The 56,427-nt window shown below is 58.6% G+C and carries 56 protein-coding genes and 2 pseudogenes (1 of these 58 only partly in view); 28 read left to right on the forward strand and 30 right to left on the reverse strand.

The window, feature by feature from the left end:
* Positions 1-135: 135 nt before the first annotated feature.
* The 6 genes from istB to ASD52_RS39285 all read right to left on the reverse strand — a co-directional run bounded on the left by istB (position 136) and on the right by ASD52_RS39285 (position 4,737).
* A complete protein-coding gene (gene istB, locus ASD52_RS10580; protein ID WP_025428902.1) occupies positions 136-912 on the reverse strand; it encodes an IS21-like element ISRsp2 family helper ATPase IstB in 777 nt (258 codons plus the stop codon).
* Positions 913-923: 11 nt separating this feature from the next.
* Positions 924-2,474, reverse strand: coding sequence for an IS21 family transposase (istA, locus tag ASD52_RS10585; protein ID WP_025428901.1), 1,551 nt, complete (start codon positions 2,472-2,474; stop codon positions 924-926).
* Between the two features lie 677 nt (positions 2,475-3,151).
* Positions 3,152-3,895, reverse strand: coding sequence for an SOS response-associated peptidase (locus ASD52_RS10590; protein WP_057224324.1), 744 nt, complete (start codon positions 3,893-3,895; stop codon positions 3,152-3,154).
* 12 nt (positions 3,896-3,907) lie between these two features.
* Positions 3,908-4,231 carry a hypothetical protein gene (locus tag ASD52_RS10595; RefSeq protein WP_063963246.1) on the reverse strand — a complete coding sequence of 108 codons (324 nt, stop codon included), beginning with the start codon at positions 4,229-4,231 and terminating at the stop codon, positions 3,908-3,910.
* A gap of 5 nt (positions 4,232-4,236) precedes the next feature.
* Positions 4,237-4,485: a hypothetical protein gene (locus tag ASD52_RS10600; RefSeq protein ID WP_057206290.1), complete on the reverse strand. Its 249-nt coding sequence runs from the start codon at positions 4,483-4,485 to the stop codon at positions 4,237-4,239.
* Positions 4,486-4,584: 99 nt separating this feature from the next.
* Positions 4,585-4,737, reverse strand: coding sequence for a hypothetical protein (locus ASD52_RS39285; protein WP_164474987.1), 153 nt, complete (start codon positions 4,735-4,737; stop codon positions 4,585-4,587).
* A gap of 144 nt (positions 4,738-4,881) precedes the next feature.
* Between ASD52_RS39285 and ASD52_RS10605 the strand changes: the two genes are divergently transcribed.
* On the forward strand, positions 4,882-5,208 hold the full coding sequence (locus ASD52_RS10605; RefSeq protein WP_082571787.1) for a hypothetical protein: 327 nt from the start codon (positions 4,882-4,884) through the stop codon (positions 5,206-5,208).
* 107 nt (positions 5,209-5,315) lie between these two features.
* Here ASD52_RS10605 and ASD52_RS10610 read toward each other — a convergent pair whose 3' ends face one another.
* From ASD52_RS10610 to ASD52_RS10625, 4 genes are all read right to left on the reverse strand, one after another.
* Positions 5,316-6,380 (reverse strand): ABC transporter substrate-binding protein, encoded by a 1,065-nt coding sequence (locus ASD52_RS10610; RefSeq protein WP_057206292.1) that lies wholly within the window; start codon positions 6,378-6,380, stop codon positions 5,316-5,318.
* A 50-nt stretch (positions 6,381-6,430) separates the two neighbouring features.
* The gene (locus ASD52_RS10615) at positions 6,431-7,198 is read right to left on the reverse strand and encodes an ABC transporter permease (protein WP_057206433.1); all 768 of its coding nucleotides are present in this window, start codon (positions 7,196-7,198) and stop codon (positions 6,431-6,433) included.
* Between the two features lie 85 nt (positions 7,199-7,283).
* Positions 7,284-8,153 (reverse strand): ABC transporter permease, encoded by an 870-nt coding sequence (locus tag ASD52_RS10620; RefSeq protein ID WP_244497455.1) that lies wholly within the window; start codon positions 8,151-8,153, stop codon positions 7,284-7,286.
* A gap of 26 nt (positions 8,154-8,179) precedes the next feature.
* Entirely contained in the window at positions 8,180-9,295 is a 1,116-nt protein-coding gene (locus ASD52_RS10625) for an ABC transporter ATP-binding protein (RefSeq protein ID WP_057206296.1), read from the reverse strand.
* A 283-nt stretch (positions 9,296-9,578) separates the two neighbouring features.
* On the opposite strand from ASD52_RS10625, the gene ASD52_RS10630 reads away from it, so the two are divergent.
* The 5 genes from ASD52_RS10630 to ASD52_RS10650 all read left to right on the forward strand — a co-directional run bounded on the left by ASD52_RS10630 (position 9,579) and on the right by ASD52_RS10650 (position 14,948).
* A complete protein-coding gene (locus ASD52_RS10630; RefSeq protein ID WP_057206299.1) occupies positions 9,579-10,277 on the forward strand; it encodes a GntR family transcriptional regulator in 699 nt (232 codons plus the stop codon).
* A gap of 102 nt (positions 10,278-10,379) precedes the next feature.
* Positions 10,380-11,738: an aspartate aminotransferase family protein gene (locus ASD52_RS10635; RefSeq protein ID WP_057224225.1), complete on the forward strand. Its 1,359-nt coding sequence runs from the start codon at positions 10,380-10,382 to the stop codon at positions 11,736-11,738.
* Entirely contained in the window at positions 11,735-13,444 is a 1,710-nt protein-coding gene (locus tag ASD52_RS10640; RefSeq protein ID WP_057206303.1) for an acetolactate synthase catalytic subunit, read from the forward strand. The genes ASD52_RS10635 and ASD52_RS10640 overlap by 4 nt, the downstream gene beginning before the upstream one ends.
* Positions 13,441-14,217, forward strand: a complete 777-nt coding sequence (gene fabG / locus ASD52_RS10645; protein ID WP_057206305.1) for a 3-oxoacyl-ACP reductase FabG — start codon at positions 13,441-13,443, stop codon at positions 14,215-14,217. Before ASD52_RS10640 ends, fabG begins: the two co-directional genes overlap by 4 nt.
* Positions 14,218-14,354: 137 nt before the next feature.
* Positions 14,355-14,948, forward strand: coding sequence for a response regulator transcription factor (locus ASD52_RS10650; RefSeq protein WP_244497452.1), 594 nt, complete (start codon positions 14,355-14,357; stop codon positions 14,946-14,948).
* A gap of 33 nt (positions 14,949-14,981) precedes the next feature.
* Here the strand turns inward: ASD52_RS10650 and ASD52_RS10655 are convergent, their stop codons facing one another.
* Entirely contained in the window at positions 14,982-15,287 is a 306-nt protein-coding gene (locus tag ASD52_RS10655) for a helix-turn-helix transcriptional regulator (RefSeq protein WP_025428883.1), read from the reverse strand.
* 4 nt (positions 15,288-15,291) lie between these two features.
* Positions 15,292-16,272 (reverse strand): HipA domain-containing protein, encoded by a 981-nt coding sequence (locus tag ASD52_RS10660; protein WP_244497453.1) that lies wholly within the window; start codon positions 16,270-16,272, stop codon positions 15,292-15,294.
* An 821-nt stretch (positions 16,273-17,093) separates the two neighbouring features.
* Between ASD52_RS10660 and ASD52_RS39930 the strand changes: the two genes are divergently transcribed.
* Positions 17,094-17,408: a hypothetical protein gene (locus ASD52_RS39930; protein ID WP_082571788.1), complete on the forward strand. Its 315-nt coding sequence runs from the start codon at positions 17,094-17,096 to the stop codon at positions 17,406-17,408.
* 336 nt (positions 17,409-17,744) lie between these two features.
* Here ASD52_RS39930 and ASD52_RS10665 read toward each other — a convergent pair whose 3' ends face one another.
* From ASD52_RS10665 to ASD52_RS38330, 4 genes are all read right to left on the reverse strand, one after another.
* Complete coding sequence (locus ASD52_RS10665) at positions 17,745-17,933, reverse strand: hypothetical protein (protein ID WP_057206313.1); 189 nt, start codon at positions 17,931-17,933, stop codon at positions 17,745-17,747.
* Between the two features lie 112 nt (positions 17,934-18,045).
* Entirely contained in the window at positions 18,046-18,444 is a 399-nt protein-coding gene (locus ASD52_RS37150) for a hypothetical protein (protein WP_156612956.1), read from the reverse strand.
* Between the two features lie 137 nt (positions 18,445-18,581).
* The gene (locus ASD52_RS10670; protein ID WP_057206315.1) at positions 18,582-18,815 is read right to left on the reverse strand and encodes a hypothetical protein; all 234 of its coding nucleotides are present in this window, start codon (positions 18,813-18,815) and stop codon (positions 18,582-18,584) included.
* Positions 18,816-18,817: 2 nt separating this feature from the next.
* Complete coding sequence (locus ASD52_RS38330; protein ID WP_128090507.1) at positions 18,818-19,033, reverse strand: hypothetical protein; 216 nt, start codon at positions 19,031-19,033, stop codon at positions 18,818-18,820.
* Between the two features lie 149 nt (positions 19,034-19,182).
* Here ASD52_RS38330 and ASD52_RS10675 point away from each other — a divergent pair, with 149 nt between their 5' ends.
* The 3 genes from ASD52_RS10675 (at position 19,183) to ASD52_RS38335 (ending at position 21,730) form a co-directional block, all read left to right on the forward strand.
* Entirely contained in the window at positions 19,183-19,911 is a 729-nt protein-coding gene (locus tag ASD52_RS10675) for a response regulator transcription factor (RefSeq protein ID WP_057224230.1), read from the forward strand.
* Positions 19,912-20,088: 177 nt separating this feature from the next.
* Positions 20,089-21,372, forward strand: coding sequence for an aminotransferase class I/II-fold pyridoxal phosphate-dependent enzyme (locus tag ASD52_RS10680; RefSeq protein WP_057224232.1), 1,284 nt, complete (start codon positions 20,089-20,091; stop codon positions 21,370-21,372).
* The gene (locus ASD52_RS38335) at positions 21,353-21,730 is read left to right on the forward strand and encodes a hypothetical protein (RefSeq protein ID WP_128090506.1); all 378 of its coding nucleotides are present in this window, start codon (positions 21,353-21,355) and stop codon (positions 21,728-21,730) included. The genes ASD52_RS10680 and ASD52_RS38335 overlap by 20 nt, the downstream gene beginning before the upstream one ends.
* A gap of 102 nt (positions 21,731-21,832) precedes the next feature.
* Here ASD52_RS38335 and ASD52_RS10690 read toward each other — a convergent pair whose 3' ends face one another.
* The gene (locus tag ASD52_RS10690) at positions 21,833-22,186 is read right to left on the reverse strand and encodes a MarR family transcriptional regulator (RefSeq protein ID WP_057206320.1); all 354 of its coding nucleotides are present in this window, start codon (positions 22,184-22,186) and stop codon (positions 21,833-21,835) included.
* A gap of 573 nt (positions 22,187-22,759) precedes the next feature.
* On the opposite strand from ASD52_RS10690, the gene ASD52_RS10695 reads away from it, so the two are divergent.
* The 14 genes and pseudogenes from ASD52_RS10695 (at position 22,760) to ASD52_RS40730 (ending at position 33,423) form a co-directional block, all read left to right on the forward strand.
* A complete protein-coding gene (locus tag ASD52_RS10695; protein ID WP_156612957.1) occupies positions 22,760-23,488 on the forward strand; it encodes a transglycosylase SLT domain-containing protein in 729 nt (242 codons plus the stop codon).
* Positions 23,489-23,499: 11 nt separating this feature from the next.
* Entirely contained in the window at positions 23,500-23,796 is a 297-nt protein-coding gene (locus ASD52_RS10700; protein WP_057206323.1) for a TrbC/VirB2 family protein, read from the forward strand.
* Positions 23,797-23,801: 5 nt separating this feature from the next.
* A complete protein-coding gene (locus ASD52_RS10705) occupies positions 23,802-24,128 on the forward strand; it encodes a type IV secretion system protein VirB3 (protein WP_057224327.1) in 327 nt (108 codons plus the stop codon).
* Between the two features lie 3 nt (positions 24,129-24,131).
* A complete protein-coding gene (locus ASD52_RS10710) occupies positions 24,132-26,498 on the forward strand; it encodes a VirB4 family type IV secretion system protein (RefSeq protein ID WP_057224238.1) in 2,367 nt (788 codons plus the stop codon).
* A complete protein-coding gene (gene virB5, locus ASD52_RS10715; RefSeq protein WP_082523513.1) occupies positions 26,498-27,190 on the forward strand; it encodes a P-type DNA transfer protein VirB5 in 693 nt (230 codons plus the stop codon). Before ASD52_RS10710 ends, virB5 begins: the two co-directional genes overlap by 1 nt.
* Before the next feature lie 142 nt (positions 27,191-27,332).
* Entirely contained in the window at positions 27,333-28,265 is a 933-nt protein-coding gene (locus ASD52_RS10720; protein WP_057224241.1) for a type IV secretion system protein, read from the forward strand.
* A 135-nt stretch (positions 28,266-28,400) separates the two neighbouring features.
* Positions 28,401-28,598, forward strand: a complete 198-nt coding sequence (locus tag ASD52_RS37160) for a hypothetical protein (protein WP_347369219.1) — start codon at positions 28,401-28,403, stop codon at positions 28,596-28,598.
* A pseudogene (locus ASD52_RS10725) lies at positions 28,595-29,017 on the forward strand (VirB8/TrbF family protein); the annotation flags it as partial. The gene ASD52_RS37160 and the pseudogene ASD52_RS10725, both read left to right, overlap by 4 nt.
* Before the next feature lies 1 nt (position 29,018).
* Positions 29,019-30,080, forward strand: a pseudogene (gene virB10 / locus ASD52_RS10730) (type IV secretion system protein VirB10); the annotation flags it as partial.
* 10 nt (positions 30,081-30,090) lie between these two features.
* The gene (virB11, locus tag ASD52_RS10735) at positions 30,091-31,086 is read left to right on the forward strand and encodes a P-type DNA transfer ATPase VirB11 (protein WP_057224245.1); all 996 of its coding nucleotides are present in this window, start codon (positions 30,091-30,093) and stop codon (positions 31,084-31,086) included.
* A gap of 310 nt (positions 31,087-31,396) precedes the next feature.
* Positions 31,397-31,606, forward strand: coding sequence for a dodecin (locus ASD52_RS10740; protein WP_057206335.1), 210 nt, complete (start codon positions 31,397-31,399; stop codon positions 31,604-31,606).
* Positions 31,607-32,127: 521 nt separating this feature from the next.
* Positions 32,128-32,451, forward strand: a complete 324-nt coding sequence (locus ASD52_RS10745; protein ID WP_057215297.1) for a DUF736 family protein — start codon at positions 32,128-32,130, stop codon at positions 32,449-32,451.
* Positions 32,452-32,516: 65 nt separating this feature from the next.
* Positions 32,517-32,867: a DUF2958 domain-containing protein gene (locus tag ASD52_RS10750; RefSeq protein ID WP_156612959.1), complete on the forward strand. Its 351-nt coding sequence runs from the start codon at positions 32,517-32,519 to the stop codon at positions 32,865-32,867.
* 196 nt (positions 32,868-33,063) lie between these two features.
* Complete coding sequence (locus tag ASD52_RS40730; protein WP_057224249.1) at positions 33,064-33,423, forward strand: hypothetical protein; 360 nt, start codon at positions 33,064-33,066, stop codon at positions 33,421-33,423.
* A gap of 14 nt (positions 33,424-33,437) precedes the next feature.
* Here ASD52_RS40730 and traG read toward each other — a convergent pair whose 3' ends face one another.
* Genes traG through ASD52_RS10770 form a run of 3 tightly spaced genes read right to left on the reverse strand, consistent with a single transcriptional unit; the run spans position 33,438 to position 35,861 of the window.
* The gene (traG, locus tag ASD52_RS10760; RefSeq protein ID WP_057224251.1) at positions 33,438-35,360 is read right to left on the reverse strand and encodes a Ti-type conjugative transfer system protein TraG; all 1,923 of its coding nucleotides are present in this window, start codon (positions 35,358-35,360) and stop codon (positions 33,438-33,440) included.
* Between the two features lie 14 nt (positions 35,361-35,374).
* Entirely contained in the window at positions 35,375-35,587 is a 213-nt protein-coding gene (locus ASD52_RS10765; protein ID WP_057224253.1) for a conjugal transfer protein TraD, read from the reverse strand.
* A gap of 49 nt (positions 35,588-35,636) precedes the next feature.
* Positions 35,637-35,861 carry a TraC family protein gene (locus tag ASD52_RS10770; protein WP_057224255.1) on the reverse strand — a complete coding sequence of 75 codons (225 nt, stop codon included), beginning with the start codon at positions 35,859-35,861 and terminating at the stop codon, positions 35,637-35,639.
* Positions 35,862-36,051: 190 nt separating this feature from the next.
* On the opposite strand from ASD52_RS10770, the gene traA reads away from it, so the two are divergent.
* Complete coding sequence (gene traA / locus ASD52_RS10775; protein ID WP_057224256.1) at positions 36,052-40,662, forward strand: Ti-type conjugative transfer relaxase TraA; 4,611 nt, start codon at positions 36,052-36,054, stop codon at positions 40,660-40,662.
* Between the two features lie 363 nt (positions 40,663-41,025).
* On the opposite strand, the gene ASD52_RS10780 is transcribed toward traA, so the two are convergent.
* Positions 41,026-41,268: a hypothetical protein gene (locus tag ASD52_RS10780; RefSeq protein WP_057206350.1), complete on the reverse strand. Its 243-nt coding sequence runs from the start codon at positions 41,266-41,268 to the stop codon at positions 41,026-41,028.
* Between the two features lie 265 nt (positions 41,269-41,533).
* Here ASD52_RS10780 and ASD52_RS10785 point away from each other — a divergent pair, with 265 nt between their 5' ends.
* Positions 41,534-42,988, forward strand: coding sequence for a TrkH family potassium uptake protein (locus ASD52_RS10785; RefSeq protein ID WP_057224258.1), 1,455 nt, complete (start codon positions 41,534-41,536; stop codon positions 42,986-42,988).
* Between the two features lie 130 nt (positions 42,989-43,118).
* Here the strand turns inward: ASD52_RS10785 and ASD52_RS10790 are convergent, their stop codons facing one another.
* The 9 genes from ASD52_RS10790 to ASD52_RS10830 form a co-directional block, all read right to left on the reverse strand.
* Positions 43,119-45,476 (reverse strand): Wzz/FepE/Etk N-terminal domain-containing protein, encoded by a 2,358-nt coding sequence (locus ASD52_RS10790; RefSeq protein ID WP_057224260.1) that lies wholly within the window; start codon positions 45,474-45,476, stop codon positions 43,119-43,121.
* A gap of 71 nt (positions 45,477-45,547) precedes the next feature.
* Positions 45,548-46,453, reverse strand: coding sequence for a UTP--glucose-1-phosphate uridylyltransferase (locus tag ASD52_RS10795; RefSeq protein ID WP_057224262.1), 906 nt, complete (start codon positions 46,451-46,453; stop codon positions 45,548-45,550).
* Between the two features lie 4 nt (positions 46,454-46,457).
* Entirely contained in the window at positions 46,458-47,474 is a 1,017-nt protein-coding gene (locus tag ASD52_RS10800) for a glycosyltransferase family 2 protein (protein WP_057224264.1), read from the reverse strand.
* Positions 47,471-48,397 carry a glycosyltransferase family 2 protein gene (locus ASD52_RS10805; RefSeq protein ID WP_057224329.1) on the reverse strand — a complete coding sequence of 309 codons (927 nt, stop codon included), beginning with the start codon at positions 48,395-48,397 and terminating at the stop codon, positions 47,471-47,473. Before ASD52_RS10805 ends, ASD52_RS10800 begins: the two co-directional genes overlap by 4 nt.
* A gap of 17 nt (positions 48,398-48,414) precedes the next feature.
* Complete coding sequence (locus ASD52_RS10810; protein WP_057224267.1) at positions 48,415-49,413, reverse strand: glycosyltransferase family 2 protein; 999 nt, start codon at positions 49,411-49,413, stop codon at positions 48,415-48,417.
* Positions 49,410-50,612 carry a hypothetical protein gene (locus tag ASD52_RS10815; protein WP_057224331.1) on the reverse strand — a complete coding sequence of 401 codons (1,203 nt, stop codon included), beginning with the start codon at positions 50,610-50,612 and terminating at the stop codon, positions 49,410-49,412. The genes ASD52_RS10810 and ASD52_RS10815 overlap by 4 nt, the downstream gene beginning before the upstream one ends.
* Before the next feature lie 105 nt (positions 50,613-50,717).
* A complete protein-coding gene (locus ASD52_RS10820; RefSeq protein WP_082571792.1) occupies positions 50,718-51,500 on the reverse strand; it encodes a glycoside hydrolase family 16 protein in 783 nt (260 codons plus the stop codon).
* Positions 51,501-51,502: 2 nt separating this feature from the next.
* Positions 51,503-52,618, reverse strand: coding sequence for an acyltransferase (locus ASD52_RS10825; RefSeq protein WP_057224269.1), 1,116 nt, complete (start codon positions 52,616-52,618; stop codon positions 51,503-51,505).
* Positions 52,619-53,028: 410 nt separating this feature from the next.
* The gene (locus ASD52_RS10830; RefSeq protein ID WP_057224334.1) at positions 53,029-54,513 is read right to left on the reverse strand and encodes a lipopolysaccharide biosynthesis protein; all 1,485 of its coding nucleotides are present in this window, start codon (positions 54,511-54,513) and stop codon (positions 53,029-53,031) included.
* 124 nt (positions 54,514-54,637) lie between these two features.
* Between ASD52_RS10830 and ASD52_RS10835 the strand changes: the two genes are divergently transcribed.
* Positions 54,638-55,603 carry a glycosyltransferase family 2 protein gene (locus ASD52_RS10835; protein ID WP_057224271.1) on the forward strand — a complete coding sequence of 322 codons (966 nt, stop codon included), beginning with the start codon at positions 54,638-54,640 and terminating at the stop codon, positions 55,601-55,603.
* An 85-nt stretch (positions 55,604-55,688) separates the two neighbouring features.
* Positions 55,689-56,427, forward strand: the 5' portion of a protein-coding gene (locus tag ASD52_RS10840) for a polysaccharide pyruvyl transferase family protein (protein WP_057224272.1). It continues 212 nt past the right edge of the window; only the first 739 of its 951 coding nucleotides appear in the window; the start codon lies at positions 55,689-55,691; the stop codon falls past the right edge of the window.

Below are 56,427 nucleotides of genomic sequence, written 5' to 3' on the forward strand. Positions count from 1 at the left end.
TGCGCGCTTCGCAAAAGCTGGACATTGATTGCGCGCTTCGCAAAAGCTGGACATTGATTCCGCTAAATCCCGGACAGCGCTTTCACTAAAGTCCGGACAGTTTGACGAGGTTGGTCCTCGGCAGCCTGGTTACCATCAGGGTTGATTGATTTCGCCGTTTTCCACAGCCGTCAAGAGGGGAGCGCTTTTTTGCTTTCGCATGCTCTCGCCCCGGAGGGTGATGCGGTGAGCATTGTGTACGATGCGGTCGAGTATGGCGTCGGCGACGGTGCTGTCGGCAATAAGGTCGTGCCAGCTTGCCACGGGGACTTGGGCTGTGATCAGGGTGGATTTTCTCTGATAGCGCTCCTCGACGATTTCGAAGAGGTGGAAGCGCTGCTGATCGGAGAGCGCATGTGTTCCAAAGTCATCGAGGATGAGGAGCTGGACGCGGGTGAGCTTGTCGATGAGGCGAGGGAAAGAGCCATCGAGGCGGGCAAGCGCGAGATCCTCGAACATGCGCGGCACGCGCACATAGAGGACGGAGTGACCGAGCCTTGCCGCTTGCCTGCCGAAGGCGCAGGCCAACCATGACTTGCCGGTGCCGGTGTGGCCGGTGATGATCAGGCCCTCATGGGCGGTGAGCCATTGCCCCTGGGCCAGCGCCATGGTGTTGCGCCGGTCGAGACCGCGGGCAGCGGCGAAGTCGATATCTTCGATACAGGCCTGGGCAAAGCGTAGCTTGGCGGAGGCGAGCCGGTTACGGATGCGCTTGTCGGCGCGCAGGGCGACTTCGCGGTCGAGCATCAGGCCGAGCCACTCATCGCGGCTGAGCTCATTGGTGCCGGACTGCTCGGTCAATTCGCGCCAGGCGGCGGCCATGCCCGTCAGCCCGAGGGCCTGCATCTGGTCGAGGGTGGGGTTTGTCAGCATTCTTGCTTCCTTCACTGATAGTAGGATCGGCCACGGATATTGGTATGCGCAGGCGTGGGGGCCGCATGTTCAGCCTGCGGTCTTTCCCGGTCGAGGCCGGATTTGAGGATGGAGGCGACGGAGGAATAGGTGACGGCATTGATGGTGAGCGCCCGCTCACAGGCCGCATCGAGGCGCTGCGATCCATAGCGCGGGGCCAGCGACAGAATGCCCATGGCCGAGCGGTATCCCTGTTCCGGATGCGGCCTGTCGCGCATCATGCGTTCGACCAGGATGGCGGCATTGGGGCCGATCTGGGTCGCACGGCCGATCAGATTGGCCGGCGTGGTGTTGGCATAGCGCTGATGTGCCTTGGGCATATGGTCGTTGATGGTAACGTGGCCGGAACGCTGGGAGCGGCGGACATGGCTGGCGACACGCTGGTGATCGTGGAAGATCTCGACTACCCGGTGGGTGAGCCGCACCTGCAGGGTGCATCCGATCAGTCGATGCGGCACAGAGTAGAAGGTCTTGTCGACCTCGACATGATAGTCCGGGTGAACCTTCGCCGACTTCCATTCCGCATATTCGAACGGCATCACCGGCAAAGGCTTCAATGCTGCCCGCTCGATCTCCTCGAACAGTTCGCGGCGACTTTTGCCGACGTGGCGCATCGTCCGGTTGTTCAGCTCCTCGAGCAATTCGGCAATCGCCGTGTTGAGGGCGGCAAGCGAGAAGAAGGTGCGGTTCCTGAGCCGGGCCAGAATCCAGCGTTCCACGATCAGCACCGCGCCTTCGACCCGGCCTTTGTCGCGCGGTTTCCTGCTGCGTGTCGGCAGGATCGTGGTGTCGTAATGCTCCGCCATGGCGGCGAACGTCGCAGTCAACGTCGGCTCGAACCAAAGGGCCTTGGCCACCCCCGATTTGAGGTTGTCGCACACGATTGCCTTGGTGACCCCACCATAGAAGGTCAGAGCACGCACCTGGCCGTCGATCCAATCCGGCAACTGCTGGCTAAAGCTGGCATGGGCGAAGGTCAGGTTGGAGGCGCCCAGCACCGCGACAAAGATTTGGGCCGGATGGATGACACCGGTCGCCGGATCGATCACCGGCATCGTCGGCCCGGCATAGTCCGTCTGCATCACGGCGCCCGCCGCGTGCCGATTGCGGAACGCTACACTCGTGCGCTGCCTAAAGGCGGCAACCTGCTCGCAGAACCACGTGAAGCCGTAACCATCGGGATGGTTGGCACGGTATTCCTGCCATAGAAGCGTCAGCGTCACCCCTTTGCGCTTCAGCTCCCGAACCACCACCGCCCAGTCCGGCTCGCTGAGATCGCGCGGCGGTCGACCGGCTCGGCCGAACAGCCGCCGCTCCAGCTTTGCATCCTCGTCCGCGCCGACTGGCAACGGCCACGAAAGCCCGGCCTCCCGAGCTCGAAGCAAATAGGTCGATACCGAGCTCTTGCCGATCTTCAGCCGCTCGGCAATCTCGCGCACCGAAAGACCCTCTTCGTGGGTCAGGCGCAGAATCGTCCGGATATCCCTCACTGTCGTTCGTCTTGCTTGCTTCCGTCTCGCCATCGGCCCCTCTCAACGTTGTCGTGAGAGGCTTAACCAACAAGACGGCGCAGCCGCGAACCAACCGCCAAACCGCCGCCGGAAAACTGTCCGGGATTTAGCGGAATCACTGTCCGGGAATTACTGAAAACGGTGTCCGGAGATTACCGGAAACCCTGTCCGGACTTTGCCGAAACCCGCATAAAACTGTCCGGGATTTAGCGGAATCACTGTCCGGGAATTACTGAAAACGGTGTCCGGAGATTACCGGAAACCCTGTCCGGACTTTGCCGAAACCCGCAGTTGGCATTCATCGAGCGCGAAATGCACTTGCGGAGGGCGATCACGGTCTCACGGCGGATCTTCTGCGAGATTTCGGGGTAGGGTGCCCCGGGCGAGGTGATCCCAGAGCGCTGCGTTGCTTGGGGCTGGGGCGTCGCTCTGGGATCATTAGCGCCAATGGTGCGGTTGGCGCTCAACCAGCAATGGCAGGACCATTTAGATTCGGCAATGCAACTAGGACCTTTGTCCGGATGGATCAGACTTAAGTCCTAGGTTGTGCTGTCCGCCGCTGCATGCAGGATCCTACATCGCCCGATGCGAGTTGGCTGGTCGGGGCAGCTCCTTGTTGACCTCCGTCCCTCCTGTCGGCTGCGGTGGGTTTATGGTTTCCGGACCTTCATAGTGGACAAGGAAAGGTGTCAACCTGCATTGGCAAGCGCTTGCATGTCTGCCACCTGTACGATCTTCAGCTTGTCGTCGGGTAGGGCGCGCTGCAGTGCGCGCGCTTCTTCCCACGGAGCCGCAAGCCATGTCGCGACCTCGTTCTTCGTCGTCAGAAGCACCGGCATCGCCTTTTGATGGATTGGCGCAACGACACCATTCGGTTCCGTCGTCAGGAATGCGTACAGGTCCAGCGTGACGAGCCCTTCCTTGATCTTGCGAACGCTGGTCCAATCCTTCACCCAAATGCCGGCGAAGAACATCAATGGGTCGTCCGCAGTGCTTGCGAACCACGCGTTTGGTATGCGGCCGCCCTCGACCTTGCTTGCTGGATCCGGTTCGGCAAAGCGGGTTACGGGGACGACGCAGCGGTTTTCTACTCCCAGCCAACGCTTCCAGTGTTTACTGGATGTGTTGCGAACATTGGTGGTCCCGCCATCGGGCTCCATCTTCACCAGTTCCTCGAAGTCGACCTCTTTCCCTTTAGCGCGGAGCTTGTCGGCGCGCTTCTTCGCGCCCTCGAAAAGCGCCTGGCTTGAGGACGGCATACCCCAGCGCACCATCGCCAGTTCGCGGCGATCCTGGTTGTTGCGAATGATCGGCGCGAAGCGATCGGGGTAGATGTCAACGGACGGCTCGAGGTTGCCGACCAGGTCATGCGTGACCGATACGAAATCGCGGATCGCCTGCTGGTTCGTGGTCAAATTGTAGAGATTGCACATCGTCATTGCCCCTCAGAAAAAGTCGTCTTTCCATACTGGCTTGCGAACCGTCTTGATCCTGACCAGCTTCCGGATGCGGAGCTTCCCAGTGTCGGCTCCCCGTGGCAACTCGAAAACTGCCCGTAAATAATCCTTGTGATTGCATTTCTCGCAGCGAAAGTGCGGAGCGATCTCGTCAATCGGCACATCACCGCAAAGCTGCAGGAGATCGCGACAGCGGTAGCGATGCGTGATGCGGCAATACATGCAGTCGATCCTGACGATCTGGCCGGTCTCCTCGGCCTTTGTCAGGGTATGCATGCGCTGCCGACGGGTTAAGCCATTCTGTTCCGGCATGGTCGTCAGCCTGAAGCGCTTGCGCTTTCTATAACTGCGGCGGCCGGATCGCGGCTCGGGCGCCACCCGCGCGTAAAGCCCAAGCTCATCGAAATTTCGGCCAGTGCGAGCTGTTCGCGCAAATGCCTGCAGTCGGCCAATAGGGTCCGGATGGTGGCCTCGGCATCGCCATTGTGCCATGCGAGGGCCGCGGCGAGTTCGTCAGGCGTCTGATCGACATCGTCGGTCTGGGTGGTTTGCTGAGCGGCGGACATGGTTTCTCCTTGTCCGGGGGGCCTTCCCGGAGCGTTCGTCTTGTAGGTTTTAGGTTGGCGGCCGCATCGCCGGTGAAATTAGAACTTCTTGGCCGGTGGCTATTCAATCCGGTGTTCGAAGTAATACCGATTGGGCGCTACACTGCCGTGGACATAGCCGAATGCGCGCCACTTCGTGCAGCCGGAATGCTCGCAAAGGTGCTCGACCAGGCCGCTTTCTACTCTCTTTGTGGCGCCGATTTCGTCACTCATGCTGCCTGCTTTCCCGCTGTGATGTTCCTAATATGTTCTCGCGATCGCAAGAGTCAATGTCCCTACTTGGGGCGGTTGCTTTTTGATCGATCGCTAATATATTGTACAACTCTAACTTTAGGAATTTGATGGCACGGGGGAGACATGCGCCATCAGCATGGCAGAGTTCCACAGCGACGGAGATCACTGCTACGAGATGCGCCGGCCCTGCTTGTCCTTGTAGGCGCCGCAGGCATCGCAGGCGTGACGTCGATCGAGGAGTGGATTTCAGACCCCTCGAAGCTGCTTTCGATGGTCGATCCCGGTTGCACTATCAAAGGCAATGTCAGCATCAATACCGGCGAGCGGATCTACCACGTGCCAGGTCAGGCGCTTTATTCAGAGACCGTGATCAATTCGCATTACGGAGAACGGTGGTTCTGCAGTGAGGCCGAAGCGCGGGCCGCTGGATGGCGAAAAGCACGGCCTTAGCCCTGAGGTGTCACCAAGCGTTGAGAGATCAACGACACGCCGAACGGACGGCTCAGATCTGCTTGAGAGACCCGAGCTGTCTGTTTCATGTCTGCGGCTTTGCGCTGCTAGCGAAGCCACTCGTTCCAGCGTTGCAGCAGTTGCGCCGCATTGGCGTTGATCCACTCTGAATCGGGGACAACCATATAATCCCGGACCTCGTCTGCATGCGGCATCGTCTTGCGCACGTCTTCCGACATCAAGGCGATCGCCTCGGTGCTTGGCGGCGTACACGACAGCAATTGGCACGCCTTTGCCTGCGCCTCCGGCGAATTCAGCCAAAAAGCCATCAGCTTCAGCGCGTTCTCACGGTTGCCAGCACCCCTGACAAGCGCAATTCGGTCTCCAACCAAAAACGATGCCTTGTAGGACCAGGCGATCGGCAACCCTTCGTTCTGCATCGCCTTTGCGCGCGTCAGCCATATCTGTCCAACTGAATAGTCGCCATTGCGAAACCCTTGCACACTCTGGTCGCCGGTCTTCCACCACACCGAAACTGCGGGCCGGATCTCGTCGAGTTTTCTTAACGCGCGCTCGACGTCAAGCGGAAACAGCTCCTCACGGCTGACACCATCGGCAAGCAATGCCGCTGCCATCACACGCCATGGATCATCGAAGTTCGGAAAAGCACGCTCACCCGGAAACGTCTTGCTGTCCCACATATCGGCCCAGGTCTGCGGCGTCGGATTTCCTTCGCCAGTTCGATAGGCGAGCAATGTGGCTGTCGATTGCAAAAGCGCACCGCCGGCTGCACAGGCGTTGGCACCGAGATCCCTCCGTCCGGCGAACTGTTTGCAGAAATCCGTCAGGTCTTCGGTGACCGCCTTGTGTGCCTTGGATGCCGCCTGGATTTCACCATCGAGATAGAGATCCCAGGTGACATTTCCAGTTTTCACCATTGCCGCGACCTTGGCGCGCATTTCCGCGTTTGTCGCAACGACAGTTACGACCCTTATCCCGGTCGACTTCGTGAAGGGATCGAACCAGGCCTCCTTCAGCGCGCGGTCGTAGGCACCGCCCGTCGAAGCGATGACCACCTGCTCTGCTGCAAGCGATACGGAGGACCAGGTTAGCAGAGGCAAGACGCAGGCAATCCGGTGTATTCTAGTCCAACGCAGCGGAATCGAAATCATGGCTGTTTTCCTTTGTAGGATTAGCAGGGAAATGGAAAGCGTCGCTGTGATCAGTTTCGCTTTTGGGCATTGGCCAAATGAATGGCGCCCATCAACATGAGGGAAATGGCCACCAGCACTGTCGAGACCGCGGCGATGACCGGCGTGAGGTTGAAGTCGATATCTTCGAACATCTTTCGTCCGATCGACTTGCCGCCAATATCCGAGATGAAGAACGCGACCGTCGCTTCATCGAACGAAGCCAGAAAAGCGAACACAGCCCCTGCCGCCACACCCGGTGCAATATTGGGCAAGACCACAAGGACGAAGGCCTGAAGCCTGTTGGCCCCGCAGTTCAATGCTGCCAGTTCCAGCGCGGGGTCGAAACGTTGCAGCGCCGCCGTCACCGTGATCATCACGTAAGGTGTGGCAAGCACGGTATGGGCGATGAGAAAGCCGAAGAAGTTGCCCGTAAGCTGCAGCGGCGAGAACACCAGATATAGTGCGACCCCAAGGACAATGTGCGGCACGATCATCGGCCCAAGCGCAAGAGCCTGAAGCGCCGATCTGAAGGGGAGGCGCCCTCTCACGATCGCCAGCGCGGCCATCGTGCCAGTAATCGTGGCCGTCGCAGTCGTAGCAAGCGCGATCTTGAGGCTGAACCAGGTTGCCGCCATCCAGTCCGGGTCACTGAAATAGGCACGGTACCATTTGAGGCTCAACCCGCTCGGAGGAAACTCAATATAGTCCTTTTCGCTGAGTGACATGGGGATGACGATGAGCGTTGGCAGCAGCAAGAAGAAAAGGACGCAACCGATCACGACAGCCAGAGTGATCATGCCGACGGTCTTGGCAAAGACGTGGAAGGCTGACGCGGCGTAATGGTCGCGAACCAGGGACAGACGATTTGGCGAACGTGCGAGATCAATGGACACTGTGCAATCCCTTGCTGAGCGAGAGCGTCTTTCGAAACAGGAAGACGAAGATGAGCGTCACGGTTAAAAGCACCGACGAAAGCGCTGCGGCGAACGGCCAGTCGAGCAGAACAGTCGTCTGCTGTCCGATCAACGTTGCCATCAGCATAGATCCCGGGCCGCCGACCAACGCCGGCGTGATGTAAAAGCCCAGGGCAAGGACAAAGCACAGGACGCTGCCCGCAAAGACACCCGGCAGGCTAAGCGGCAAGGTGACACTGATGAATGCGCGAAACGCTCCAGCACCAAGATTGCGCGCTGCCCTGACATAGTCGGGCGGCAAGGTCCGCAATGTCGAATAGATTGGCAGGATCATGAACGGCATCAACACATGCGTCATTGCCACAATGACCGCGCCCTGCGTGTAGATCAGCTTCAGCGGTCCGTCGGTGATACCGACATCCGCCAAAAGTGTATTCACGATGCCATTGCGCTGGAGAAGAACCACCCACGCGTAGGACCTGACCAGAACCGATGTCCACAGGGGTATGAAGACGCAGGCCGCAACCACCATGGCAACGCCATGTCGCAACCGCGCCATCAGATAGGCGACGGGAAAGCCGAGAAGCAGGCTTGCAATCGTCACAACGAATGCAACCTTCACCGTGCTCGCCAACACGCCGAGATAGAGCGGCTCGGCAGCAAGCCGCCGATAGTGATCAAGGCTTCCGCCCTCAAAACTCAGCGCAACCAGCCGGGTGACGGGATAGACGAACCCGAGGACCAGTGCGGCGACAAGTGGCGTCACCAAGCAGACCGAAACGCTACGCGAATAAAACCGTGCGGATGCCTCAGTCGATCGTGGCTGGCGTGCGGCCATGGCCTGCGAAACTTCGGAAAGGCCGCTCATGCCGCATGCCTTTCCGTTTCTGGAAACAAGTGAATGGCTCCATCATCGAGCAGAAGGTCAACCTGATCTCGCTCGTGAAATGGCAATCCTCCATCGGCCGGCAGCTGTATCTGCAACACAACGTCCGGGCGGCTTTCCAGCCGTACCATGACAATATGGACAGAGCCCACAAAGACACAGGTCTCCACGACAGCCGCAAGGCAGCCCGCACCACCTTCACCACACCTGGCAACCCGAACCCGCTCCGGGCGTATCGCAAGCTTTACTGTTTGCCCGGCCGATGGGCCGACATTTCGCGGACCTTGTGAACGAATGGAAAGAACAGTGTCGTCGGAAAGACGCACCACGGCCGTGCCACCTGCGTTCTCGAGGCAACTGCCTTCGATGAAGTTCATGCGACCGATAAAATCGGCAACAAATGCGGAATTCGGATGCCGATAGAGTTCTGTGGGAGGACCGAATTGCATCAACTCGCCGCCGGCCATAACCGCAACGCGGTCTGACATGGTCAGGGCCTCGTCCTGATCATGCGTCACATAGACAACCGTAGCGCCCAGCCGCTCTTGCAGGCGCTTGATTTCGAACTGCATCGCCTCTCGCAGCTTCTTGTCCAGCGCACCCAATGGTTCATCCATCAACAGAACAGGCGGCTCGAATGCCAGCGCTCGGGCTAATGCAACGCGCTGCTGTTGGCCGCCGGACAATTGTTGGGGGTAGCGCTCCCCATAACTTGAGAGCTGCACGAGTTCGAGCATCTCCTCGACCCGTGTGGCAATCCGCGTCTTGTTCGATCGGCCCCGCATCCGCAACGGAAATGCGATGTTTTGATGCACCGTCAGATGCGGAAAAAGAGCGTACTTTTGAAACACCATGCCGATGCCACGCCGGTTGGGAGCAACATGCGTTACATCTCGTCCTCCAATGACGATCTTGCCGGCGCTCGGTCCCTCAAATCCCGCGATCATGTTCAGCGCGGTTGTCTTGCCGGAACCGGAAGGACCGACAAGCGAAACAAACTCACCGGCACTGATTTCAAGCGACAGGCTCGTGACGGCCCTAACACTGCCAAAATGCTTTTCGAGCCCAACAAGCGATAAATATTGACCAATCAATTCTGACTTTCCTTTCAACTGTTCCGGTGACGCTCTGTGGCGTCTAACCTCTCAAGGGCCCGTTTGACGGCCCCGTACCAACAATCCCATCGGGCGACCCGCAGGCGCAGCCAGGGCAAATCAACGGCGATGTAAAAATCCGCGCCAACCTGGCAGGCGGCACCCGTGACGATAATCAAGAAAGCTGCTAGGACTCGTTGATGCGACAAAAGCTTTGCAGAACTTTCATATTTCATTTTTGTTGCATCAAAAATTTGCATTGTCAACTGAGTGAGAGGTTTGAATGGCGGTCCCTGTGAGCGAGTTGGCCAATATTGATCGTGCGGCGGAGAACCTTGGCGATGCGGCGTATCGCCAGATGAAGGAGCGGATTATCCGTGGCGTCTACCGTCCGGGGCATAAGTTGACGGTGAGGGCGGTTGCCCAGGACTTGGATGTCAGTACTACTCCTGCGCGTGACGCCATCAATCGGCTCGCAAGCGAAGCGGCGCTCGTCTATGCCGGCCCAAAGACGGTCGTCGTGCCTGTCCTTGATGCAAAAGCCCTGCAGGAGATCACGCTTATTCGGTTGGCGCTCGAGGGGTTGGCTGCGCAGCAGGCCGCCGAACATGTTGTCCCGCAGGACGTGCAGGCCCTTAGGTCTCTGCAAAAACAAATTAATTCAGCACTTGACGCTGAGCGGTACGCAGATGCCCTGTGGCACAACAAGGAGTTCCATTTCGCGATCTTCCGGCTGGCAAAATTGCCGCACCTTGTTTCGATGATCGAAACCCTTTGGTTACGGATCGGCCCCTCCCTGCACGATCTCTACCCGGAATTTGCAAAGGAGCGGTTTGGTGTTCACAACCATGAGGTTGCGATGGAGGCGCTCGAGGAGCGCGATGGTGCAGCCGTCCGGGCTGCAATGGAGAATGATATTCGCGACGGCTATCGGCGTCTGAGGCGAGCCTGTCGCGAAAGGGCGATTGGCTCCGCGCAATAGAGAATTTGTTGCATGGACTTGACTGTTGGGTTTTTTGTTGCAACAAAAGTGTAAAGCTCGTACAAACGACGAGCCGAATTTGTTGCTCAGAAAGCCCAAGCCATGTCAGTTCAAGGAATTCATGCCGCGCAGGCCTCGCCTGCACGGACTAAATCGACACGTCTATTCCGTCGCGCAGTGCCGGTTTTCCCCGGTGGTGTGACCCGCGCCACGGTGGAGAAAGATCCTATCCCGTTTTACGTCGCGTACGGGGAGGGCGCCTATCTGGTTGACGTCGATGGCAATCGTCTCCTCGACCTCAACAATAACTTTACGACCCTTATTCATGGACACGGCTTCGAGCCGGTCCGTCAGGCTGCAAGCGATCTTATGCGGACGGGAACGTGCTTTGCCAACCCGACGCAACACGAGATCGGGCTTGCCGAGTTGCTTGTTGATCGTATCCCGGCCATCGAACAAGTGCGCTTCGTCAACAGCGGCACCGAAGCGGTGATGTTCGCAATCAAAGCCGCCCGCGCATTCACGGGCCGACCTGGAATTGTCAGGGTCGAAGGTGCCTATCACGGCGCTTATGATTGGGCCGAGGCCGGGCAGGCGGTGGCCTCAAACCCAGACGATCGGGCAGCAATCTCACGGGCAATACCTGCCTACCATGGCACTCCTGCAAGTGTCGCCGATGACGTCCATCTCATTCGCTTCAACGACGTGGACGGACTTGAGCAACGCCTACACGCCTTGCGTGACCGTGTCGCCTGCCTGTTGATCGATCCGATGCCCAGCCGCGCCGGTCTTCTTCATCCCAATGCCACCTTCATCGAGGCACTGAGTTCGGCTGCACGCAAGCATGGCATTCTCATCATCGCCGATGAGGTTCTCAATCTCAGGCAGGGCTACGCAGGAGCCTCGCCGCGCTACGGGCTCACCCCCGATCTCGTCACGGCCGGCAAAATCATCGGTGGTGGGTTCCCGATCGGCGCGATCGGTGGACGTGAAGAGATCATGCGGGTTTTCGGTACACAGGTGAACAAGCCTCTGCTGCTGCAGGGCGGCACATTTTCCGCCAATCCCGTCTCCATGGTCGCCGGTCGCGTCGCCATGGAAGCAATGACACATGATAGCTTCAATCACCTGGAGGCGCTTGGAGAACGGCTGCGTGACGGCCTTCGAAGCAGCATCAGCCGCGTTGACGCGCCATTCTCTGTCACCGGCGCAGCTTCGCTGTTTCGAATACACCCCAAAACCAATGCACCAACCGAGTTTCGAGAAGCTTTGCTGAGCGATGCGGAAGGCCTCGTGATGAGGGGACTTGCACGGCATTTCCTTCAACGCGGCATCCTCCTTCCCCATGGCGCCGCAGCCAGCCTTTCGACACCAATGACCAACAGCGACATCGACCTCATCCTCGCTGCCTTCGATGATTTCCTGAGTGTTCACGCCGCCAACGAGAGGGCGCAATCATGACCAATGCCGCAACTGAAACTGTCGCCGAGCGCATTGCCCACATCCTTTGCCGCCACCAGGTGGAAGTCATCTTCGCCCAGAGCCTTCCCTCGGCAGTTATTCTCGCAGCGGAGGCGGCTGGCATCAAACAGATCGCCTATAGGCAAGAAAACATGGGCGGGGCGATGGCCGACGGATATGCCCGCATATCAGGCAAAGTCGCTGTGGTTGCCGCCCAGAACGGTCCTGCCGCGACACTTCTTGTCCCGCCTCTTGCGGAAGCCTTAAAGGCGAGTGTTCCGATCGTTGCGCTCGTTCAGGATGTCGAACGCGACCAAACAGACAGAAACGCATTCCAGGATTTCGACCAGATCGCGCTCTTTCAATCCTGCGCCAAATGGGTCCGGCGCGTTCAAGTCCCAGACCGGATTGACGACTATATCGACGCCGCCTTTACCGCAGCTGCATCCGGCCGCCCGGGGCCAGCAGTCTTGCTCCTACCTGCCGATCTGTTGCGCGCGCCGGCTCAGCCGGCCACCCTTCCGAGATCAAAATGCCTCGGCCGATGGCCACTTGATCGCACGCGTCCCTCTGAAGAAGCCCTCGATGAGGTGGCACGGCGAATTGCATCGGCGAAGGCGCCTATCATCGTTGCAGGTGGCGGCGTGCATGGCTCAGGCGCCGCAGAAGAGCTGACAGCTTTGCAGCATGAAGCAAGCCTGCCGGTGATAACCACCAATATGGGCAAGGGGGTGGTCGATGAGTTTCATCCATTGTCTGCCGGTGTCCTTGGATCATTGACCGGCCCACGCTCGCTCGGACGTCACTCGCTGCCTTTGATTGAAGAAGCTGATCTTGTCCTTCTGGTCGGTACGCGAACCAATCAAAATGGAACGGACAACTGGCGCCAAATTCCAACCTCTGCGACAATCGTACATATCGATGTCGATCCGGCAGAGATCGGACGGAATTATGAGGCAATCCGCCTCGTTGGCGACGCCGCGGAAACACTTTCGGCCCTTCGGGAAGCACTTGGTCGCGTCGACCTTACGCGTCGCAATAATGATCGTGCGCGATTGGAGGAGCGCATCAAAGGCTTCTGGACCGCGTTCGAAAGTGATCGTTTAGACGTTGCAACCGCGACTTCCGGGCCCATCCGTCCGGAAAGAGTGATGGCCGAGCTTCAGTCCCTACTGACCGCTGACATGATGGTCGTCGCCGATGCCTCCTATTCCTCGATGTGGGTTGTCGGGCAGTTGCGTGCACCAGGCGTCATGCGGTTTATCACGCCTCGCGGTCTCGCAGGACTTGGTTGGGGTGTGCCGCTCGCGATCGGGGCTAAGGCTGCCCGTCCACAAAGCCCTGTCGTTGCTCTCGTTGGCGATGGCGGCTTCGCCCATAGTTGGGCGGAGCTCGAAACCATGGTGCGCATGCAACTTCCCGTTCTCATCATCGTTTTGAACAACGGCATCCTTGGTTTCCAAAGGGATGCGGAGACCGTGAAATTCGGCAGATACACGACGGCATGCCATTTCGCCGACGTCGACCATGTGCAGATCGCCAAGGCTTGCGGCTGCCCCGCGGTCCGCGTTGAAGATCCTTGTGATCTGGCCGATCTGCTCAAAAGCAGCATCAATGCTGAGGGACCAATGTTGATTGAGGTCATGACAGACCCGGAAGCACATCCTCCTCTTTCTCTCTTTGCCAATATGGATGCGGCAGCATGACAAATCGCCAAACGGAAAGGATCGCCGTGGTGACCGGCGGCACGACAGGTATTGGGCTGGCAACAGCCCAATACCTTCTCGCACGCGGCCACCGGGTTGCGATCTTCGGTCAAAACGAAGGGCATGTGCGAAACGCCAAGGACGATCTTACCCGTGAATTTGGTGCTGAGCGCCTGTTCGCGCGCACCGTTGATCTCGTGCAACCACCTCAGATCACCGCATTCTTTCGTGAGCTCGAGCAAAGCTGGGGAAGTGCTGGTGTTCTCGTTTGCAATGCCGGGGTCTCGCCGAAGGGTGTCGACGGTCCGTCCCCCTTCGATGAGGTCGACCTTAAAGAGTGGAACTCAGTTCTTTCGGTCAATCTAACCGGTGCAATGTTGTGCTGCCAGGCGGTGTTGCCAGGCATGGTCCGGCATGGATTCGGACGCATCGTGTTCGTTGGTTCGATCGCCGGGCGAACGCTTCCCCGCATCGCCGGTAGCGCTTACGTAACCTCTAAGGCAGCAATGGCTGGTCTCGCGCGTTCGCTTGTCTGGCCTTATGGCGCCCACGGCGTCACAGCCAACGTCGTTGCTCCGGGCAGAATTGCGACCGCCATGGCCGGTGCTATCAGCGCGCCAACCAATCAGGCGGCTATTGCGCGCATTCCCGCTGGCCGAATGGGCGTCCCGAACGAAGTTGCTGCTGCCATAGGCTTTCTCGCCGGCGATGAAGCCGCCTTCGTCAACGGGGCAATCTTGGATGTCAATGGCGGCGAGTACGCGCCAGCGTGAGGCTGAAGTTGAGCGTTTTCCGCAAAGGAGGATAGATGAACGGGCGAATAGTTATCCATACCGAAGACGCGGAGCTTTACCTGCTTCTTAAACACATCCTCACGCTTGAAGGTTTCTCGGCCGAAAACACCAACCGTTTGACCGAGCTGCTGAGCCGTGTTCATCTTGCCCCACCGCTAGCGGTCATTGTCGACTGCTCTGATCCCGACATGAATGCATCTGCCGTCTGCGCCCGCATCAGGGCCAACACAAAGCCTGAGGCAATGGTTGTGTCTCTCGTGAATACGGCGAACGGCGGCGACGGTCATCGCCTGGCCGCGTCAACCGTGGACTGCATCATACACCGTCCGTTCAATCCGGAGCGGTTGCTTGCATTTCTGCGCGGTTTGCGCGCCGATGTGGCGGCGCAATCCAGCACGCAAACACCAACGATATTGCGTTACGCCGACATCGAAATGAACCTCGGTCGGCTTCGCGTCGAGCGAGACGGCCACCCGGTCCTTCTGTCGGCACTCCAGTTTCGTCTGTTGCTGTGCCTGATGCGGGCTCCCGACGTTGTCCATACCCGCGATGACCTAATTGCCGCTGCTTGGCCACCCGATGCAGAGGTCGAACCGCGAACCGTTGATATTCACATTGGACATATAAGACGAGCAATGAAGCGGGCGGGGGCTGATGTCATTCGAACCGTTCGCTCTGTCGGGTACGCGCTTTACCTGCCATCGCATTGACTGAGCGGATTTAATGGCTTTGCAGAACTCTTCCTATTTGTGATCTTCGGCCGGCGAATCCAGGCGTGATTTCGGGACGAACCCCAACGTGAATCCAAAGAGCCGCCCGATCTTGGCAACCGTGTCGACAGTCGGATTTGCTTTCCCGGTTTCAATCTCAGCGACTTGTCTGCGCGTGATGCCAGTCAGTTCCGAAAATTGTTTTTGGTTCAAACCAAGTGCCCTTCGGATCTCAGAAACAGCCTGGGGAAGTCGCAGATCCCCAGCCGCCGCTCTTTCAGCCAGGCGCCGTCTCAATTCCCTCGTTTCTTCCTTGGTGGGTTTCTTCCATCGAGGCATATTCTCACACCCCCGGCGCTGAAGCGGCTGCGTCCAGCACCTTTCCAACAAGCTCGGCGCACCCTGACATTGCGAAATCCACGACTTCCGCGGGCACTCCCATTGCCAGCGATATTTTCGGTGCGTTGGCAAGTCGCTCTGCAAACGTCGCCATCTCCTCAAGAAGCGCGGCCGCTGCTCTCTCGTCCTCCATGAAAACTGCACGGCAGACCTGCCACCAATCAGGATCGCTGTCGCGGTGTGTGTCGCGCATCACTCCCCATCTCGTCGATCTGGCGATGCCTTCGATCGCAAGACGCATCGGCGCGAAATCGAACAGCGGCGCAAGAGTGATGCCTCCACCAGGGGTCTTGCGCAGAGCGGTGTTCCGTCCATGGTTGTCAGGATTGCCCATCGCTCTATTGGTGAGATCGCGTTTCGCGTATTCCACGATATCGATAAATGGTTGGTCCGAATGGCGCTTCAAGACATTCACATAGTCTTCGTGGTCGGCGTTGTGTCCGAACTGCGCGACGCCAATGCTAGAAACCATGCTTTCCCGGCCGAAGCGGCATAGCAGCCCTCCTTGGATCTCCCGATCAAAGCGCGGGATCATCAACACCCCTTGCTCATAGGCCGAGACTTCATGAACCCGCAGGCCGAGCTCTTTGGCAACGCGCGAATAGCCGGATTCCGCCTCCAGGATCAGCCGATCGCGTTCGTTGCTGCTCCTGAGTAGTTTTACGATTACGTGTCGGATGGCTTCGTCGTCCTTCACAAACGCGTCTGGATAATAGAGACCATCGACCGCTTGTGTTAGAGCGACCTTCGGCCATTCGCCTTGCAGGCCGCTCGATCCTGAGGCGATCATGCCGAACCGGTCGACGACTTCGATGAATTTTTCGCTGCGATTGAAGATGTCGTCTTCAGTGACCCCAGTGCGCGTCACGTTCTTAAGTCGTTCCCGTTCAGCCTCCGCTGCCTGCTTGATGCGGACGTTGCCCACCGGGCTGCCCGCTGCTCTCAGAAGGAGTGGGAGGTCGGATTCACGGTCATCCACACGCAGCCCAAGGTGCTCCGCGAGCTTACGTCGCGCGTGCCCCTGTGGCATGAGGTCTAGTAGGAAAGGAGGCCAAGTCGCCAGATATCGACTCTCAAGGTCTACAGGGAACCTGACAGACATGGCTCTGGCGTCGCCTACCTCACCGTTGGCACTATAATCTGCGGCGGCGAAATTGGCGAAATAGTCGATGTCATACTCAACGATCGACGGCCCCCGATAACCAAGCTGGGCGTCGAGGATCTCAATTGTGCCGCATTCGCGCCAGTCGCATTCTCCAGAATGCTTCGACAGTCAAACGCATTTAATAATCCCCTTTAAGGGATATATTAATAGAGCTTTCGGCTTTTTCCAACCCATCAAATGGGTCTGTTGTTTTGGTCGAGATTTTACTGCGGAGAAGGACTGAACACAGAATTCGACTCCGTCGAGCGTCCACGATGCGCACCTTGCGTGGCGTCCCAGTGCACACCTTGAGATGTCTCAGCGTTGAGAATACGCCAAACCAGAATTTGGAGTTATCGCCACGCACCTCAGTTCAGGCATCCAGGGCGCAATGAGCGGCGGTTGTCGCGGTCTGCGGCCATAGAGAACAACTGCGGCGGCGACATCCTCCTCTGGCGCCAAGTCCCTCGCTCCTTGCGGGCACAGGGCGATTTTGACGCCACAATTATGCAGCTTCTCCCCATTGATCGTAGCACGCGCAGCCGTTCATCGCGGTTCAGGCCAACTAGTTCAGTGTGATAGCCAGTTAGGAGGAGTTTGCGATGAAAAAGCTCTTATCCGCCCTCGCAGCGATTGGCTTAGCTGCGTCTTTCGCCTTACCGCTAAGCGCCGCTCCGATTTTCGTGCCAAAACCCGAACAAGTACAGACCAGCACTGTCGAACAGGTCAGCCAGTGGCGTCATCGTCAATGGCGCGCGGATCGTCGGTGGGATCGCCGCTGGGATAGACGGCACGCTTGGCGTTCCTGCGGTTACTACGGCAGGTGCTACCCGCGCCATTACGGGTACTACGACGGCTACCGCGACCATTATCGCTACCAGCGTCGATCGGGCGTCACAATCTACTTTAATTTCTAGCGGGCTAGCGCGCACAGTACTGCGGCACGTCAATGCACCGACCCCGCGCTCGTTGTGCGGCACACATATCGCTCGCCTTGCTCGAGAAAAAAGCCGACGAAGTGAGAATCCTAGAACCGGTCGACAGACGCCCGATCCTCTTCTCATCGTCACCGTCGAACCAACCCTTTAAGTCTGTTGCAATCGGCATAGATCCTCCTTGCAGGAGGATGCGCGATGTCAGAAGAATGGCCGATGTATGTTTTGCAGTGCGTTGTTGTGATCGGCCTCGTAGGAGCTCTGTTCATCAGGGCAGACTAAACCTCGATAAATACTGCTTCCTGCTTCGACATCTGCTCAGGTCCGCCATTTCGGCGTGCGCTTTGCGTTGTGTAGCAACTCGCGGGCAGTAGCAAAGTGACCGAATAAGTACCTAAGCCTCTTCTCCTCCTCGTAGCAGAGGCGGTGTTTTTTGCAGAAATCGGTCACTGACCAGACTTTCGTTGCTGCCTCAGCAGCAAGTTTCTCGGTTTCTATACGCTCCATGTCGACCTCCCGGCGATTTGCCTTCGGCCATCCTACTAAAGTCTAATGTAGCGGGAAATAAACTAAGACATAGCCACTTTGGGCTATCCCAGTTGTCGCGGCGCGCCTCCTCTCACAAAACGGTGATTGAGCGGCCGCTCTTCTGTTTACAGGATCGAGCGGCCGCCTTTGTTATTGCGCCGGTGTTGTCGTCGACGGTTGGGTGGTTGACGGTTGGGTAGTCGATGGCTCCGTCGACGGCGTCGTTGTCGATGGCTCGGTAGTGGACGGAGTTGTTGATGGTGCGGTCGTAGTCGGCTCCGTAGTGGATGGAGTCGTGGTGGACGGAGTAGTTGTAGACGGCGCTGTTGACGGTTCCGTAGTGGTTGCCGGCGGAGTTGCCGTTTCTGTCGCGGTGTCGTTCGTCCCTGGCATTAGGAACATCACCGCCAAGATGATGATCACAACAGCGACGACTAGGCCAATTACGGTATTCCGGTTCATGCAGACCCCTCCTAAGTGTGGCTTTCACTTAGGAACATGGAGCGCAGCTTGGGGTTTTCAATGTGGGAAGCCAATGCACGACAAGCTTGGGCGGCATTGGTCTAATAGCGGTGAAGGCAAAGGCTGTGCCTCCCTTCACCTTCCAGCAAACACTCTCCACTCACACTAAGTCGTCTTGCGATCTTTCAGCGTTGAAAATACTCCAAACCAGAATTTGTAGTCATCACTACGCGCCTCAGTCCAGGCGTCCAGAGCGCAATAAGCGGCGGCTGTCGCGGCCTGCGGCCCATAAAGATCGATTGCGGCGGTGACCGCCTCCTCGGCTCTGAAATTTTTCCAGATGCCGTCCTTACCGGCCGTATCGCTGATGCCGGACGATTTAACGAGAATTTTGGACAAGCTCAATCTCCCTGCTGTCCGGCAGGTGATGTTGATGTTGCCGGACGTTGGAACTCCGTATCCGTGAGCCACAGAAGCCGCTTGGCGGTTCTTATCGTGTCGTCCCTGGCAACATTATTCGACAACGAACGCTTGTCCTCGTCGGCTATCGATAGCCCTAAGATAGCGGCAAAGCTCGGGCTTTGGCAATCTTTTGTTGCATCAATGATTGCGAACATTATTGCAAAATCCAAACATATAGCGAAATACACAGTACAATTTGAGGGGTGCAGCGAGTTGGTGGATTCTGATAGTAAGTTAGTTTGTGACATCAAAAGCATGAGGCAACGATGAAACGCCAGCGAAGAACAGCCGCGGAGGCTGCGCAATGAAACCTCTGATCCTTATTTGCCCGCGCAACGTGGACATCTACCTCCTGCTCACGCACATCCTGAACGTCGATGGCTTCCGAACCGTGCTGGCCAGTGAAGAAGAGGTCGTCGAGAAAGCAGCGGCGATGAAGCCGGAGGTGATTATCCTGGATACAGGCACAGACGCGGCATCGACTTTAAGGACAGCCGCGGCGATCAGATCCAACGAGATCACTGCCGCAATCCCAACAATAGCCCTCGTTGCAGCCGGCGAGGAGCGGCATTATCTGGATCTCTTGAAGGCCGGCGTAGATGAAAACTTCGTTCGGCCCGTGTTGCCCATTAGGCTATTGAATTATCTTCATTCTCTTTCAAAACTCGCTGCACGGCCGGCGGCAACAGAACCGCCGTTGACGAACACGCTGGCGGATACATTGGCATTTGGAGGATTGAAAGTTCGGGTGGGGCGGCGGCTGGTGATATATGAAGGGCGCGAGCTGCAACTCGGACCAATCGAGTTCAAGTTGTTGAGCCGGCTTCTCGAGGCTCCCGGCAACGTCTTCTCCCGCCAACAATTGATCGAGGTCGCCTGGCCGCCAAACCTCTATGTTCAGTCGCGCACCGTCGATGTGCACATCGGCCACCTGCGTCGTTCGCTGCGACGCCTGACCGGCGGCAATCTCATCCGCACAGTCAGGGCGTCAGGCTACGTCGTGGAACTCAAGCCGTCTATGGGCGAAGGTTGATTTAGTAATACTGCCTGTCTTGAATTTAGTATCTTATAATTCAGTGAAATGTTAGTTATTATTTAATCTACTCTTTTTGTATTTTGCAGAAGATTCAAAAATATTTGCACAATGCTTCGTTGAATAGGATCGTTACAACAGCCAGTCTCCACTCAATTCATGTTCTGGAGGCACGAAATGTCGATAAACACCAAAACCGGTCCGAACGGCGCAAGTAGGAGCCTTCGCCGGAATACCGATAGTCTCATCCGCCATTCGCGAAGCCACTTCGATGCTGCGCATTTCCATGGACTCATGGCGCTCTATGCGCGCCCTTCAGTCGGTCGGGCTGTCGTTCTACCGCATGAAGGCGAGCGCCGTGTCGTTGATTTCGTGCGCTGCTCCTATCTGGGGCTCGATAATCATCCGAAGATTATCGATGGCGCAATCGAAGCCCTGATCAATTACGGCGCCTTGCATTGGTCTTGCGCGCGAACCCGCCTCAATTTCGCGATCATCGGCGAACTCGAGATGGCCCTGTCAGAGTTGTTCAATGCGCACGTGATTGCGTTCAGCACTGTGCTGGCCGCAAACATGAGTGCACTTCCGTTGATCGCTTCCGGTCACCTGACAGGTGGCGCCAAGCCCGTAATGGTTTTTGACCGCCTCGCCCATGCGACGCTTGCCTATCACAAGGGAACGCTCGCTGGTGAAACCAAGGTCGAAACGATTGAGCACAATGACATCGAGGCGCTCGAGGCACTTTGTAAAAAATATCCTGCAGTTGCCTACATTTGCGACGGCGTCTATTCCATGGGAGGTTGTGTCAAGCTCGAACAACTGCGCCAGTTGCAAGACCGTTACGGCTTGTTCCTCTATGTCGATGACGCCCACGGCATCTCCATCTTCGGAGGTAATGGCGAAGGCTATGCCCGGTCGCAGATTGACGGTTCGCTCGGTGACCGCACGATTATTGCAGCATCTCTGGGCAAGGGTTTTGGCGCCTCAGGCGGGTTGGTGATGCTCGGCAACGACCATCAGGAGCAGCTTTTTCGAAGGTTCGGGGTTGCTCATGCATTTTCTGCGTCTTTGAATGTAGCGGCGATCGGCGCCGCACTCGCATCCCAAGCCTTGCATCGCACGCCGGAACTCCAAAATCTCCAGCTTGAGCTTCAGTCACGCATTGCTCTTTTTGACTGCCTCGTTCCAACCCAGCAGCGCGGCTCCTCTCTGCCGATACGAACAGTCGAGATCGGTGACGAATTAAGAGCAATCGCGGCGGCGAGAACTTTGCTGAATAGAGGATTCTACACATCGGCAATTTTCTTTCCGACCGTTCAAAAAGGCCGCGCCGGATTGCGCATATGTCCGACAGCGGGACACAGCGAGGATGATATCAAGGCAATCGGCGAAGCGATCGTTGCCGTCCTCGAAGAGTTCGAGCAAGCGGGGGTGGGAGCAAATGCTGACTTCCAACGCTAAATTCGGCTTACCCACGACCGCCAGTGAGCTGTGCATTGAGGTTCCAGGCGCCGCATATGTCGTCAGACGCCTGGCAGAACGTCCGGCACTTGGCCAACTGCTCCAGACGGACGAAGGCGATCTCATTAAATTTGTCGCTGGTGGGAGGATCACAATGTGGGCGCGCGGCAAACGATTGTTTCTGTTTGTGGAGGCAAGTGACCTCCTCACGCGTATCGCGATCGAAGACGTTCTGGCCGTGGAGCTTAGTTCCATCCACCCGACGCTTCCGACCTTGCTGCTGTGGCATGCCGCCAAGTTCGATCGCCTGCAATTTCCGCACCATCGTGAACAAGGGCGACCTTCAATTCCAGTGTAGCGACATGCGCGAAACATGGGCTTTCTCACGCCAGTGAGGCCGCCGCTTCCGCCTCAACCCAATGGAGTGAACCGGCTATGATCACTAAAAGTCTATTGGCGCTCAGGGCGAGCTGGCCTGTTTCAGTCTTGCAAAGAGCGTATCCGATATCTCGAATTCGCGGGCCTTGCCCCGTCCGAGCGCGTTCTTCGCCCAGCCTTCCCTCAAAAGGCCGCGGGCAACCAGCTGGTCGATCGGTTCTGCCGCTCCGCCCCGCGTCAATCCTGTCTTTTCCGTGATGTTTGTCAGCGTCAGCGGGATGTTGGCCAGGTGCAAGGTATAAAGCAGGCTCAGCATTCCCAGCTGCTTGAGGCGAGCCTGCGGGGTCTCTCCCTCTACCGGATTGTCCATGATCTCGCTCATTGCGAGCGACGAAAACGTAATGCTCTGCCAGCGGGCGTCAAATGACGTTGGCATGGATTTAACTGTCATTTTTGTGACACGCAGGCGATCTGACAAATCGCTCCCCCAAGGTCTCACTAGTTTCTCCGCGAGGTTTTCGCATGGTTTTCAGCATCTCTAAGATCGTCCTATCCGGCTCTTTGTCGATTGCAATATATGCCGTGTACGAGACTAAATCCTATGCGGATAATTGGGCATGTGAAGTCCTTCTTTGCCTGTCGAACCCTGGCGGCCCAACCGAGTTTGCGGAATGCCGGCCGTCAATCCACAAGCTTTGGAAACATTTGGCGAAGGGGCGGTCCTTCCCCGTCTGTAGCGGTATCGGTTTTCGAGCGTCTCGTCCGGGGTATGAGCCCTATTACTGCGAAGCTGGGTATCGGCTGAGCCAGCGCAGCGGAGACCGCGGCCGCGAAGCGACATGCATTTCGTTGCGGCCGGTCCCAACAGGCAACGACAGTTGTACGAGGCGGTGGCTGGACGGGCGACAGGCGGGTCAATGGGAATGGGCACAAGGACGACGCGTCTGCGTAGCGTACCGGCTGAAACCGCCGCATGTGCGCCAACACCCCCGCTTCGTCGACCTAACGATTGATGGGGTGGCGCCCCAACGTGTGTGGTTTTGATCCGATGCCAGTCCTATTCGTCGAATTGGCTGAGACCTGCGCACCGACGATCTCAAGCGAGATTCTCGCGGCTGTCGTCAGCATTGAAAGCGGCATTGCGCCGTTGGCGATCCGTATCAACAGTGATCATCCGCTCGGCGCTCCGCCGCGCAATATCGTCGAAGCCGCCGATATTGCGACCAGGCTCATTGCCGAGGGCCATAGCGTGGATCTCGGGCTCGGGGGCATAAGCCCGTCTGACCTTGCGAGCATGGGAATGAGCATCGTCGATGGCTTTGACCCGTGCGAGAACCTCAAGGCCACGGCGCACCTTCTGACGCAATACCGGATCGCTGCGGACCGCGCGGGGTTCGAAGGCACAGAGCTCGAAGCCGTCACGCTGCGCGCCTACTTCGGTCGAGGCGATGCAAAGATCGGTGAGATCGTCGGATACGACCGCCGTGTCGAAAAAGAAAAGGAGCGGTTGAAGCCACGCCTGTCCGAGCTGGAACTGGAAGATGTCACGCGGCAGGCACGGTCGCCGCACCGAGCAATGGGTGGCGGCGACATTGACCCAATGCCGAATGAAGGCGTCCCGCCGGGCGGAGCCGTAAAGGCACAAGAGGTTCAGCCGTTGTCCCGCGGCGGTCAGGATGACTGGGATGTATTCGCTTCGAGAGCGGGCTCTTCGGTTGTCGTTTTTTCCAAACAATAAAGGAGTTTCGAATGGCCTTACGATCGCATCTAAAGCCTGTTGCTGCGTCGATATTGATCACTGCAGCGACGACCTTGGCGATGATGGAACCAGCCTTCGCCCAGGCCGCTGGCATTGAAAACGTGCTTCAGAACATCGTCGATATGCTGACCGGCAATATCGCGCGCCTGCTCGCGGTCATCGCCATCATAGTCATCTGCATCTCCTGGATGTTCGGTTACATGGATCTGCGCAAGGCAGGATTTTGGATCATCGGTATCGGCGGCATCTTCGGCGCCACCGAACTGGTCAACACGATCGTCGGATGATGCTCATGTCGCGCGCTGCTGCTGTTGAGGAAGACACGCTATTACTTGCTTGCACGCGTCCCATCATGGTTGCCGGGGTGACGATGGAGGCGATGGCGATCAACGTGATGCTGACGACGATCCTGTTCATCGTCGCCGGCTCGATTGTCTATGCCCTGGTTGGCGTGGTTCTCCATCTCGCTTTCAAAGCACTCGTCAAGCACGACCATAATATGTTTCGCGTCCTCGTTGCCTGCATTGAAACGCGAGGCAGGGCGCGCAACACGATTCTGTGGGGAGGCTCGACTGTCACTCCCTTGCGCCTTGATCATGTTTTGGCCGGGAGGATCTAGACCTTGACTAGTCTTGCTAAGTTCAAAGCCCGCGAACTGGAACCGGAAACCTTTATTCCCTACGTCCGTCATATCGATGAGACCGTCATTGGCCTCGACTCTCGCGCTTTGATGTCGGTCATCGCCCTTGAAGGCATCGCTTTTGAAACAGCTGATCCCCTCGATATCAATGCGTTTCACCGCGATCTCAACACGCTTTATCGCAACATCGCCGATGAGCGGTTGGCGCTATGGGCACATGTCATCCGTCGCCGCGACAATGACTATCCGCACGGCATTTATGCCAATGCCTTCTCCGCCAGCCTCAATCAAAAATACCGCGACAGGATGGTTGGCGAGGATCTCTTTCGCAACGATCTCTATCTGACGCTGGTGTGGCATCCGGCCCGCCATCCTGCCCGCAAGATTGCAACGTTGCTGACCAGGCTAAAGACCGCACGGGCCACTGGCTTCGAACTTGATCGCCAGGCCCTCAAACATCTGGTCGACGTGACGACCGACGTCTCAGCCGGCTTGGCGCGCTTCGCGCCACGCATTTTATCGATCTATGAGCGCGACGGCATTGTCTTTTCCGAGCCGAGTGAGGTGCTCCATCAACTGGTCGGCGGCAGGCGAGAACCGATCCCGCTTACACAAGGGCGCATTTCTTCAGCGATTTACTCCGACCGGGTCATCGTTGGCCGGGAAACCGCCGAGATACGACATGAAGCCGCGAGCCGTTTCGCCGGCATGTTCGGGTTCAAGGAGTACCCGGCGCGCACCCGCACTGGCATGCTTGATGACCTGCTCACGGCACCGTTCGAGCTCATCCTCACTCAGTCATTCGCCTTTGTCAGCAAGGCCGACGCCAAGGTGATAATGGGGCGCAAGCAGAACCAGATGGTCAGCGCTGGCGACAGGGCAAGTTCACAACTGCACGAGCTTGCAGACGCCCTCGACGATCTGGAATCAAACCGGTTCGCCCTGGGCGAACATCATCTGACGCTCGCAGTCTTTGCGCCATCGGTGACCGAGCTCAATGACAATCTGGCAAAGTCGCGCGCGCACCTCACCAATGGGGGTGCAGTCGTTGCCCGTGAGGATCTCGGGCTCGAAGCAGCTTGGTGGGCGCAGCTTCCGGGCAATTTTCGCTATCGGGCCCGCTCTGGCGCAATCACGTCCAAAAATTTCGCCGCTCTTTCGCCCTTCCATTCCTATCCCCGCGGTCAGGAGCACGGTAACGAATGGGGCCCCGCCGTCGCTCTCCTGAAAACCGCGTCCGGATCGCCGTTCTATTTCAACTTCCACCATGGTGATCTCGGCAATACTTTCGTCTGCGGCCCGACAGGATCGGGCAAAACCGTCGTCGTCAATTTCATGCTCTCCCAGTTGCAGAAGCATGATCCGCATATTGTCTTCTTCGATAAGGACCGCGGCGCCGATCTGTTCGTGCGCGCCGCAGGCGGGATTTATCTGCCGCTGCGAAATGGTGCGCCAACCGGATGCGCACCACTTAAGGGTCTTGAGCTCACGCCGCAGAACAAGGTCTTTCTGTCCCAATGGATCGCGAAGCTTGTCGGCTCGAAGGCGCGTGAGCTTTCCGTTACCGAAGTCCGCGATATTGCCGGCGCCATCGAGGGAATTGCTGACCTTTCGCGCGATGAGCGCACCATAGGGGCGCTGCGTGCTTTCCTTGACAACACCGATCCCGAGGGCATAGCGGCGCGCCTGCGTCGCTGGGAAAAAGGTGGGCCGCTTGGCTGGGTGTTCGACAATGAGGCCGACGACATAGGCATCGGCGCGAAGTTCCTCGGCTATGACATGACGCATTTTCTCGACAATGAGGAAATCCGCACGCCACTGATGGCCTATCTGTTTTATCGGGTCGAGCAGTTGATCGACGGTCGCCGGATCATCATCGTCGTCGACGAATTCTGGAAGGCGCTTGCCGACGAGGCCTTCCGCGATCTTGCCCAAAACAAGCTGAAGACAATCCGCAAGCAGAACGGATTGATGCTGTTTGCCACGCAAAGCCCACGCGACGCTATCGGTTCACCGATTGCACATACGATCATCGAACAATGCCCGACACAGCTATTCATGCCGAATGCGCGTGGAAGTCATGCCGATTATGTCGATGGTTTCAAGCTGACGGAGCGTGAGTTCGAACTGATATCGTGTGCACTCTCCAACGATGCGAGGCGGTTTATCGTCAAGCAGGGCCACAACAGTGTTGTCGCCGAACTCAATCTCGCAGGCTTCGACGATGAACTCGCCGTGTTGTCCGGGCGCACCGCCAATGTCGAACTGGGGGATCGTATCCGTGCGGACGTAGGAGACGATCCGTCCGCCTGGTTGCCGCTGTTCCAGCAAATGAGGAGTAAAAGCTGATGATCAGGAAGATGACAGCGATGATCGCTGCAGCCGCAGTGCTTTATGCAACAGGGACCTCAGGGCAGGGGATCCCGGTTGTCGATAACGCTGCAATCGCCAAACACATAGAGAGCATTGCCCAGTTGACCAAGCAACTGGATACGATGAAGGCGCAGCTTGATCAGGCGCAGCAGCTTTACGGCTCCCTGAACAAGCTGACCGATATGGCTGATATCGCAACCATCTTGAACGATCCGGCGATCCGCAACGCACTACCCGACGATTTCTCAGCCGTCCAAGGGCTGCTGAAGGGCTCAGGCGCCGGCGCCTTTGGCGATTCCGCCACGAGGTTCCTCGATGACAACAGCATCTATAAAACCAGCGCCAACGATTTCTACGCCTCAGAACTTGCTCGTATGCAGAACCGCAACGCCGGTCAGATGAGCCTCGGGCAGCAGATCTATGACGCGGCAACCAAGCGCATCGATGGCATCGACGAGTTGCGCAAACGGATTGCCGCGGCCGGAGACGCCAAGGACATAGCAGACCTTCAGGCCCGGCTGCTTGCCGAAACCGCCTTTCTCGAGACGGACACCCTGCGCATGCAGGCACTGCAGATGATCCAGCAAGCGCAGGTTCAGGTTGATCTGCAACGCCAGGCCGAAGACTGGCGCAAACGGATGGACGCAATGGGAGCCGCACTCAAATGACAACGTCGATGCCGACCCGTCTGCTGTTGCCCGCCGCCTGCTTGCACGGTGAGGTTCTCACCGAATTGAACCGCTTGGCCGAGGCGGTCCGTGGCAAGGCTCGGCTCGAGCGAACGAACAAGGCGTTTGGGGGCTAAGGCGGATGTACCAGGTCTTTGCTTTCCTCGACAATCAATTCAAGGCTCCACTTGAGAGTTTCATTTCTTCCGGAACATCCAACATCAGCACGTGGGTGGCGGGGCCGTTGACGGCGGCCCTCGTGCTCTATGTCGTCCTCTATGGCTATCTGGTTCTCAGAGGGTCCATCGAAACGCCTGTGCTGGAGTTTGCCTACCGCGCGATCAAGCTCGGCATTTTGGTGATGCTCGTGCGCGATGCTGCCGACTATCGGGCGTTTGTAACTGATCTATTCTTCACCAGTCTGCCGCAGGAAATCTCCACGGCGCTCAACACCGGCACCGTACCGAGTGCGTCGACATTTGATGCACTGCTCGACAAGGGGCAGGCGTCGGCCAACCAAATCTGGAACAGAAGCTCTTGGCCGCTCGACATCGCGACCGCGTTCGGTGGCCTCTTGATGGTCGTCATTACATTCGTCGTCGCTGCAATCGGTTATATCGTCTCCCTCTATGCCCGCGTCGCACTCGCCATCATTCTGGCACTCGGTCCCATTTTCATTGCACTGGCGATGTTTCAGAGCACGCGGCGCTTCACCGAAGCCTGGATCGGCCAACTGGTTAATTTCGTTATCTTACAGATCCTGGTCGTTGCGGTCGGCTCGCTGCTGATCACGACGCTCGACACGTCGTTCACCACCGTCGAAGCCTACGACGACGTCTTGATGCGGCCGATAGCGATCGGAGCCATTGGGATCGCAAGCCTCTATGTCTTTTATCAGCTCCCCGGTATCGCAGCATCCCTTGCTGCCGGTGGTGCGTCGCTGACCTATGGCTACTCTGCGGCACGCGATGCGCATGAGAGTACGCTCACCTCCGGAGCAGTCGCTGTCCAGCGCATCGCGCGACGCGGTATGCACGCCGCCGTTCGCCGCTTGTCGGCACACGACACGTCGTGACCTGCCGATGCTCTTCCAGCAAGGTGCCTTAAACGGCGCTGCGACCCCTTTACGGATGAACAAAGGACACCGGTCGATATGCCGCGAACTGTCTTCTGCCTCCTATTGTTGGCCCTGGTCAGCGGATGCAACACGATGACGTCTCATCTCCCGAAATGCGACGGATACGCCAAACGTCCGCTCAACCGTTCAATGTGGCAATGGGAGGGCGGCAAACAGCGTTCCGCAAAACCGCTCGGTTACCTGCGTGAACAGCCTGTTCCCGCGGCCTTCGAGGAGTTTGACGAACGCGCGTCCTATCGCAAATGCGCCGAGGCGCTGGGGCGCCAATGATCACCCCGGATGGTTTGAAGGCCTATTTCGACAGGGCGCGCCGTTTCGATCAGGATCGCTTGATAAGCGTCGAACGTTCGGCACGAATTGCCTGGACTATTGCGATTGTTGCAAGTTTCGTTGCCTGCGCCGCCGTCTTTGCCGTCGCTGCGCTCGCGCCATTAAAGACGGCCGTGCCATTCGTCGTGCGTGTCGACAATTCGACCGGTATTGTCGACGTGGTATCGGCCCTGACCTCGGGGGCTGGAAGCTACGACGAAGCGGTGACGAAGTATTTTGCTGCGCGCTATGTCAGGGCGCGCGAAGGCTATGTTTGGTCGGAGGCCAAGGAGAATTTCGAGACCGTCTCACTCCTGTCGGCGCAACCCGAGCAGATGCGCTTTGCCACCCTTTACCGCGGCAGCAATCCCCACTCCCCACCTCGCCTTCATCGGCTTCGGGCTGTGGTCGATGCGTTCGCAGACCCTTGACCCGAATGCCAATCGTGAGGAGCGGGTGGTCATCCGGCAAGCGACGGACTTCGAGCCGGCAAAAGAGGAGCCCAAGACGGTGGTGCCATTGCCCGAAGTCAAATTGCCAACGCCGGTTGTCGCCGAAGCGCCCACCGAACCCGAAAAGGACGAGCTTCTGGAATCTGCCCGGCGAGCCCCAGTCATGGCCTTCAGCGCAGGCCAAGGGATCGATCGCCGTTCCGAATACACGCAAACACCGCCGGATCAAGCTTCGACCTATCTGCCCATTAATGGCGCGCTTGGCGGCGAGGTAGGCGAAAACGAAGATCAGCGTTTCGACCGCATGCTGAAGCCGACACGGCTCGAAGGTTCGCGCGCCGGACATCTCGGCAACCGGAACTATATCGTCGCGATGGGGACTTCGATGCCGTGCGTGCTCGAAACGGCGCTGTCTTCTGACCAGCCTGGCTTCGCGAGCTGTGTCATCAATCGCGACGTGTTTTCGGATAACGGCCGTGTGGTGCTGATGGAGAAGGGGACGCAGATTGTCGGCGAATACCGCGGCGGTCTGCGGCGCGGCCAGAAGCGGCTCTTCGTCCTCTGGAACCGCGCGAAAACGCCAACCGGTGTCATCATTGCGCTTGCTTCACCCGCAACCGATGCGCTCGGTCGCACCGGTTTTGACGGGCATGTCGACAGTCATTGGTGGGAGCGCTTTGGCAGTGCTTTGCTCCTGTCGATCGTTGGTGATGTGGCGAGCTTTGGGGGAAGGCAATTACAAGATCAGGACGTCGACGTGGAGGGTACGACGAGCGCCGGCAGGCAAGCGGCAGCGATCGCCGTCGAGCAATCGATCAATATTGTCCCGACGCTATACAAGCGCCAGGGCGAGCTCGTGTCGATTTTCGTGGCGCGTGATCTCGATTTTTCCCGGATCTACGAATTGCGGGTGACCGAACCACGTAGCACTGTTCTCGAACGTTCTGTTCTCGGCGACTTCAGCAAACGCGCGCGCGTGGTAACGAAATGAGGATCAGCGCGTGACGGGAACGTGCGACGCGCCTGTCGTGCGCCAGCTTCTCCAGCCGATCGCCGGGTTGCTGCAAAACCCCACACTCTATGAGGTGGTCATCAACCGGCCGGGCGAAGTCCTGGCCGAAGGGTCCGCTGGCTGGTCGCGCTTTGACGTTGCGGAACTGACCTTCGACAGATTGATGCGTCTTGCCCGCGCGGTTGCCAGTCATTCGCATCAGGCGATCGACGAGGCGAGGCCGATCCTTTCAGCAACTCTTCCGGACGACGAGCGCATTCAGATTGTTATCCCGCCGGCGACAACAAAAGGCACGGTGAGCATCACCATTCGCAAACCCTCATCGGTGTCCTTGTCGTTAGGCGGCCTCGACGCAGCAGGACTATTTACCGTGACCGCCGCGGCGGGTGATCGAGCCGACTGTCCGGACAGAAGGCTGTCTAAGCTTTACGAAGCCGGAAACTATGCGGCGTTCCTGGAGCAATCGGTTGTCGCCCGGAAGAACATCATTATTTCCGGGGCGACCGGCTCGGGTAAAACCACGCTGTCGAAGGCGCTGATCCAGCACATTCCGACGTTCGAGCGCATTATCACAATCGAGGATACAGCCGAGCTGGTCATTCCGCAACCAAACCACGTTCGACTGTTCTATTCGAAGGGTGAACAGGGCCTTGCGAAAATCGGTCCCAAGGAACTGCTGGAGTCAAGCCTGCGGATGCGTCCCGACCGTGTCCTGCTGCAGGAACTGCGCGACGGCACGGCTTTCTACTACATCCGAAATATCAACTCCGGACATCCAGGGTCCATCACCACTGTGCACGCTGACTCGGCGGCCCTCGCGTTTGAGCAGCTGACCCTCCTCGTTAAGGAATCCGACGGCGGGCAGGATCTCGCCCGCGACGATATCCGCAACCTCTTGAAGATGATGGTCGATGTGGTCATTCAATGCAAACGGGTGGAGGGCAAGTTCCGGGTGACAGAGATATGGCTAAGTCGCTCGGCATAGTGTCCTCCGCCACAGCGCCCCGGGGTGCTATCATCCGTCTCACCAAGCCCCTCATGACGAGGGGCGCCGCAAGTCCTCTAAGGATTGCGCGGCCCGATTGATCTCCGGCTCGCGGTGGCCTTTGCCTCTGACATTGTTTGACAGCAACCCGGTATTGCCGGATCGTTGGGTTCGCTGTGCATGCAAGCAGTCCCTTGGCGCAGCGTTGTCGGTGTGACGATGCCCGCTCTATTGAGCAGCAACCCCGTCGAGCGGTGCCCTCGAGCCCTTTTGAAGCCAAGCGTAGCCTGAACCTATACGGGAGGATAACGTGAGCGACCATGTCTACAAGAAGGTGGAACTTATCGGTAGTTCGAAAGTCTCGGTGACCGAGGCAATCGAGACGGCGATTATGCGGGCCTCTAAAACAATGAGAAATCTCGAATGGTTCGAGGTGGATCAAATCCGGGGACAGATCAAGGATGGGGCGGTGGCGTGCTATCAGGTGGTTGTGAAGGTCGGATTTCGGATCGACGATTGACACGCTAGGCCATTTATCTGTGCCGACGTACAAGCTGTCTCCGCTTGTCGATCGGGTATTCGTGGAGGCCGCGGCTACCGTTACGGCATACCGGCGAACTATACCTCTCGGTCAAACCGGACAGCATCCGAGATCCGCATGATCTTCGGCAGCTCGCGGACCTTCGCGGATCCTGCGAGCCAGTCCGTCGGCTGTCTCGGTTAATGACGAACGCGCAGCGGCCTCCCAACCCTGCACTATTTGCGGGCGATAGCGTTGCTCATGAGGTTCCAGCCCCATGAAACCCGCGCTGCCGGTTTTTGAACTCCCGTGTGCGATGGCGCGCACGAACCACGCGTCTCCTCGATCGCTCGCGTCGGAAACCATTCCCGTTCTCGATGTCGCCTTTCTAAGGGACCGGCCGCGTCCAGCGTCAACCCGCAAGGGGTTTCCCTCCGCTTCGCTGCGGTGACACTTGCGGCTCGGCCCCTTCTTCGGGCGCCATCGGGAATGGTTCCCGAGCAACCGAAGGAGACAGCACCATGGCCACCACGATCGCAACCCTTACTGAAAAGACCGACGGCACCCTCGAAGGTCTCTTCGCCACCATTAAGGTCAACGCCCCGATCGCCCTCATCCCGAATGGGCAGAAGACAAGCGAAGGCGCCCCTGACTATCGCATCATCCACCGCCGCACCGGCTTCGAGATCGGCGCCGGCTGGTACCGGAACTCGCAGCGCACCGGCGAGGAATACCTCTCGGTCAAGCTCGAAGCGCCCGAGATCGGCGTGATTTTCGGCAATGTCGCACCGGCACCGGGCGGCGAGGCGAACCGCAAGGTCATCCTGTGGAATGATCCAGCCTGAGCGTCGCATACTCCGGCCCCGCGGTGATCGCGGGGCCGCTCCGTCCAACCCCTTCATCTTGGAGAATACCAATGCGCCTCATCACCGAGGAAATCCGCGCGGCCCTCATCACCAACGGTCGACGCTTCCAACGCGATCCAGACTTCGATCCGCTTCCGCTCGTCAAACTGTTTACGCCCGACGCGGCCGCCACATGGTTGATCGCTGCTGCCGAACCGGAGGACCCCGATCTGCTCTTCGGGCTCTGCGACCTCGGCGTCGGGTTTCCCGAACTCGGTTCCGTTCTTCTCTCGGAGATCCAATCCGTTCGCGGCCGCCTTGGCCTGCGCGTCGAAAGGGACCTCACCTTTAAAGCGGACCGGCCAATTTCGGCCTATGCCAAAGTCGCTACTGTAGCCAGCCGGATCGTCGCCTAGCTGAGTATATAGCCAGGAGGGACCGTAGTCGGCAGGCTACGGTCTCGATTTGTTTGTCATCATTGGCGAAATACTGCTCGTGGCGCTCTAACCGGATCTTGTTAGAAGCGAGGCAGCCAGCTGCCCGTATATTCTGGGTGGCATACCCAACCCACCCTGTCTGCTCAGAAACGTCAGGATGCCATGAGGGGTCTGAATGCTTCAAGGCCGCGCGGCCCCCTCCAATTTTGCCGCAAGCGGCAAAATCGGCTCCTCCGCGCGCCGGCGCCGCCGGTCGCGTGACGCGAGCCTTGACCCCTTCCGACCCCTCATGACCGACGGCGTCATCTTTCACAAATTCAAGGAGATGACGATGACCATCGAACAGCACATCGAGGAACTGCGCGCCGAATTGCAATATTGCCCGGACGCCGAGGAGCGCCACCAGATCGAAGCCGAACTGGAAGCGGCACGGCAGGAACTCGTCCGTCGCAACACCGATGACCCACCTCCAAAACAATGGCAGTGCGCCATCTTGCTTCTACAGCAATCTGCTGGACGTATTGCCGAGCGGTGACAGGATGTGATCGCTTAGGTCGCCGCTGTCTTGACGAACCGGTTGGGTTCGACCGCCGCATTCATGTCCTTTCTCCGGAAATAAATCGCACGTCCGCATCGCAACGGACTGTGACCCTGGACAATGATGATCTGCTCGTCCTTGCGCATCGACTGGATGATTTCGTGCGGCATAATCAGCGGTCTGCGCTGAAGGCTGACACTCTCTGACCGCCTTGAAGCTTTGTCAGAGCTGCTCCCGCCGATATTGCGGGACCGGCTCTCGACCTCAACGGTCATTTCGCCACATTGAGCGGAAACGTTCCGGGCCGTGTCGAGCGCCTTGATTGCCGCATAGGATGCAAAGGCGCATCCATCGATCCATGAGGTCGCGCCATCACGGCCGAAGTGCTTTTCGAGCTGGCCGACCGATTGATACATCAACATCAGCGTGATGCCGTATTTCCGGCCGTAGTCGCGGGCATCCTCGAGCACGCGCATGAAGCCGAGCAGATCGATCTCATCGAGCATGAAGAGTGCGCGGCGGTCGAAGGCCCCGTCGGCCTGGATCATGGCATTGATCAGTGAACCGACGATGACGCGGGCAATGCCCGGATAGCTGCGCAGGATCGAGGCGGGAATGTTCAGGAAAACGTCAATCGCGCCCTTGACGATATCACCCGATTTGAATGCCGTCCCGCAGACGAGCGCGGCATAGTCGTCGAGCGATAGCCATTGTGTATCCTTCGACGCGGTAGAATAGACGCCACTGAAAGTCTGTTCCGTCATATTGGTGAAGACGCCCAGCGTCTCGCGGACAAAGGCCGATTGCGATGTTTCCTGAATGTCGCGCAACATCGCCAGGACTGACGGTTCGGGCTCGGAAACAATCTGGCGCAGACTGCGAAGATCGCGACGGCCGGCATAGTCCGCAGAGAGCATGATGTGCGCCAGCAAACCTGTCAGAAGATTGTGCGCCTGGTTCTGGAAATATGACCCCGTCGATGTTTCGATCCGAGAGCTTTCCGACAGAAGCATGTGAGCAACCGCGACGATGTCCTCTTCCTTGGATTTCGAGGTTTCAATCCAGTCGAGGACGTTGAAGCCCCAAGCGGGATTAGATGGGCCAAGTACGATGCAGTTTCGTTTGAGCTTCGTTCGCCGATGGGCAACAACCATCGGCGCTACTTCGGTCGAGGGATCGAGGCAGATCAGTGGTCCGGTATAGCGCAACGCTGTCGGAATAACATTGCTCGTGGTCTTGTATCCGCCTGAACCAGCGAAAAACAGCATATGAGTGGAATCGAAATCTTGCCTATAGGTGAGCAGCGGTGCCTTGCCGCCTTTCCCCCAGGTTGACCGGTCGTCAGGCCGAAAGGGGACACGGTGGATCGTCTCGAGATCGACCCGGTAGCGCTCGCCAATGACGATTTCGCCATCCGCCGGAAACTGAGTGGCGGCGGCAGACATAGACAACCAATCGGCGTCGCCGAAGGTGCCTCGCCGGGCTCGTTTTACCGGTCCACCGATGATTATGGACATACGGGCGGAGATCGCCACGATGGCAAAGCCGCCGATTGCGCCTGCGGCTGCGTAGAGATCGAGATAGGAAAACGCCGCTGCCCAGCTGACCACTCCAGTCTGAACGAAGGGGGACAGTCGGGCGTGTTCCCGCACAGCGTAAAATCCGCCAATGCAGAGAAACGTGATGACACTGACAAGCGCGATCGGTCTGCGCCGGTGCAGAGGCAAGATTGCCACAGTAATGAGCCCCGAAATCGGTCCAAAGAAAAGATTGGGAATCGGGGACGCACGCATGAACCAATAGGCATATTCGGGCGCAACCATAGTCGCCATCGTCGGCCACTTGTAAGCTGTGATAAGCAAAGTCGCGAGGCTCACTGCTATTGGCACGAGTGCCAGCAGGACCATCGGGCTGAGTCGTCGTTTCGCCGCCATCCCGCACTCTCTGTTTATAGTTTGATCAGTGCGCGGGCCTCCGCGCGAAAGGCCTTCGCACCGAGGGCGCATAGCCGATCATGCTCCGCCGCCCCGACTGGAACCCGGCTCGCCTCGATCAGCGCTCCGAGCAGAAACGCCCGATCGGCGTTCCTTAAGCCTGCCTTGATGACCAATCCGCCGAGGATGACTTTCTCGTGGGTATCGCGCTTGCGCTCTTGCGTCATTCTGTGTTGCCGCTTCCGTTCGAGAAATACAATTCGCTGGTCAAGCCGCCTAAGCGGATGGACCAGCGGCGCCCCGGACCCTTTCGCGAAATCGTGTGACGATCTCTGCGAAAATGGCGTCGAGCTCGCTGTTGGGAATATCGAGTTCGGCGAGACCGGCTTTCTGCGCCATCCGGGCGAAACGCTCGTTGGCTTTAAACAGCAGGTTCTTGCGTTTCGCCCGCAGTGCTTCGATTTGAGCATCGATTTCCGAAATGGTTGTTTTTGAGCGCACTTTTCGTCCTTCCTCTGTCTCCAGCGAGATTCGATTATACTACCTTAAATATGATAGTCAAATCGTCGGAAATGAGGTATTGGAAAAGGAAACTCCGAACCAAAGATGAATCATTAAGTGCTACTAAGTAGGCGGATGGCGCAATATACGTCGCAGTTGCGACGCGCTTGGGAGGGGAGCTTGACCTGAATTGGCTATCATGTTTGTGAGGGCTCAGGTGATTAGCCGGAGTGCCGGTCGCAGTATCATCTCTGCAGCTGCCTATCGTCATCGCACCAAGATGATGGACGAACAGATCGGCAAGGAATTCCGCCACTATGGCGATGCTGCGGAACTGGCGCATGAAGAACTTGCTTTGCCCTCCGAAACACCCGCATGGCTGAAGGCGGCCATAGATGGGCGGACGGTCGCTGATGCCAGTAAAGTGCTTTGGAACGCGGTCGATCGTTTCGAGACGCGCTGCGATGCGCAGCTTGCCCGCGAGATCATTCTCGCGCTTCCGGTGGAATTAAACCGCAAGGAGAACATCGAACTTGTGCGCGACTTCGTGCGGGAAAACCTCACGTCGCGGGGAATGGTCGCCGATTGGGTTTATCACGACAAGGACGGCAATCCGCATGCTCATATTATGGCAACGCTGCGCCCTTTGGCCGAGGAGGGGTTCGGGCCGAAGAAAGTCGCGATCGTCGGTGAAGACGGCCAACCGGTACGCGTCAAAACGCCCGACCGACCTGAGGGGAAAATCGTTTATCGGCTGTGGGCAGGCGACAAGGAAGCGATGAAGGAGTGGAAGGTTGCCTGGGCGGAAACGGCAAGCCGCCATCTGGCGCTTGCCGGTCATGACTTCCGCCTTGATGGTCGTTCCTACGATGAACAAGGACTTCGCGGACTGGAGCAACGGCATTTCGGTCCGGATCGTGCTGCGCTTGTTCGTAAAGGCATCGAATCCTATTCTTCACCGACTGCATTGGCCAAGCGCTATGAGATTGCCGACCGGCTCACGGATGATCCGACCTTGTTGCTCAAGCAACTCGCCATCGAGCGATCGACCTTTAACGAGAGGGATATCGCCCGCGCGCTGCATCGTTATATCGACGATCCGATCGTCTTTGCCAATATACGCGCCAGACTGATGGCATCGGACGATCTGGTGATGCTGCAGCCGCAACGGCTAAACAGTGAAACCTGCAAAGTCGAGTGTCCGGCGGTGTTCACGACGCGCGCTCTGGTCCGAACCGAATATGAAATGGCACGCTTGGCAATTAAGTTGTCGAAGATGAAAGGCTTCGGTGTCTCTAAGTCCCGCGTCGACGCTGCGGTTACATCAATTGAATCTGAAATGTCTGCCGGTGGTGTTCGGCTCGCAACAGAGCAAATCGATGCCGTCCGGCATGTTACCGCCGGTGGCGCAATTGCCGCGGTCGTCGGTGTGGCCGGCGCCGGTAAATCGACATTGTTGAGTGCCGCCCGTACTGTTTGGGAAAATGAGGGGCGGCGTGTCGTCGGTGCGGCACTGGCCGGAAAGGCTGCTGAGGGATTGGAGGAAAGTTCCGGTATTCTCGCACGCACCATCGCCTCCTGGGAACGTGCCTGGGAGCGAGGTAACGATCTTCTCGGGAAGGGGGATGTGCTGGTCGTAGACGAGGCCGGAATGGTGTCGTCACAACAAATGGGGCGTTTGTTGAAGCGTATCGAGGTCGCGGGCGCAAAGGCTGTGCTCATTGGTGATCCGATGCAGCTTCAGCCGATTCAGGCCGGTGCGGCTTTCCGAGCGATTGTCGAGCGCATCAACTCTGCGGAGCTTGCCGGTGTCCGGCGGCAGAAAGAGGAATGGGCGCGTACTGCCTCCAAGCAATTTGCCCGCGGCGATGTGAAAGCGGCGCTCGCCGCTTATGGCGAACGCGGGCATATCGTTAGCGCCGAGACCCGTCAGGCTGCCATCGAGCGCATCGTCGCAGACTGGACAGCTGCACATCGCGAATTGGTAGCGAAAGCCAAGGCGGAAGGTCGCAAACTTCGTGGCGACGAACTGACTGTACTTGCGCATACCAATGACGACGTGAAGGTGTTGAACCGGTCTATTCGCGATGTGCTTTCGACGGATGGATTGTTGTCGGATGGCAGGCCGTTCTTAACCGAGCGCGGTATGCGGGAGTTCGCGGTTGGTGACCGGATCATCTTTCTCGAAAACGCCCGGTTCGTCGCGCCGCATGCCAAGAACCTTACTGTTCAGCACGTGAAGAACGGCATGCTCGGGACGGTTTGCTCGACGGCAGCCGGAAGCGGGACGGCGCTGCTCACTGTCCGGCTCGACAATGGACGCGATATCGTTTTTGCCGAGGATACCTATCGCAATGTCGATCATGGCTACGCCGCGACCATCCACAAAAGTCAGGGTTCGACCTTTAATCGCGCCTTTGTACTGGCGACCGGCATGATGGACCAGCATCTGACGTATGTCGCGATGACCCGACACCGCGATCGCGCTGATCTTTATGTCGCTGCGGAGGATTTCCAGCGGAGACGTGAACGCGACAGAGCGCCGCGTGCAGACTACACCGATGGGGTTGGCGGCGAGCTTGTCGAAACAGGCTTTGCGAAGTTTCGACCGCACGATGATGTAGATCCAAGTCCCTATGCCGATCTTCGCATTGAAGATGGAATGACGCATCGTCTGTGGGGCGTCAGTCTGCCGAAGGCGCTAGAGGATGGCGGGGTGCAGGTCGGTGACACCGTAATGCTTCGAAAGGATGGGACAGAGAAGGTCACGGTCAAGGTTCCAGTAAACGATGAAGACACTGGCAAAAGACGCTTCGAAGAGCGTGTTGTCGAGCGCAACATCTGGAGAGCGGGTTTGATCGAAAAGGCAGCGGACCGACAACACCGGATTGCCAAGGAAAACCGCTTGCCGGACCTGTTTCCGCAGCTTGTTAAACGGCTCTCGCGTTCGGGCGGAAAAACGACGACGCTCGATTACGTGACGGAGGATGCATACCGATCTCTGGCAGACGACTTCGCGCGGCGTCGCGGAATTGAGGTAGTATCTGGTTGGAGTCTTGTTGAGAAGGCGGATCGTACGCTGAGCTGGGTTTCCGAACAGCGTGGTCGGGTGGCCCGGCTATGGCAACGTGCCAACGCGGCGCTTGATGTTGTGGTTGAGCATTCCGAACGCATTGAGGCAAACAGCAGTACAGCCAAGCGGCAGGCTCCTAAGATCAGTGCGGATGGCGATCCGGAATTACTCCCGGCAACGATTTCGTTCTCGCGGACACTCGAGGAGGATGCACGTCTTGCCCATCTCTCATCAGCTGACTGGGCGGAGCGGGAAGCGATCGTCATGCCTTTGCTCAGGCGGATTTACCGAGATCCGGCGGCCGTGCTTGCGCGATTGAACGAGCATTCCTCTAATACCGCCAAGGATCCCCAACTAATCGCAGACCGGCTTATTCGGTCGCCTCAAGCACTCGGGAACCTGCGTGGCGGCGCCAACCTTGTCGATGCTCAAGCGGCCAGGAAGGAGAGGGCGGCTGCCTTGGCAGCTGTGCCAGAGCTCGCGCTTTTGGCGCGAGCTCTGGCGACGGAGTTTCGTCGACAAGAAGGGCGCTTCCAAGACCGTGAGCGAATGCGCAGATTGCATATGAGCTTCGTTGTTCCGGCACTTTCCAAAAATGCAAGAGCGCGGCTTTTGGAGATCGAAGCGGCTTGGGAGAAAGGGGGAGATGAGGCTTATCGATCCGCTTTCCGGATCGCCACGGAGGATCGCTCGGTAGTCCAGGAGGTCAAGGCCATCGACGATGCCCTGACCCGTCGGTTTGGATGGCTTGCGTTTTCTGACAAGGCAAATGGCTTCGCTAAGCGCGATACGGCGATGCGTTTTCCGGAAAGCATGGTGGAGGAAAGGCAGGCCGAACTGACTGTGCTGTTTTCGGTCGTTAGACGTTTTGCGGCGGAGCAGCGCATGATAGAAAAACATGAGCCCGCTCAACTCATCGCGCCGGCAGCATTTGCTCCGCAGTATGCGGTCGCGTGCTTACCAATGTTGCCAGCTGTAACCGAATTCAAGATCCGTGTGGAGGATGAGGCGCGGCTCAGGGCGGTGGAGGCCCAGCATTACAGGCAGGAGAGAGCGGCACTCGGGCGAGATGCAGTTCGGATCTGGCGCGATCCGGCCACCGCGGTTGCGACGATCGAAAGCCTTGTAACAATGAAGATCGACCCCGAACGCATTGTGCATGCCATTGTCGCTGATCCCGCCGCCTATGGCGCCTTGCGTGGCTCGGACAGGGTGTTGGACAGGCTCCTGGCAGCAGGACGAGAGCGTCGGGAAGCGATGCAGTATGTCAATATCGCTGCCGCCTCCATTCGCGACATGGGGCGCTCCTACGCCGCCGCCTACGAGGCGGAGTTTTTGGCGGTCAGGACTGAACGAAACCGCATGAGTGTCGCTATACCAGGGTTGACCAAAGAAGCTGAGAGTGCGCTCCGTCGTTTGACGGACCAGACGGCGAAGAATGCGAAGCATCTCGCGGGGAAGGTTCGGGCGCTTAATCCGGAGATCCGTGCGGAGTTCACGACTGTCTGCGAGGCGCTCGATGCACGTTTCGGACCGGGAGCACTCGCCCGCGGCGACAGACATGCGATTAAAATGGTGCCGAAGTCGCAATGGGCGGCATTTGAGGCGATGCGCCATCGTATGCGCGGGCTTCTGCGCGCCACCGGCGCATACGAAGCTGAGGAGGCAAGGGTCGGGAGCCAGCGCCGCGCGATCAATCAGGCACGACGCCCCCCGCTAGTAGATTGATGCCGAATTCGGATCTATAGGATAGAAGCGCATCTTCCGATTAAGCGACGGTCTTCGTAGGTTGCCCGCAGGCGTGCGCCCTTGCCAGATCGGGCCGACGGGAGCCGGAGAACGGCACATGACTATGATCCGGCGTATCAACGCCGGGGCCACTTCTAGTGTATCAAATCACGCAGGATCTTGCGGCATTGACAGAAGCTCTCTTCCCAAGCTGGCACCGTGCCCGACGACGATGCACAACGTTCCAGCCATCCGAGCTCTGAACAAGGTCGGGCGTGTTGCCGCGAAGCTCTTTAAAGCCGAACGCGCACAATCCCCTCGCGGAAAAATTCTGCGCTGCAGCCAACTCGGTGCTGATGATCGCTAGCGCCGCGCCGCGCGGCTGCTCGCCGGCTCCAGCCCCTTGCCGCGATAGGCGACGGGGATGCCCAGTGTCTCGTGGGTCGTTGCCAGCGTTTCGAGCCAAGTTGCCAGTTCAGTGGGCACCTTCTCATCGCCCGTCTCCATCGCCTCGATCCACGCCAGATTGCAATGGAGCGCGCTCGCGAGATTGATCGGCGTCCAGCGAAGGGCAAGTAGGCATTGGGTAAATCGCGCGGGGGTCATTTCAGTGCTCAAGTTTGCGAGTGCGTCGGTTCGATGAGGCTATACACGCAGAAATAAGTCAAGGTGATGACTTGTCGCGGCACGATGATGTGATCGCGTTCTGGTCCACAGCAATCGTCGACACTAGAAGAAATTGCTGTGATCGTTAAGAGGGATGTCCAACTTGCGTTCGTCGACGCTGGCCGCTAATCCCGATGTTGATGGCAGGTAAAAGCGACTCGCGAGGGCGAGTGGACCAGGACAGCCAAGACCGGGGCATTGACCGTTGACCGCGACCATTTACCAGTCTGCCATCAACATTGCCGCAAAGGTCGGCGTCTATCTTTCGCTCGCGATGTTCATTCCCGCGCTAGTCGATCTCTATTTCGGCCATCGGGACTGGAAGGTTTTCGCTGTTTCGGCGTGTCTGATGGGTAGCCTTTCGCTGGTCACAGTGGCGGCTACGCAGGGCGGACCACCAGCATTCAACCGGAAAATGGGCTTTCTGCTCGTCAACCTGTTGTGGCTGGTTGTCTCGTTTGTCGGTGCCATTCCATTCTGGCTATCCTCGGTCAATCTCGATTTTGCCGAAGCGCTGTTTGAGTCTGTCTCAGGCATCACCACCACCGGCTCAACTGTCATTGCCGGTCTGGACAATGCGCCACCCGGTATTCTTGTTTGGCGTTCGCTGCTCCATTGGCTCGGCGGCATCGGCATCGTCGCGCTCGGGCTGTTCGTCATGCCGTATCTGCGCGTCGGCGGACTGTCGTTCTTCAAGATGGAATCGTCCGATACCACCGAGAAGCCGTTTGCGCGCATCGTCACCTTCACGCGTGCCTTTATCCTGATCTATATCGTCCTGACGGTCACCTGCGCGATCATCTACGGCTATCTCGGAATGAATCGCTTCGATGCGATCAATAACGCGATGTCGACGATTGCGACCGGGGGCTTTTCGACCCATGACGCGTCGCTCGGCTATTTTAACAGCCTGCCGATCCTGTGGGTGGCTACCTTCTTCATGACGGTCAGCAGCCTACCGTTTTCCGTGCTGATCATCTTTATCGTGCGCGGCCGGCTGGACACGCTGAAGGATCCGCAGATCATCGTGTTCCTGTCTTACCTCACCGTGCTCGCGATCGCAGCCAGCTTGTTTCAGCGGTTGGAAAACGGCGTCGATTTTCACGAGGCGCTGGCGCATTCGTTCTTCACGGTGTCGTCGATCCTGTCAACGACAGGCTTTGCCAGCGATGACTACATGCTATGGGGCGACTTCATCGTCGCACTCGCCTTTGCGGCGACCTTCATGGGCGGGTGTTCGGGCTCGACCGCTGGCGGCATGAAAGCCTATCGCTTCATCATCATCTTCAATTCCATTCGGGCAGGGCTCTTTAGGCTCATCTACCCGAACGCGATCCACACGGTGCGCTACGGCAAGGCACTGGTCGATATCGACGTGCAGCGGACCGTCTTTTTGTTCTTCACGGCCTATATGATGATCTGGGCCTTCGGCAGCATGGCCATGGGCGCCTTTGGCTATGACCTTTTGACGTCGGCGTCGGCGATCGCCACGGCGCTTTCAAATGTCGGTGCCGGGCTCGGCCCGATCATCGGGCCGGCTGGAAACTTCTCTACCTTGTCCGATCCGGCGCTTTATCTGCTGTCGGTCATGATGCTGCTCGGGCGTCTGGAAATCCTGACCGTTCTGGTCATCCTGACGCCGCTGTTCTGGAAGGATTAAGGCACGAGCGTTTCCGGTTTAACCGGAATTTCACAAACGGCTGTATCTCTTTGTTTTTTTGACAGGAAACCGCTACGCACTTGCCCTGGAAATGCTCCAGGAGCCCAAGCGAGTTGGGCTCCTATACGGTTCAGACCGGCTCCGCTTCGCGCCGGGTCGCTGAGTTGTCGACGTAGTATTTTTCGAAGCGGTGGCGATAGTGTTCGGCGGCGCCGAAGTCGCTGTATTTCGCCAATTCCCGCATATCCGTCTTGTTGAGGATGACGCCGAGGATCTTCGAGTTGATCTGCGGTTCGGCGTGGAGCAGGTCGCGCACAAGCCGCGACGGTGTGCGGCCCCATTCGGCCACGAAGAGGAAACCGTCGGCAAGCGGCGAAAACGCCTTGCCATCAACGACAGGGGCGAGGGCTGCGAGGTCGACGATCACATAGTCGAAGGACTTGCGCGCGTTCGCGATCAATTCCTCCATGGCCGGCGAGGCGAGCAGCTCGTGGCTGTCATGCGGGTAGTGGTTGGTGGCTTCGCCACCGACCGGGAATATCGCAAGCTTCGTCTTGTGGTCGATCTTGATTCCGGCCGGCCAGGATGTCTCGCCGGTTAGCGCCTCGACAAGTCCGGTCTTGGGCGCCGGCGTAATCATCTTGCTGAGGCCGGGCCTGCGTATATCCGCATCGATCAGCAGCGTCCGCTTGCCGCTGGCGGCGAGAAGGGCGGCAAAATTGGCAGCGACGATTGATTTCCCTTCATCGGGAACCGCCGACACGATACCGACCACACGGCAGGCATTTCCATGCAGCATCTGGTCACAGGCGAGCTTGGCGTTGCGGAACGTCTCGGTAAAGGAGGAGCGCGGCGCGTCGAGTACGATGCGGCTGACGCGTTCGAAGGGCACCGGCTCCGGTGCTGGTTGGGGCGGTCCCTTGTCCTTCACAAACCGGGCACGCATATGGTCTGTGGCTCTCGTCGGGCGCGGGCCGATCAGCGGGACATAACCGAGCGACCGATGCCCGAGGATCGAACGGACGTCGCCTTCGAGACGGAACGTGCGCTCCCGGAATTCCTGAAACGCCGCAAACGCCCCGCCTGCCATCATGCCGAGCACAGCGGAGAGGGCGAGGATCATCGTCTTCTTCGGGCTTGAGGGCGAAACAGGCACGCCGGCTTCGGAAATCACCCGAGCCTTGGCAATCGGGAAGGAGCGCTGCTGCGCTGCCTGCTCATAGCGGCCGAGATAGGATTCATAAAGCGTCTTCAGAGCTGCGGCCTTTTGCTCGAGTTCGCGCAGATGGACGAGTGATCGGTTTGCGTCGGAGTTCCGGCCGGTGGTTCCCTCGATGTTTTCGCGCAACGAGGCTTCGCGCGACCGCGCGACCTCGTATTCATTGCGATAGCTCGAGGTCAGCTGCTGCAGTTCCTGATAGATCTGGCGGCCGATATCGTTCTTCTCCGCCCGCAGCGATACCGCCTGGGGATGATCGGCGCTAAAGCTTTGGGTCACCTCCTGCTCGCGTTTGCTGACGGTCAGATAGCGGGTCCTGAGGTCGCGGATCACCGAATTGTCGCCGTCCTTCGACGAGATCGTCGCATTGTCGACGGCCTTTTCAGGGCCCTGTTCGACGATCGCCTGAAACTGCTTGTAGCGGGCCGAAGCGGAGGCGGTGTCGGCCTGGGCGATGATCAGCTGGCTGTTGAGATCGGCGAGCTGTTGCTCGGACATCAGTTCTCCCCGCGCCGAGGTCAGCCCGTTGTCGGTGCGGTATTGCTCGACCTCAAGCGAAGCGACCTGGGATCGCTGCCTCAGGTCGGCAAGGCGCTCCTGCAACCACACGGATGCCCGTTCGGTCGCCTCGAAATTGGCGTTCAACTGGTCGGTCAGGTAGGAATCGGCATAGGCGCGTACCACCTGCGCTGCCAGCTGCGGATCGCTCGAACGGTAGGCAAGGGCAACGACCGAGCTTCGCGAGACGCGTTCGACGGCGAGGCCCTGCTGGATAAGCGCGGCTGCCTTCTGTCGCCGGCCGCTGCGTGCGGCCTCTTCCGAAACCGCAGAACCGCCCGTAAACACACCGGTGATCGACTTCATCCAATCCTTGACCACAGCGAAAGCCGAGCGTGGCGGATTGACGATCGTGTCGTTGTCGGCAAGGTTGATCTTGTCGACGACGCGCAGAGCCAATTCGCCTGATTTGAGGATCTCGACGGCGCTGGCAAGTTGGGTGTCGAGCAGCTGGCTGTTTTGTGGCGAAGCCTCTTCTTCCGCGAATTTCGAGAGGTTCTCGTCGAGCAGGATCTGCGTCATCGAGGTATAGTTCGGCGTGGCGAAAAGCAGGTAGACACCGCCGAGAACGACGAACAGGGCAACGAACAGCCCGACTGTCTTGCCGCGACGAACCACCACCGAAAAAAGCCGGTCAAGGTCGATGAAGCCATCGGTTTCCTCGGCTTCGCGGGGCAGTACGCTACTGAACGGTAGACTTCTTTGTTTCATTGGGTCGCTCTGTCCGTTTCCATATAGCTATCGGCCGGCGCCCCCACATCTCGGGGCGCCGGAAACCGGGTTTATGCCGCGCGGATGCGGCCTTCGTGAGACAAAACCATGTCCCTGACGGATTCGTAGACCAGATCGCCGATATCCGAACGAGCAAGAGCAAAGGCGACGTTCGCCTCGATGAACCCATGCTTGGAGCCGCAATCGAAGGTTCTGCCATCATAGGGGTGGGCGTGGAACGCCTGATCCTTGGACAGTTTCAGCATGCCGTCTGTCAGCTGAATTTCGTTGCCGGCGCCGCGCTGCTGTCGAGCGAGAATGCCGAAAATCTCAGGCTGGAGAACGTAGCGACCGTTGAGGTAGAAGTTCGAGGGCGCCTCTCCCGCTTTCGGCTTTTCGACCATTTCGGTGACCGCGAAACCATGCGAAACGGCCGTTCCCTTACCGACGATGCCGTATTTGGAGGCATCCTCCGGCGCGCATTGCTCCACGCCGACGACATTGCCTCCGGTTTGACGATAGAGATCCATCAGGCCAGCCATGCAGCCGCGCGCGCCATAGGAGAGCATATCGGGCAGAAGCAGTGCAAAAGGCTCGTCGCCGATCAGGTCGCGCGCGCACCACACGGCATGTCCGAGGCCGAGCGGCGCCTGTTGCCGGGTGAAGCTGACGGAGCCAGCCTTGGGCAACATGGCCTCGAGCTCGGAAATCTGGGCGTTCTTGCCCGAGCGCGTCAGCGACGAAATCAGCTCGGGCGTATCGTCGAAGTGGTCTTCGATCGCCTGCTTGTTACGGCTGGTGACGAAGACGATATGCTCGATGCCGGCCTCGCGGGCTTCATCGACGGCATATTGCACGACCGGACGATCGACGATCGTCAGCATCTCTTTCGGCACAGCCTTGGTCGCGGGAAGGAAACGCGTGCCGTTGCCGGCTACCGGAATAACTGCTTTTCTGACAGTTCTGATACGGTCCATGGCATTATCCTTTTCTCGTGTGAGGGCTTTTGCCCGAAGTGGATCGTTCAGCCGCCACCGTCGTTGTGGCGGGCTTCAAGCGGGACAACGGCGCAACCAGGCGGCGCAGTCGCACGGCGATCGGCATCCTGAGATGCCGGAGCGCGCGGGGGCTGGAGAGCGCGGTTCTGATGGCGCCGCCCAGCGATCTGGATTTGATGTGTTCAACGAGCGCCAAGAAGGCGTGCGCCTCGTAAAGGCTGCGGCTGCGCTTGCGCTGCATGGCCATCGCGCTTGCGTCGATGGCGTGGGTGCTGAGGAAGTCTGTGTCGGCGGCGATCATCGCATCGATGTGGCGCAGTTCCAGCACGCGCGAGATGGAGCCTTCGCGGATGTGATAACGATAGCCAGCGGAGGGATCGATGATACAGCGCCCGCCTTGGGCAAGGGCCGAGGCCAGCAGGATATAGTCTTCGCCGATGCGGATCTCTTCCTTGAAGCGCAGGCGGATCTCTTCGAGAAACCGGCGCTCGAAGATCGGCTTCATGTAGCCGAAATTATAGGTCGACCTGAAAAGCACGTTGGACTCGATGAAGGCGGCAAGGGTGAGAACCGGTGTATTCTCAAGCGTCGTGTCGTCAAACATCCGGTCGCGCCGGCCATCAAGGTTCAGGACTTCCAGATTGTCGACGGCGATATTAGCGCTTTCGCGGCGCGCCCGTGCGATCATTCGCGCAAGTCTTCCGGGGCGAACCGTGTCGTCGGCATCGAGGATGGCGATCCATTCGCCGCGGGCTGCGTCGAGACCGGCGTTGCGCGCGCCGCCAGGTCCCCGATTGGCCGGAAGTCGGATCAACCGGATACGCGGATCGGCGATAGCCTCGACCACCGCTGCGGTATAGTCAGGTGAAGCATCGTCGACGACGATGACTTCGACCGAGACATCTTCCTGGGCGAGCGCACTGTCGATCGCGCGCGTGATCGTATCAGCCGCCTTGAACGCCGCGATGACGAAGCTGACATCTGGATTGGTTGTCGTCATGGCGCCGCCACTTCCGATGTGCCGTATTGCTCGAGCTCGCGAACGCCGAAAAGGCCGCTGACGACGCCGGCATGCATGACGGCACGCAGGGCATAGCGCGAACGCGCAACCGGCGAGGCGAGCAGGATGAGGATTGCGACAGCGCAAAACCCGGACTTGGCGGTGGCCCGAACGATCTCGACGGCCTTTCCGCTGCCTGCAGAGGCCTGTGCGAGCAGGCGTCCATGAGTCTGGCCCGAGCGAAAGCGTCGTTTTGCCAACCATTGGAAGCTGGCGCGCTTTTCCGGCACGATTTCGTAGACCAGAGCATCCGACGCATAGGCCAGACGGCCGCCGGCCTTGTACATATGGGTGAAGAACTCCGTATCCTCGCCGCCGGTTCGGCCGAGCGCGAGGTTGAAACGCCGGCCGGCAAGTGCCGGCGTTTTTCGATCGAGCAAGACGTTGCAGGTGTAGCCCGTTATGATCTCGCCGCCGACCCAGACGGGTCGCGTCGAGTGGAAGTCACCGCGGCGCATCCAGGACGGCGCCGAAAGGTCATATTCGGCTCGAACCGGGCCGAGAACCGCCTCGGCCCCGGTGGCTGAGGCCGTCTCCAGCAGACGCACCAGCCAGTCGCGAGCAACCGTTTCGTCGTCATCGACGAAGGCGAGGTAGTCGCCCGATGCGTTATCAAGGCAGGCGTTACGGGCGATCGAGATGTTGCTCGCCGGGCAATGCACATAGTCGATCCCGAAGGGAATTTCCGACCTCAATGCGTCGACAAGACCTTCGGCACTTGGCTGTAGATCGTTGTCGGCGACGATGATCCGGATTGCCGTCCCGTCCGGCACGATAATGGCAGCCAGCGAGCGCAGGGTTTCGGCAAGCTCCGGCCGGCGAAACGTGCAGACCGCGATGTCGACCCGAAGGCCGGCGGCCATTTTCTTCGTTGCCTCAATCATGGTGCGACCCGCCTGTTGCGAAGGTCGAGCAACTCACGCCAGAAACCGGCGGACCAGGCGAAATGCATCACCATGGCCGAAACCGCAGCCAGCGGGCCGTAGGGGTTTTTCTGGCCGAGCGCCATCCAGGCTCCGTAGCCGATGCAAGCTGCAGCCCAAAGCACGACCGGCACGACGGCAACCCAGTTGATGACGGCGAGCAGAGCGCCGATTGCGATCGGTGCCACGGCGAGCGGCAACAATTGACGCAGGCTTGGCGCGACGCGATGCTTCAGCACGTTGCGGGCTCGCCCGCGGCCGTAGCTGAAATATTGCCGAAACAGCGGCCCGATCTTTGCCCGGGGGTAATAGACCATGCTCGTTCTGTCGGTCATCCAGATGCGATAGCCGGCCTTGCGGAACCGATAGTCGAACTCGGCATCTTCGTTGTGACTGAAGCTCTCGTCGTAACCGCCGATCGCCTTGAAGGCTGCAATGCGCATCAGCGCATGATGGCCGTGGTCTGCCCAATGGCTTGTGGCCCCGAGCCGGTGTTTGGCGCCGCCATTTCCGAGCTTGGAATTCTGGGCATAGGCCGTCGCCTTCTGAAACGGCGTGAAGCCGACTGTCTCCATGGCAACGACGACGGAGTCGGCGCCGGTTGCGATCACTTCGTCGACAAGCTTCTGGCAATAATCATCAGGATAGGTGCCATGCGCATCGATGCGGATCAGAAAGTCGAAGGATGAGCCATACTCGGCCACCGCAAGATTGATTGCGGCACTCTGGATACGCTTAGGATTATCGAGCGCCAGGACGGACGGATCGTCTTGGGCCAGTCGCGCTACGATTTCGCGGGTGCCATCGGTGCTGCCGCCGTCGGCAATCAGGATGACAGCATTAAGTGGCGCCAGTGACGGACGAAGCTTGTCCACCAGAGCTTCGATATGTTCAGCCTCATTGAGGCAGGGGATGACGATCAGGCTGCGCGTCGACGTCAGATCTGTTGTGTTCATGACAAACCACCTTCGTTTTGACGGGCTTGAGAAAGGGGCGTCGCGGGTTCGGGGGCCGTCGATGCAATCGCCGAAAGGCGCCTCACGAGGTTCTCGCAATCGGTGTGGCGAAAGACCCAGGTGTCGGTGTTGCAGGCGGCAACCCGCCCACAAGCATCGGCGTGGCTGTTGGCATCGACCGCTCCAAGGAGCGAAACGAGGTTGTCCGGCTCGGGTTCATCAAGCAGAAAACCAAGACCGCGGACCGCCAGAAAACGGGCCGTCTCCGTGCCGCGCATGGCGATCGGAACCCGTCCGTGTCGGCAGCCCTCATAGAGCCGGTTCGGAAGCAGCCATTTGGAATTCTGGCCCTCCTCGAAAAAATCGATCGCCCAGGTGAAATCGATCTCGTCGTAGATCGCGCCGAGGTCTTCCGGGCTGCGGTAAGCGCCGTGGAAGGTCATGTGCGGCTCATTGCGAATGAAACCGTCGAAATCGTCGAACTCGGAATAGGCGGGCCGGCCGCGTAGTACGATCTCGAAACGGCCCTCCATGCGGCGCGAGAACGTCGAAAGCAGTTCGAGCGACTTGCGGCAGCGTAGCGCACCGAACCAGCCGATCCGCCAGGGGCCGTCTGGTCGCGCTGTGGGGGCCGCGGAAACCTGCAGGCAATCTCGATCGCCGAGCTCCAGCACCTTGTTCTCCAGCAGCATGACTGGCGTCTCCAACCCGGAGAGTGGGCGGAAATAATGCTCGACGAAGGCGGGAGAACTGGTGATCAAAAGCCGCGCATTGCGTCCGAGATAGGCTTCGCTGGCGCGCATGGCGCGTCCAGCCACGTCCTTGCGCAGAAGCAGGCGGTGAATGTCGAGGCATTCATAGACAATAGGGACATCACCGCCGAACATGGAAACCGCCTTGTTGGCGACGGCGAGCATGTCGAGGTTGCGGGCGATGATCAGGTCGGGCCGGCCGACCGCGCGCAGCTTGGCGGGTAGCGACAGGCAGGCCTTGGTGATCGCTGAGACCCGCTGGGCAAAGCGACCGTCGCGCGTCGTGCCGAGCTCGATCGGATCGATGCCCTCGATCGCGGCCAGTGCGTTCGCGCCCCGGCGAAAGCCGGCCAGCGTCACGCGCGCACCGCCTGCCTTCAACATCAGGATTCGACGGCGAACCGCGGGGTCAGCCAGATCCTGCGCGAAATAAAGTATCTGCAGCATGAAAACATCCGTTTTCGTGCTTAGCCCGAGCCAAGCTTGATTCAAGAAATCGTGCATCGCAACGGTGGCGTTGCGATGCACGGATGCGGCGGCGTTGTGCCGTCCTCAGTTCAATTTGCAGGCGACGGACTCGGCGAACTGGCACTTGTCGTTGGGTGCGGTGAAGGCGATCCGGTCAACCTGCAGCGCTGTCGGCCCCTTGTAGTTAAAGGTGCCCATCCAATCGCTGAGGGTGTCGGTGCCCCACAGGCTGAAGAAGATCTTCTGGGCGTTGGACGGGATCTTGGCGGGATCGGTCACTTCGTGAACCAGTTCACCATTGACGTAGTAACGGATACGCTCCTTCTCCCAGACGAAGGCGTAGTCGTTGAAGCCTTGGTTGGCGCCGCCCGGTACGTCGGCGAGCTTCTCGTTGCCGCCCTTGGCGGAGACGTACTGATTGAGCTGCACCTTTGCCGGGTTCTTGCCGAGCACTTCGAAGTCGATCTCGTCATGCGCCTTTTTGTCGGCAGGACCGATATAGGTAAAGAAGGCTGAGTTCAGCCCCGATCCGTCGGCGGACTTGATGCGGGCTTCGTAGGTCCCATAGCCGAACCGCTTGCGGGTCTGGACCTCGCCGCAGGCATAGTTGCGTTCGCCTGTCTTGCCCTCCTCGAACTTCAGTTCAAGGATGCCGTCAACGACCACCGCCTGCTTCTTCGACCAGGTGCAGTTCTGGTGCGGCCCGTTGTTCCAGCCATCCGAAACATACCAGTGGCCGGTGTCGAGCGTGTCGAAGTTGTCGAGGAACGACGTGCCGGTGGCACCTTCCTGTGCCATTGCGGAGCCGGCAAGGCCGGTGGCGAGACATGTGAGAAGGGCGAGGCGGTGAGGTCTGATCGATCTCATGGTCAGGTCCTTTGCTGTGGCGAGTAGTCGGAGCGACGGCCGGTATCCGGGGGCGCGTTGGCTTGGGAGGAGCCGGTGCGGCTGCCGGTCAGGACGGCGGTGAGGCCCGGTGCCAGGCGCTTGGCAAGCCCATGCGCGGCAACGAGAATGGCGATCGTGATGAACGGGATCGTGAAATAGAACAGGCGATAGTCGGCGATCTCGGTGCGATTCCAGACCATCCAGGAAACGATGAGCAGGGGGTAATGGGCACAGAAGATCCAGAAGCTGAGGCCACCGGTACGCGCCAGGCGTTCGCCGAGCCGGGTGCGCACGAGAAGCGCTGAAACGGCCCAGGATCCGACGATTCCGGAAAGTGCTGTCAGGCTGCGCAGCATATCGACCCAGACCGGGAACTCCGGACCCGTCTGGTAAAGAACGATCGAGAGCGCGACAGCGGCGGCGAGGAAAACGGCGGTGATCGATCGGGCATAGGGGTCGAGCAGCTTGGTATCGATGCGATGCAGGCTCAGATAGATACCGGTGCAGAAGCCGAAAAGGATAGATTTCTTCAGGAAGATGCCATTCGGCAGTGGAAGCACGGCGAAGGCGAGCAGAACGCCAAGCGTTTGCAGCGGATAGCGCTTGATCAGCCAGGCCAACAATGGCGAGAGCAGGATGCATAGCAGCAGATCGCGCAGAAAGTAGAGTGGAACGTTGATCGGCAGCGCCTCAAGCGCGAAAGCAAGGCTCAGCCATTCGCGTGGCGTGGCATTGACCACATCGGGAAGGTAGCCGAAGCCAATATTCTTGAGCTGCGCCACATAGACGAGTGCGAGAAACGCGAGGTTCCACAGAAGGAAGGGAAGCAGCACCGTGCGCGCCTTGGTCCGAAGCGTCTTCTTATAATCGAACGTATCCAGACCGCGTCGGAACATGAGATAGCCCGAGATCGCGCTGAGGCAGGGAACGCCGACGCGAAACAGGCTGTCGCCCAAAAACACGCGCAGCCAGTCCAGAAACCCATAGGTTCCCAGGAACGGGCTGGTTTGCGGATCATGCGGCACATGTACGAAGACGATGCCCGAGATCAGCACGATGCGCATCAAATTGATCCGCGAGGAAATGTTCGCGTCCATAGCCACGATATCCGTCACTCCTATCTGCCAGCGTCATTTTCGGCGCCGTTTCAACAGAGCAGACTAGAGCCCGCATCGAATAAACTAGGGCAGGGGCGTGGATAAAAATATGGCGCTGCAACAAAAGAATCAGCCATGATTTGTTGCAATGCAGCATTCGCCACATTTCGAGTTAGCGGCAAAACAACAGGGAATCGACCCCTTCAATCCTTAAAAGCGCACGTATTGTCGCATGTTGCGGAATATGCTCATATTCTCATGAACTAAAGTCTGTGATTGAACGAACGCCGATTAATTGCGATCAAAAATTGCAGATTTTTTTCGTTGATCATTGTCAAATCGGAGTTTTTTTGCTGCCGGCGGCGCGAATTGCGGCGAGTGTAAGGCAGGGCCGAGCTCGCCATTTACGATCATTCCGCAGGTTCTGGCGAAACACCCACCGCGCCGCGCTGGCGGATCATCCGATGTAGTTTCACCAGCAACTGCCGCTCGGTCAGAACCATCAGAATGAGATAGATGAGACCGCCGATGGCAGCCCCGATCAGCACCTGCAAGATGGCGTTGGGAACCAGGGGGCCGAATCGCTCGAGCAGAAAACGCACGGCAAGCGCCATGGCAAAGGCCGCAAACATCGGCCGCGTTGAGACGAAGAAGCCTCTCACGAACGGCATATGGTCGGCCCGGAAGACCACCCATGAATATCCGACCAGCGTCAGAACGTTGACGATGCAAAGCGCGATCATCGCGTCGATCAGTGAGCCGTTGATGGCCCCATAGGCGACCGCGCCGGTGGTGATGACAGCTCGGATCACAGCCCACCAGAACAGGACGGCGCCCTGGCCGATGCCTTTGAGATAGGGCACGTAGGTGCTGCAGGGGGTCAGGATGCCCTTGGACAAAGCCAGAAGGCCGAGAACGGGCCAGGCCGCCGCCCATTGGCTGCCGAAGAGGACGAGCATCGCTGGTTCGGCGAGCGCCCACAGCCCGAACATCATCGGAGCAAGCAACACCGTGGTGACCTGCGTGCTTAGCATCAACGCCTGCGACCGGCGCTCGCGATCCTCGCCCATATGGCTGAAGGCGGGGAAAAGCACACCCATGACAGCCGAAAGCACGATCTGGTTTGGAATGCTGGAGAACCGGTTGGCGGCGGAATAGGCGCCGGCATCGGAAAGACCGAGATAGCGGGAGATCACCACCATTGGCGACTGGAAGGTAATGAAATTGGCGATTTCGGAGCCCATCATGCCGAGACTGAAGCGGCTTAATATCCATACGCGCCGAAACGAGAAGACCAGCCTCGGTACGTAGCCGGAGACGGCATAAAGCCCGAAAAGGCGGATCAACGCCGATACGAAGAGCTGCCCGAGGAGCGACCACACGCCGAAACCGGCGAGCGCCATGGCGACGGCGACGAGAGCGCCGAGCGTTTCCGAAATCATGCTCCAAGCGGCATCCTTGCTGAAATTCATGCGCCGGGCCAGGAGCGCATAAGCGACATCGCCGCCGAGCTGAAGCGGAATGAGCAGGCTCATGATCTTCAATAGGTAGGCAGCTTCCGGCGCCCCCAGCAGCGTTGCGAGCGGTGCGGCAAAGACAAAAAGCCCAAGCGCCATTGCCATTGAAATCGCCAGATTCGCCCAGAATGCGGAATGGACAAGGTCCATTTCCTCGTCGCGCTGAATGATCAGCGCGGAGGCCAGACCGGCGCCGCCGATCATTGCCAGAAACTGCACGACGGTGAGTGCGACAGCGACTGTTCCGAACTCTTCAGGCGTCAGGATGCGCGCAAGAATAGGCACGGTGACAAATTTCAGCCCGAATGTGCCTGTCTTTGAGAGCACGCTCCAGCCGACGTTACGGGTGACGGATTTGGCATTGACGGTTGAGGGCATGGCGAACATCCCGTGAGCCCTTTGAAAGAATGAGTGACAAAGGACAAGCGATAGACATACGGCCGCGACCCAGTGGGAGGAGACCACGCAAGACTCTTTGTAGAGAAGCCTCAGGGGCGAAAAGATGGCAAAGCTGACGATTATTATACCTTACTACCAGAAGGAGCCGGGCATCCTTCGGCGGGCGCTTTCGTCCGTCTTCGCCCAGACATTTCAGGACTTCCATGTTTTGGTCGTCGACGATCAATCTCCTTATCCTGTTGATGAGGAGCTGGCGCCGCTCAGCGAAAACATGCGCGAGCGCATCACCATCGTGCGCCAACCCAACCAGGGACCGGGCGGCGCACGCAACACCGGGCTCGACCATGTTCCTGAGGATTCGGAGTTCGTGGCATTCCTTGATTCCGACGACGTCTGGACGCCGGATCACCTCAGAAATGCCTATCAAAGCCTGACGCGATTCGATGCCGATTGTTATTGGGCGTCGATAACGGGAGGCGATGCATTCTACTACCATTTTGGCGTCGCCGATCTCCTGAAGAGCGATACCTGCATCCGGCTGCAGGAGAGCCCGCTGGTCGTGGAAATCCCCGATCTATCCAACGTCATGCTGCGGAATTGGAGCTTTCTGCACCTTTCCTGCATGGTGATCGGGCGCTCGCTGTTCGAAACGATCCGCTTCGATGCCGCACTCCGGCTGGCAGCCGAGGACGTGCTGTTCTTCTGCGATTGCGTGCTGTCGGCGCGACGTGTGGTCCTTTGCGATGCCGCGGGTGCGGAACGCGGCGAGGGCATCAACATCTTCCATTCGATCGACAACGATTCGCCGGAATTTCTGCAGCAGCAGTTCAACACTTTCGTGGCGCTTGAAACGCTTGAGGGCCGCTTTTCGCGCCGGCCGCAGGAAATCGCCTCGATCCGCTCCTATCAGCATACGGCCCGCCGTCAGGCATTGTGGAGTCAGGCTCGGCGCCTGCGTCGCAGGAAGGTGCCACAGTTCAGGCTGCTTGCCCGCTGGGTATGGCGCGATCCGAAATTATTGCAAAGCGCCCTTGAACTGGCCGTCGGCAAACTGTCACCGCAACGCTGATCACGAAGACAGCATCCCTCAGGCGGGAGAAAGACCCGCCGCTTGCGGCGCCGGACACATTTTTATTTGAGAGAAGGGACCGCTTATGAAGCCCTATTACTGGGAATCACATCACGGAAATTTTGGAGACGACCTCAATCTTTGGCTCTGGGATTTCCTCTTGCCTGGTTTCCGCGACAGCCATGACGACATTCTGCTCGTCGGCGTCGGTACGGTGCTCAATCGAGCGTTATTACCCGACGGCATGCGAAAATTGGTGCTTGGCAGCGGCTTTGGCTATGGCACGCTTCCGGATATGCGCGATGCGGCGGAATGGGACATTCGTTGTGTGCGCGGCCCGCTGACGGCCGAAAAGGTCGGTATCGAACACGAACGCGGCATTGTTGACCCGGCGGTGATGGTCGCCGAGATGCCGGAGTTCCAGAACTTGCCCAAGATCCACAAGCGTAGCTTCGTGCCCCATTGGGAGAGTGCGATTGCCGGCATGTGGCCGATGACCTGCGGCACGGTCGGCCTGCACTACATCGACCCGCGTGGAGAGGCCGGAGCCGTGATCCGGGAGATCGCGCAGTCCGAGCTGATCGTGGCCGAATCGATGCACGGAGCGATTCTCGCGGACGCCTTTCGCGTTCCGTGGGTCGCGGTCTCGACTTCGAACAGCATCAACAGCTTCAAATGGAACGATTGGGCCCGGACGGTCGGGGTCACCTATCGCCCTCGCCATGTCCCGGTTTCAAGCCGGGCGGAAGCGATGATCAAGGGGACCCGGTTCTGGGGCATGGGTTTTGATATCGCCGAGACCTATGGTGAAGACCCGAACCGGC

The sequence above is a fragment of the Ensifer sp. Root142 genome, from assembly GCF_001426785.1.
Lineage (GTDB): Bacteria > Pseudomonadota > Alphaproteobacteria > Rhizobiales > Rhizobiaceae > Ensifer > Ensifer canadensis.

Excerpts from the sequence above, each read along its gene's own strand:
- istB (WP_025428902.1), bottom strand. The coding sequence starts at position 912 with ATGCTGACAAACCCCACCCTCGACCAGATGCAGGCCCTCGGGCTGACG.
- istA (WP_025428901.1), bottom strand. The coding sequence starts at position 2,474 with ATGGCGAGACGGAAGCAAGCAAGACGAACGACAGTGAGGGATATCCGG.
- ASD52_RS10590 (WP_057224324.1), bottom strand. The coding sequence starts at position 3,895 with ATGTGCAATCTCTACAATTTGACCACGAACCAGCAGGCGATCCGCGAT.
- ASD52_RS10595 (WP_063963246.1), bottom strand. The coding sequence starts at position 4,231 with ATGCCGGAACAGAATGGCTTAACCCGTCGGCAGCGCATGCATACCCTG.
- ASD52_RS10600 (WP_057206290.1), bottom strand. The coding sequence starts at position 4,485 with ATGTCCGCCGCTCAGCAAACCACCCAGACCGACGATGTCGATCAGACG.
- ASD52_RS39285 (WP_164474987.1), bottom strand. The coding sequence starts at position 4,737 with ATGAGTGACGAAATCGGCGCCACAAAGAGAGTAGAAAGCGGCCTGGTC.
- ASD52_RS10605 (WP_082571787.1), top strand. The coding sequence starts at position 4,882 with ATGCGCCATCAGCATGGCAGAGTTCCACAGCGACGGAGATCACTGCTA.
- ASD52_RS10610 (WP_057206292.1), bottom strand. The coding sequence starts at position 6,380 with ATGATTTCGATTCCGCTGCGTTGGACTAGAATACACCGGATTGCCTGC.
- ASD52_RS10615 (WP_057206433.1), bottom strand. The coding sequence starts at position 7,198 with ATGATCACTCTGGCTGTCGTGATCGGTTGCGTCCTTTTCTTCTTGCTG.
- ASD52_RS10620 (WP_244497455.1), bottom strand. The coding sequence starts at position 8,153 with ATGGCCGCACGCCAGCCACGATCGACTGAGGCATCCGCACGGTTTTAT.
- ASD52_RS10630 (WP_057206299.1), top strand. The coding sequence starts at position 9,579 with ATGGCGGTCCCTGTGAGCGAGTTGGCCAATATTGATCGTGCGGCGGAG.
- ASD52_RS10635 (WP_057224225.1), top strand. The coding sequence starts at position 10,380 with ATGTCAGTTCAAGGAATTCATGCCGCGCAGGCCTCGCCTGCACGGACT.
- ASD52_RS10640 (WP_057206303.1), top strand. The coding sequence starts at position 11,735 with ATGACCAATGCCGCAACTGAAACTGTCGCCGAGCGCATTGCCCACATC.
- fabG (WP_057206305.1), top strand. The coding sequence starts at position 13,441 with ATGACAAATCGCCAAACGGAAAGGATCGCCGTGGTGACCGGCGGCACG.
- ASD52_RS10655 (WP_025428883.1), bottom strand. The coding sequence starts at position 15,287 with ATGCCTCGATGGAAGAAACCCACCAAGGAAGAAACGAGGGAATTGAGA.
- ASD52_RS39930 (WP_082571788.1), top strand. The coding sequence starts at position 17,094 with ATGAAAAAGCTCTTATCCGCCCTCGCAGCGATTGGCTTAGCTGCGTCT.
- ASD52_RS10665 (WP_057206313.1), bottom strand. The coding sequence starts at position 17,933 with ATGGAGCGTATAGAAACCGAGAAACTTGCTGCTGAGGCAGCAACGAAA.
- ASD52_RS38330 (WP_128090507.1), bottom strand. The coding sequence starts at position 19,033 with ATGTTCGCAATCATTGATGCAACAAAAGATTGCCAAAGCCCGAGCTTT.
- ASD52_RS10675 (WP_057224230.1), top strand. The coding sequence starts at position 19,183 with ATGAAACCTCTGATCCTTATTTGCCCGCGCAACGTGGACATCTACCTC.
- ASD52_RS10680 (WP_057224232.1), top strand. The coding sequence starts at position 20,089 with ATGTCGATAAACACCAAAACCGGTCCGAACGGCGCAAGTAGGAGCCTT.
- ASD52_RS38335 (WP_128090506.1), top strand. The coding sequence starts at position 21,353 with ATGCTGACTTCCAACGCTAAATTCGGCTTACCCACGACCGCCAGTGAG.
- ASD52_RS10690 (WP_057206320.1), bottom strand. The coding sequence starts at position 22,186 with ATGCCAACGTCATTTGACGCCCGCTGGCAGAGCATTACGTTTTCGTCG.
- ASD52_RS10700 (WP_057206323.1), top strand. The coding sequence starts at position 23,500 with ATGGCCTTACGATCGCATCTAAAGCCTGTTGCTGCGTCGATATTGATC.
- ASD52_RS10705 (WP_057224327.1), top strand. The coding sequence starts at position 23,802 with ATGTCGCGCGCTGCTGCTGTTGAGGAAGACACGCTATTACTTGCTTGC.
- virB5 (WP_082523513.1), top strand. The coding sequence starts at position 26,498 with ATGATCAGGAAGATGACAGCGATGATCGCTGCAGCCGCAGTGCTTTAT.
- ASD52_RS10720 (WP_057224241.1), top strand. The coding sequence starts at position 27,333 with ATGTACCAGGTCTTTGCTTTCCTCGACAATCAATTCAAGGCTCCACTT.
- ASD52_RS37160 (WP_347369219.1), top strand. The coding sequence starts at position 28,401 with ATGACGTCTCATCTCCCGAAATGCGACGGATACGCCAAACGTCCGCTC.
- ASD52_RS10745 (WP_057215297.1), top strand. The coding sequence starts at position 32,128 with ATGGCCACCACGATCGCAACCCTTACTGAAAAGACCGACGGCACCCTC.
- ASD52_RS40730 (WP_057224249.1), top strand. The coding sequence starts at position 33,064 with ATGCTTCAAGGCCGCGCGGCCCCCTCCAATTTTGCCGCAAGCGGCAAA.
- traG (WP_057224251.1), bottom strand. The coding sequence starts at position 35,360 with ATGGCGGCGAAACGACGACTCAGCCCGATGGTCCTGCTGGCACTCGTG.
- ASD52_RS10765 (WP_057224253.1), bottom strand. The coding sequence starts at position 35,587 with ATGACGCAAGAGCGCAAGCGCGATACCCACGAGAAAGTCATCCTCGGC.
- ASD52_RS10780 (WP_057206350.1), bottom strand. The coding sequence starts at position 41,268 with ATGACCCCCGCGCGATTTACCCAATGCCTACTTGCCCTTCGCTGGACG.
- ASD52_RS10790 (WP_057224260.1), bottom strand. The coding sequence starts at position 45,476 with ATGAAACAAAGAAGTCTACCGTTCAGTAGCGTACTGCCCCGCGAAGCC.
- ASD52_RS10795 (WP_057224262.1), bottom strand. The coding sequence starts at position 46,453 with ATGGACCGTATCAGAACTGTCAGAAAAGCAGTTATTCCGGTAGCCGGC.
- ASD52_RS10800 (WP_057224264.1), bottom strand. The coding sequence starts at position 47,474 with ATGACGACAACCAATCCAGATGTCAGCTTCGTCATCGCGGCGTTCAAG.
- ASD52_RS10805 (WP_057224329.1), bottom strand. The coding sequence starts at position 48,397 with ATGGCCGCCGGCCTTCGGGTCGACATCGCGGTCTGCACGTTTCGCCGG.
- ASD52_RS10810 (WP_057224267.1), bottom strand. The coding sequence starts at position 49,413 with ATGAACACAACAGATCTGACGTCGACGCGCAGCCTGATCGTCATCCCC.
- ASD52_RS10815 (WP_057224331.1), bottom strand. The coding sequence starts at position 50,612 with ATGCTGCAGATACTTTATTTCGCGCAGGATCTGGCTGACCCCGCGGTT.
- ASD52_RS10820 (WP_082571792.1), bottom strand. The coding sequence starts at position 51,500 with ATGAGATCGATCAGACCTCACCGCCTCGCCCTTCTCACATGTCTCGCC.
- ASD52_RS10825 (WP_057224269.1), bottom strand. The coding sequence starts at position 52,618 with ATGGACGCGAACATTTCCTCGCGGATCAATTTGATGCGCATCGTGCTG.
- ASD52_RS10830 (WP_057224334.1), bottom strand. The coding sequence starts at position 54,513 with ATGCCCTCAACCGTCAATGCCAAATCCGTCACCCGTAACGTCGGCTGG.
- ASD52_RS10835 (WP_057224271.1), top strand. The coding sequence starts at position 54,638 with ATGGCAAAGCTGACGATTATTATACCTTACTACCAGAAGGAGCCGGGC.